The sequence below is a fragment of the Stenotrophomonas sp. YJH_SMC_40 genome (assembly GCF_059368615.1).
In genome coordinates this window covers 1-42,547 of sequence record NZ_JCAFRX010000017.1, presented here as the reverse complement: position 1 = coordinate 42,547, position 42,547 = coordinate 1, and the positions used below count along the sequence as shown (strand labels likewise).

31 protein-coding genes, 1 rRNA gene, 1 pseudogene and 1 riboswitch are annotated in these 42,547 nt (G+C 67.5%); of the genes and pseudogenes, 23 read left to right on the top strand and 10 right to left on the bottom strand.

Annotation, left to right across the window (positions count from 1 at the left end; all coding sequences use genetic code 11):
- Positions 1-78: ribosomal RNA gene (gene rrf, locus AC5P6X_RS21105) — 5S ribosomal RNA — on the top strand; the annotation flags it as partial.
- Between the two features lie 298 nt (positions 79-376).
- Here rrf and AC5P6X_RS21100 read toward each other — a convergent pair.
- The 3 genes from AC5P6X_RS21100 to hemH form a co-directional block, all read right to left on the bottom strand.
- Entirely contained in the window at positions 377-2,482 is a 2,106-nt protein-coding gene (locus AC5P6X_RS21100) for a methyl-accepting chemotaxis protein (protein WP_329757274.1), read from the bottom strand.
- Between the two features lie 290 nt (positions 2,483-2,772).
- Complete coding sequence (locus AC5P6X_RS21095; protein WP_005411680.1) at positions 2,773-3,627, bottom strand: alpha/beta fold hydrolase; 855 nt, start codon at positions 3,625-3,627, stop codon at positions 2,773-2,775.
- Positions 3,624-4,586: a ferrochelatase gene (hemH, locus tag AC5P6X_RS21090; protein WP_005411679.1), complete on the bottom strand. Its 963-nt coding sequence runs from the start codon at positions 4,584-4,586 to the stop codon at positions 3,624-3,626. Before hemH ends, AC5P6X_RS21095 begins: the two co-directional genes overlap by 4 nt.
- 164 nt (positions 4,587-4,750) lie before the next feature.
- Here hemH and AC5P6X_RS21085 point away from each other — a divergent pair, with 164 nt between their 5' ends.
- From AC5P6X_RS21085 to tatC, 4 genes are all read left to right on the top strand, one after another.
- Positions 4,751-5,644: a lipid-binding SYLF domain-containing protein gene (locus AC5P6X_RS21085; RefSeq protein ID WP_329757273.1), complete on the top strand. Its 894-nt coding sequence runs from the start codon at positions 4,751-4,753 to the stop codon at positions 5,642-5,644.
- Between the two features lie 75 nt (positions 5,645-5,719).
- Positions 5,720-5,947, top strand: a complete 228-nt coding sequence (tatA, locus tag AC5P6X_RS21080) for a Sec-independent protein translocase subunit TatA (protein ID WP_005420453.1) — start codon at positions 5,720-5,722, stop codon at positions 5,945-5,947.
- 15 nt (positions 5,948-5,962) lie between these two features.
- The gene (gene tatB / locus AC5P6X_RS21075) at positions 5,963-6,424 is read left to right on the top strand and encodes a Sec-independent protein translocase protein TatB (protein WP_088435999.1); all 462 of its coding nucleotides are present in this window, start codon (positions 5,963-5,965) and stop codon (positions 6,422-6,424) included.
- Positions 6,421-7,170 carry a twin-arginine translocase subunit TatC gene (gene tatC / locus AC5P6X_RS21070; protein ID WP_005411675.1) on the top strand — a complete coding sequence of 250 codons (750 nt, stop codon included), beginning with the start codon at positions 6,421-6,423 and terminating at the stop codon, positions 7,168-7,170. Before tatB ends, tatC begins: the two co-directional genes overlap by 4 nt.
- A 107-nt stretch (positions 7,171-7,277) precedes the next feature.
- On the opposite strand, the gene AC5P6X_RS21065 is transcribed toward tatC, so the two are convergent.
- From AC5P6X_RS21065 to AC5P6X_RS21055, 3 genes are read right to left on the bottom strand one after another with little or no spacing between them, the layout of a single operon-like run.
- Entirely contained in the window at positions 7,278-8,189 is a 912-nt protein-coding gene (locus tag AC5P6X_RS21065; protein WP_005411674.1) for a BPSS1780 family membrane protein, read from the bottom strand.
- Between the two features lie 50 nt (positions 8,190-8,239).
- The gene (locus AC5P6X_RS21060; RefSeq protein WP_012481650.1) at positions 8,240-8,986 is read right to left on the bottom strand and encodes a glutamine amidotransferase; all 747 of its coding nucleotides are present in this window, start codon (positions 8,984-8,986) and stop codon (positions 8,240-8,242) included.
- Positions 8,958-10,793 (bottom strand): GspE/PulE family protein, encoded by a 1,836-nt coding sequence (locus tag AC5P6X_RS21055; RefSeq protein ID WP_049449893.1) that lies wholly within the window; start codon positions 10,791-10,793, stop codon positions 8,958-8,960. The genes AC5P6X_RS21060 and AC5P6X_RS21055 overlap by 29 nt, the downstream gene beginning before the upstream one ends.
- 83 nt (positions 10,794-10,876) lie before the next feature.
- Here AC5P6X_RS21055 and glyQ point away from each other — a divergent pair, with 83 nt between their 5' ends.
- The 6 genes and pseudogenes from glyQ (at position 10,877) to AC5P6X_RS21025 (ending at position 25,841) form a co-directional block, all read left to right on the top strand.
- Positions 10,877-11,788 carry a glycine--tRNA ligase subunit alpha gene (gene glyQ / locus AC5P6X_RS21050; protein ID WP_005414927.1) on the top strand — a complete coding sequence of 304 codons (912 nt, stop codon included), beginning with the start codon at positions 10,877-10,879 and terminating at the stop codon, positions 11,786-11,788.
- Positions 11,789-11,875: 87 nt separating this feature from the next.
- The gene (glyS, locus tag AC5P6X_RS21045) at positions 11,876-13,951 is read left to right on the top strand and encodes a glycine--tRNA ligase subunit beta (RefSeq protein WP_099605348.1); all 2,076 of its coding nucleotides are present in this window, start codon (positions 11,876-11,878) and stop codon (positions 13,949-13,951) included.
- Between the two features lie 256 nt (positions 13,952-14,207).
- On the top strand, positions 14,208-16,004 hold the full coding sequence (locus tag AC5P6X_RS21040) for an autotransporter assembly complex protein TamA (protein WP_005414924.1): 1,797 nt from the start codon (positions 14,208-14,210) through the stop codon (positions 16,002-16,004).
- Complete coding sequence (locus tag AC5P6X_RS21035; RefSeq protein WP_329757272.1) at positions 16,001-19,858, top strand: translocation/assembly module TamB domain-containing protein; 3,858 nt, start codon at positions 16,001-16,003, stop codon at positions 19,856-19,858. Before AC5P6X_RS21040 ends, AC5P6X_RS21035 begins: the two co-directional genes overlap by 4 nt.
- 185 nt (positions 19,859-20,043) lie before the next feature.
- A complete protein-coding gene (locus tag AC5P6X_RS21030) occupies positions 20,044-22,191 on the top strand; it encodes a S46 family peptidase (RefSeq protein ID WP_099605349.1) in 2,148 nt (715 codons plus the stop codon).
- 207 nt (positions 22,192-22,398) lie between these two features.
- Positions 22,399-25,841, top strand: a pseudogene (locus AC5P6X_RS21025) (hybrid sensor histidine kinase/response regulator).
- A 156-nt stretch (positions 25,842-25,997) separates the two neighbouring features.
- Here the strand turns inward: AC5P6X_RS21025 and AC5P6X_RS21020 are convergent.
- The 3 genes from AC5P6X_RS21020 to acs form a co-directional block, all read right to left on the bottom strand.
- Positions 25,998-26,567 (bottom strand): manganese efflux pump MntP, encoded by a 570-nt coding sequence (locus AC5P6X_RS21020; RefSeq protein WP_099605350.1) that lies wholly within the window; start codon positions 26,565-26,567, stop codon positions 25,998-26,000.
- 88 nt (positions 26,568-26,655) lie between these two features.
- A riboswitch (yybP-ykoY riboswitch) is annotated at positions 26,656-26,745 on the bottom strand.
- A 223-nt stretch (positions 26,746-26,968) separates the two neighbouring features.
- Entirely contained in the window at positions 26,969-27,634 is a 666-nt protein-coding gene (locus tag AC5P6X_RS21015) for a response regulator transcription factor (RefSeq protein ID WP_005411662.1), read from the bottom strand.
- Positions 27,635-27,713: 79 nt separating this feature from the next.
- A complete protein-coding gene (acs, locus tag AC5P6X_RS21010) occupies positions 27,714-29,657 on the bottom strand; it encodes an acetate--CoA ligase (protein ID WP_099605351.1) in 1,944 nt (647 codons plus the stop codon).
- Between the two features lie 245 nt (positions 29,658-29,902).
- Here acs and AC5P6X_RS21005 point away from each other — a divergent pair, with 245 nt between their 5' ends.
- The 4 genes from AC5P6X_RS21005 to xth all read left to right on the top strand — a co-directional run bounded on the left by AC5P6X_RS21005 (position 29,903) and on the right by xth (position 35,738).
- Positions 29,903-31,330 carry a DcaP family trimeric outer membrane transporter gene (locus AC5P6X_RS21005; RefSeq protein ID WP_123959270.1) on the top strand — a complete coding sequence of 476 codons (1,428 nt, stop codon included), beginning with the start codon at positions 29,903-29,905 and terminating at the stop codon, positions 31,328-31,330.
- Positions 31,331-31,524: 194 nt separating this feature from the next.
- Entirely contained in the window at positions 31,525-33,186 is a 1,662-nt protein-coding gene (locus tag AC5P6X_RS21000; protein ID WP_495215594.1) for an MFS transporter, read from the top strand.
- A gap of 213 nt (positions 33,187-33,399) precedes the next feature.
- Entirely contained in the window at positions 33,400-34,809 is a 1,410-nt protein-coding gene (locus AC5P6X_RS20995; RefSeq protein WP_123959266.1) for a coniferyl aldehyde dehydrogenase, read from the top strand.
- A 161-nt stretch (positions 34,810-34,970) separates the two neighbouring features.
- The gene (gene xth / locus AC5P6X_RS20990) at positions 34,971-35,738 is read left to right on the top strand and encodes an exodeoxyribonuclease III (protein WP_049449879.1); all 768 of its coding nucleotides are present in this window, start codon (positions 34,971-34,973) and stop codon (positions 35,736-35,738) included.
- A gap of 72 nt (positions 35,739-35,810) precedes the next feature.
- Here xth and AC5P6X_RS20985 read toward each other — a convergent pair whose 3' ends face one another.
- Positions 35,811-36,062 (bottom strand): GlsB/YeaQ/YmgE family stress response membrane protein, encoded by a 252-nt coding sequence (locus AC5P6X_RS20985; RefSeq protein ID WP_005411656.1) that lies wholly within the window; start codon positions 36,060-36,062, stop codon positions 35,811-35,813.
- An 84-nt stretch (positions 36,063-36,146) separates the two neighbouring features.
- On the opposite strand from AC5P6X_RS20985, the gene AC5P6X_RS20980 reads away from it, so the two are divergent.
- From AC5P6X_RS20980 to AC5P6X_RS20945, 8 genes are all read left to right on the top strand, one after another.
- Positions 36,147-36,746 (top strand): 4'-phosphopantetheinyl transferase family protein, encoded by a 600-nt coding sequence (locus AC5P6X_RS20980; protein WP_033835351.1) that lies wholly within the window; start codon positions 36,147-36,149, stop codon positions 36,744-36,746.
- A gap of 39 nt (positions 36,747-36,785) precedes the next feature.
- The gene (gene rsmG, locus AC5P6X_RS20975; RefSeq protein WP_329762719.1) at positions 36,786-37,424 is read left to right on the top strand and encodes a 16S rRNA (guanine(527)-N(7))-methyltransferase RsmG; all 639 of its coding nucleotides are present in this window, start codon (positions 36,786-36,788) and stop codon (positions 37,422-37,424) included.
- A gap of 113 nt (positions 37,425-37,537) precedes the next feature.
- Positions 37,538-38,335, top strand: coding sequence for a ParA family protein (locus AC5P6X_RS20970; protein WP_005411653.1), 798 nt, complete (start codon positions 37,538-37,540; stop codon positions 38,333-38,335).
- Positions 38,335-39,258, top strand: coding sequence for a ParB/RepB/Spo0J family partition protein (locus AC5P6X_RS20965; RefSeq protein WP_005411652.1), 924 nt, complete (start codon positions 38,335-38,337; stop codon positions 39,256-39,258). The genes AC5P6X_RS20970 and AC5P6X_RS20965 overlap by 1 nt, the downstream gene beginning before the upstream one ends.
- A gap of 125 nt (positions 39,259-39,383) precedes the next feature.
- On the top strand, positions 39,384-40,118 hold the full coding sequence (locus tag AC5P6X_RS20960) for a suppressor of fused domain protein (protein ID WP_285311710.1): 735 nt from the start codon (positions 39,384-39,386) through the stop codon (positions 40,116-40,118).
- Positions 40,119-40,163: 45 nt separating this feature from the next.
- Positions 40,164-41,129 (top strand): NAD-dependent epimerase/dehydratase family protein, encoded by a 966-nt coding sequence (locus AC5P6X_RS20955; protein ID WP_049449876.1) that lies wholly within the window; start codon positions 40,164-40,166, stop codon positions 41,127-41,129.
- A gap of 89 nt (positions 41,130-41,218) precedes the next feature.
- A complete protein-coding gene (locus tag AC5P6X_RS20950) occupies positions 41,219-41,941 on the top strand; it encodes a glycosyltransferase family 2 protein (RefSeq protein WP_010482377.1) in 723 nt (240 codons plus the stop codon).
- Complete coding sequence (locus AC5P6X_RS20945; RefSeq protein WP_005414908.1) at positions 41,941-42,288, top strand: lipid-A-disaccharide synthase N-terminal domain-containing protein; 348 nt, start codon at positions 41,941-41,943, stop codon at positions 42,286-42,288. The genes AC5P6X_RS20950 and AC5P6X_RS20945 overlap by 1 nt, the downstream gene beginning before the upstream one ends.
- Positions 42,289-42,547 lie beyond the last annotated feature (259 nt).

Below are 42,547 nucleotides of genomic sequence, written 5' to 3'. Positions count from 1 at the left end.
TCCCGAACTCGGAAGTGAAACGCAGCTGCGCCGATGGTAGTGTGGCTCAAGCCATGCGAGAGTAGGTCATCGCCAGGGTTTACACCCAAAACCCCGCTGCTCACGCAGCGGGGTTTTTCTTTGTGCGCAGTAAATGCGGGTAGTGCCGGCCGCTGGCCGGCAACCCGATGGCATTACATCGCCCGGTAGATCCACGCCATGCGTGGATACCCCCTGCGAGGAGCAGCGGTGCCAACCAAGGTTGGCCGCTACCAACAGCAGGCCCACACAGCAATCGGTTGCTGGCCAGCGGCCGGCACTACCAGGGGCAGGTCACGCATAAAAAGACGGCGCCCTGCGGGCGCCGTCCTGATCAAACTCGAATGGAAGGCCCGGATCAGGCGACCCGGGAGACCTCGTGGGGTTCTTGCTGACGGAACACCGACACCGCCTCGGTGAGCGTCCCCGCCTGCGACTGCAACTCGCGTGCGGCAGCGGTGGCTTCTTCCACCAGCGCCGCATTCTGCTGCGTGGCCTGATCCATCTGCACCACGGTCTGGTTGATCTGCTCGATACCGATCGACTGCTCCTGCGACGCCGCGGAAATCTCGCGCATCAGGTGGCTGACATCCTCCACGCCGCCGACAATTCCCTGCATGCGCTGGCCGGCATCGGCCACCAGCTGGGCACCTTCGCCCACCTGCCGGCCCGCTTCGTCGATCAGCTTCCTGATCTCCTGTGCAGCCGCCGCCGAACGCTGTGCCAGCACGCGCACCTCGCTGGCCACCACGGCAAAGCCTCGGCCCTGCTCGCCGGCGCGTGCCGCCTCCACCGCTGCGTTCAACGCCAGGATATTGGTCTGGAAGGCAATGCCGTCGATGACGCCGGTGATGTCGCCGATCCGCTTCGAGGCACCTTCGATGGCCTGCATGGTATCGACCACCCGCTGCATGGCCGTGTTGCCGTCACTGGCAGCGCTCTGCGTGGAGGCCGCCAACGCACTGGCCTCACGCGCATGGGCGGCGTTCTGGCGCACGGTGGCGGTCAGTTCCTCCATCGATGCTGCGGTCTCCTGCAGGTGCGCCGCCTGGCGCTCGCTGCGCTCGGACAACGCGCCGTTGCCGGCGGCAATCTCGCTGGCGGCGGTACTGATCGACGCCGCGCATTCCTGGATGCGGCCGACCATGCGTGCCAACTGCCCGGCCGTGGCATTGGCATCGCGCTGGATGGCAGCGAAGGCGCCGTGATACTCGCCGTGCATGCGTCGATCCAGATCGCCGTTGGCCAGTGCCGAGAGCATCTGCCGTACTTCGTCGACGGTGCTGCCGAGCGTATCGAGCAGCTGGTTGATGCCACCGGTCAGGCCATCGAGGAAGCTGGCGCCTTCAGTGGCCTGCAGGCGCTGGTCGAGGTCACCGGCCGCTGCCGCTGCGACGATGCCGGCCACGGCATTCTCCAGCGCGAGCTCATGGGTGCGGTCATGCCATTCCACGGCGAAGCCCAGGCGCACGCCCTGCGCGTCGAACACCGGTGTGACCACCTGCGCGAAGTGCACCGGGCCGATCTGCACCTTGCCGTTGTGGGCTACCTGCAGGCCGTTGAGGATCGCGCGGATGCGGTCCGGGTTGGCGTGGAAACGATGGATGCTGCTGCCGACCAGGCGCTCGGCGTCGAAATCGGGGAAGGCCTGTCGCAACGTCGCCTGCTGGTTGCGCAGCAGCGCCACCACCGAGCGGTTCACGTAGCGGATCACATGGTCGTTGTCGGCGATCATCATCGCGGTGCGCGAGGCATCGAGGGCCTGGCGGATCTGCGCGTTCTCGGCATGTGACGCGGCTTCGCGCCCACGCTGGGCCTGCACGTGGCGTGCAGTGTCGGCCAGGGCGTGGGCCAGTGAACCCGGCGCATAGGCGCCGGTATCGGCATGCGCGCCAAGATCGGCACCGGTGGCGATATTGCGTGCGAGCGCGGCAAGCCGACGCGGGCCGTGGCCAAGGGCCTCGGTCTGCTGCCGAAGGCGCAGTGCGACCTGGCCGAGGAACAGGGTCAGGCCCGCGAGCATGCCGGCCTGCAGCAGCGTCGGCCACAGCGCGGCACCGCCCTGTAGCGGTGCCAGCAGGGCGAGCGTACCGACGCCACCGGCCAGCCACACCGGAAGGCGCTCGCGATGGCCCAGCAGCACGCCCAGCAGCAGGGCCATCGGCAATGCCGGTGACAGGCTGATGATCGCGCACAACACGGCCAGCTGCAGCGACAACAGCAACGCCAGACCGTTGCGGGCGACGGCCCGGCCCGCCTGGGCCCCGCCCAACCACGCGGCTGGCAGCACGGCGACGGCCGCCAACGCGGCGGCATGCACCTGCGGGCCGCGCAGGGCCAGCGCCAGGCCAGCCAAGGCCAGTACCGCGCTGCCGATCAGCAGGCGGCGGTCAGCACGGTGCGCGAGCTGCTGCAGGTGCGGCAGGCGGGCGGTATCGGGGGGACGGGAGGATGCAACGGACATCGGCGACTCCTGGATCAGCAGACGACAACGGCCACGCCGCGGCGCACGCAGGAGTGCGTGACCAGGGCGCGAGCCGGGAAATCGGGGAATGCGACGCGATCAGCGACGCGGAGACGGGACACCGCGGCCACATCCTGTGGGTGACGGTGCAATGGAGCAGGCATGCGGACTTCCTTGCAGAATCAGACACACGCCGCAGGCCCGACCGGGCCCGCGTGCTGCGGACGCAGGGGCCCGCAACTGATGTATCGGCCGCAGACGCGCAGAGTGAAGCGCGCGGATACCTTTGCTCAGCCCGCGTTGTCGTTGCTGAAGAAGCGCAGGATCACGCCTGCGATCTGTTCCGGATCTTCCATGTGCAGGTGATGGTTGCCGGGAAACACCGCCAACCGCCCATCGCGCAGGTGCTGCAGGCGATCGCTGCGCATCGGCTCGGGGTAGTAGGACTGCGCTGGCGTGGCATAGATCACCTGCGTCGGGCAGGCGATGGCCTGCAGCAGGTTGTCGATCTGGCCTTCGCTGAGACGGATCGCAGTGGGCAGCATCAGGCGCGGATCGCTGCACCAGCGGTAGCCACCCTCGACCGGTTCCACGCCGCGCTCGACCAGCAACCGTGCACAGTGCTCGCTGAGCTGGTTGGTCATCATCCGTGCGCGGATCGGCGCGGCGAGGTCGGGGAACACGCGCAGCTGCTTGCGTGCCAGTGCGCGCGTGGCATTCACATGCTCGCGCAGGCGATTGGCGGTTTCTTCCTCGGGGCCGCGCAGGCCGCCGAGCGCTTCGATCGCCACCAGGCGCTCGACGCGATCACTGACCGAGGCGGTGAGGCTGGCGATGCCGGCACCCATCGAATGGCCGAGCAGGTTGAAGCGGTCCCAGCCCAGTGCATCGGCGACGTCGAGCACGTGGCAGATCGCGGCGGCCGTGGTGTAGCTGGCACCGGCCGGCAGATGCGCGCTGTGGCCATGACCGGGCAGGTCGATGGCAACCAGCTGCAGCGACGACAGATGCGGCGCCAGCGGCACGAAGCTGGCCGCGTTGTCGAGCCAGCCGTGCAGGGCCAGCACGCGCGGGCCATCGCCGTGGTTGCGCAGGCCGGCGACGCGCGCGCCACCGACCTCCAGTTCAAACGGTTGCAGACTCATGCCAGCGAGGCCACGGCCAGCCGCGCAAGCGCGCGTGCGTGCTCCGGTTCGGCGTTGAGGCAGGGGATGTAGCGCATCGTCGCGCCGCGCTCGGCCAGTGTTTCGGTGAACCCCAGCGCGACTTCCTCCAGCGTCTCCAGGCAGTCGGTGGCGAAGCCGGGGCACACCACGTCGATCTGCTTCACGCCGGATTCGGCCAGCGCCCACAGGCTGGGCTCGGCATACGGCTGCAGCCAGCGCTCGCGGCCGAAACGCGACTGGTAACCCATCTGCCACTCGTCCCTGCCCAGTTCCAGCGCCTTGGCGATGGCCTGTGCGCTGGCCTCGCAGCGCTGCGGATACGGATCGCCGGCATCGGCCAGGCGCTGCGGGATGCCATGGAAGGAGAACATCAGCGTTTGGCCGCGACCGTGCTGTTCCCAGTAGCGACGGATCGAGCCGGCCACGGCCTCGACCCAGCCCGGATCGACCGAATAGTCGCGCACCAGGCTGACGGTCACGCCAGGATTGCGGCGCTGCCAGGCATCGACGCGGTCTTCGACCGAGGCAGTGGTGGTGGTGGAGTACTGCGGATACAGCGGCAGCACCACGATGCGGCGCGCACCGTCGGCTGCCAGGCGGTCGAGCTCGCTGGCCAGCGCCGGTTCGCCGTAACGCATCGCATGACGCACTGTCAGGGTCGGCAACAGGGCCTGCATGGCCTGCGCCAGCTGGCGCGTATGCACCATCAGCGGTGAGCCGTCGGGCAACCAGACCTGGGCGTACTTGGCCGCCGAACGACTGCTGCGCAGGGGCAGGATCAGTCCGCGCAGCAGCGGCTGCCACAGCAGTGGCGGGATCGCGACCACGCGGCGGTCGGACAGGAATTCAGCCAGGTAACGGCGTACGGCGGGGGCCGTCGGCGTCTCGGGCGTGCCTAGGTTGACCGCCAGCACGGCGGTATCGGGTGCGTCGAGCATGGCGGTATTGTCGCCGATCCGGTGTCGTGCCGGGATGCAGGGTTCGGATTGCAGGCATAGCGCGCATCAATGTGAGCAGGGAACGCTCATTGGGGATTCATGACAACGCTACTAATTTCAGTCACTTGCTATATCTTCCTATGGACTGACTTCTGGAGCCTGCCATGCGTCGCCCGATCCAAGCCCTGCTGATCGCCGCCAGCCTGCTGTCCAGCCAGGCCATGGCCGGGCCGCAGGAAGACCAGCGTGCGCGCAATGCCGTGCGCGTGCTGGCTGAAATCCAGGAAATCCCTGAACAGGGCATTCCGGATAAATTGCTGGACGAAGGCCGCGCGGTCATCGTCATTCCCGACACGATCAAGGCCGGTCTGGTCATTGGCGGTCGTCGTGGCCACGGCCTGATGTCGGTGCGCATGCCCAACGGCGCCTGGTCCAACCCGGTGTTCGTGAAGCTCACCGGCGGCAGCATCGGCTTCCAGGCCGGCGTGCAGTCCTCCGATGTGGTGCTGGTGTTCCGCAACGACCGCAGCTTGGACAACCTGGTCAACGGCAAGTTCACGCTGGGTGCCGACGCTGGCGTCGCCGCCGGTCCGGTGGGCCGCAACGCCGCCGCGGCCACCGACGGCCAGCTGAAGGCCGAGATCTGGTCCTGGTCGCGCGCCCGCGGCCTGTTTGCCGGCGTCGCGCTGGATGGCGCGGTGCTGCAGATCGACGATGCTGCCAATCTGGACGCCTACGGCAGCAACACCACGCCGCGGATGATCTTCGAAGGCCGCGCCGCCGGTTCGCCGTCGATGGATGTGGTCGCCTTCCGCGATCGCCTGGAAGAGGCCACCTACGCGGCGCGCAACAACCGCAGCGGCAACGGCGGCAGCGCGCCGCGCCCGACTGCCGCCCCGGCAGCTGCCCCGGCGCCTGTTCAGGCAGCACCGGCTGCGCCGGCTGAGGCCACCACCGCGCCGCTGCAGAACGTGCCGCAGACCCCGCCGCCGCAGCAGCAGGGCTTCCAGCCGGTGAATGACGGCGAGATCCGTACGGAAACGCTGGGCGGAAACTGACTTTCGTCACGCGCGCCGGCTGACAGCCGGTGCGCTATGCTCGACAGCCTGATCACTAACGTAACGAGCGTCTTTATGGGCAGTTTCAGCATCTGGCATTGGTTGGTCGTGCTGGCCATCGTCCTGCTGGTGTTCGGCACCAAGCGCCTGACCAGCGGCGCCAAGGACCTCGGTTCGGCGGTCAAGGAATTCAAGAAGGGTATGCGCGACGAGGACAAGCCGAACGCGCAGCTGGGCGATGAGTCGCGCAGCCAGGACGCCTCGCGCACCGCGCAGGACGAGCACGACCGTAACGCTCGCTGATCCGGAGCGGTTGCGGTGTTCGATATCGGCTTCAGCGAACTGCTGGTGATTGCAGTGGTCGCCCTGGTGGTGCTCGGTCCCGAGCGCCTGCCCAAGGCGGCCCGCTTCGCCGGCCTGTGGGTGCGTCGCGCCCGCAATCAATGGGATTCGGTGAAACAGGAACTGGAGCGCGAACTGCAGGCCGAGGACATCAAGCGGCAGATGCAGGATGTGCGCCAGGGCATGCAGGACACCGAGAACCAGCTGCGCGCCAGCGGTGAAGCGATCCGTCGCGAAGCCCAGCAGGCGCAGCAGCAGGGCGATGACCTGGTGCAGCAAGTCCGTGCACCGGCGCCCGCGGATCTGCCGCCGCACATGAGCGCCGCGCCCGATGCCGTTGAACCAGCGCAGGACGGTGGTGCCGCCGAGACGGTTTCGGCCACGCCCGCTGAAGCTGGTACGCCGCCGCCGGCGCAGAGCCCGGAGCGCCACCCATGAGTGAACAGGATTTCGGCGAGAGCTCGCTGGTAGAACACCTGGTGGAACTGCGCGGCCGGCTGGTGCGCGCATTGCTGGGCCTGGGCGTGGTGCTGCTGGCGCTGCTGCCGTTCACCCAGAAGCTCTACAACGCGCTGGCCGAACCGCTGGTCTCGCAGCTGCCGAACGGGCAGACGATGATCGCCACCAACCCGGCCGGTGCCTTCTTCGCACCGCTGAAGCTGACCTTCTTCGTCGCGTTGTTCGTGGCGGTACCGTGGCTGCTGTACCAGCTGTGGGCGTTCGTCGCGCCCGGTCTGTATGCACGCGAGAAGCGCCTGGCGGTGCCGCTGCTGGTGTCATCGGTGCTGCTGTTCTACACCGGTTGCGCCTTTGCGTATTTCCTGGTGCTGCCGGCGGTGTTCCACTTCCTCACCACCTTCAGCCCGGACGTGATCGCAATCACACCGGATGCGAATGCCTATCTGGACTTCGTGCTGGCGATCTTCTTCGCCTTTGGTGGCAGTTTCGAACTGCCGGTGGCGATGGTGATCCTGGTGCTGCTGGGCTGGGTGACGCCGCAGCAGTTCAAGGAAGGCCGCGGCTACGCGATCGTCGGCATCTTCGTGCTGGCGGCGGTGCTGACCCCGCCGGACGTGGTATCGCAGCTGATGCTGGCGATTCCGATGTGCCTGCTGTACGAGCTGGGTATCCACGCCGCACGCTGGCTGGTGCCGTCGTCGGTAGTGAAGAAGCCCGCCGCCTGAAAGACAAAAAGGGGACGGAGGGGATTAAGTCGTTTTTGCCTTTAACGACTTAATCCCCTCCGTCCCCTTTTCTATCCACGCATGGCGTGGATCTACCTGCGTTCTGGTCAGGCGTGGAACACGTCGCTGGAGGTCGGCGTGGTCGGGATCGGCGGCGCCGCGCGGCTGCCGCGGTGCACGAACATCTGCTTCCACGCGGCGTAGACCGCGCCGACATACAGCGGCATCAGCACCGTGGTCAGCACCAGCTGGGCGATGAAGGCGGCGGCCAGCGGGCCGCCGATCAGCATCGCGATCTGGATCACGATCACGAACAGGATGTACATGCAGAACGCGGCGATCAGGCCGAGCGCGGCGAACACGATCATCGCGCCGATGTTCTCGATGCAGCCCTGCAGGCTCAGGCGCAGCGCGTGCATGCCGCTCTGCTTGTCGAACACCACCAGTGCCGGCTGGGTGAACATCGCCAGCGACAGCGCGACCGCACTCAGGAACACCAGCAGCATCCACAGCGCGATGCGCTTGGCCGGCAGGTTGGCGACCAGCGCGGCCGCGTCATCCGGCTTGATCTGCTGGCCACTGCGGCTGATCTCTTCCATCTTGGTCATGACCTCGCTGAAGGCGGTGAAGCCCTCGCGGCCGATCATCAGGAACAGCAGCGCGCCCAGCAGCAGCACCGCCAGCACCTGGATCGCCAGCGGCACCAGCAGGTGGCTGACGCGGTGGTCGCGGATCGGCTGCAGCAGGTGCGAGGCCAGGCCCGGGCGGCCTTCATCGATCTCGCCCACGGCATACAGCATGCCGCCGAACATGATCGGCGAAATGGCCAGCGTCATAAGCTGCACGGCCATGCCGGCGGCGCCGGGAATCAGCGTCGACAACAAGGTGACCACCCAGCTCACCAGCAGCCAGGTCAGGCCGATCCGGGCCAGCTGCAGCGGCGCACGCCGGTACAGGGAGAACGTATCCAGCAACCACTGGGCGCCCGCCGAAGCCGGCAGCTTGCGAATCTCTTTCATGGACATCCGGGAAGGACAGGAGGGGGCCGGGCGGCTGCCCGTGCCGCCGATTATCCCTGTTTTGCCACCGGCTGGGCTGAAGACAGCCGTGCCTGGCGGACGAAGCGCCGCAACAGCTGGCGGGCCAGCGGCGCGGCGCTGACCGCGCGCTCGATGCTGCGGGCGCAGCCGCCGTGGCGGCCGATGCAGTCGGCGCGGGCACGCACGTAGCCACGCATGTGGTGGGTGGCGAACTCCGGATGGAACTGCACGCCCCAGGCCTGGCGGCCCCAGCGGAAGGCATGGCAGCCATCCAGCGGTGAACGGGCCAGCACCTCGGCACCATCGGGCGCGCGCAGCACGGTCTGCAGATGGGTGGCATGGGCGGCAAAGTGCTGCGGCAGGCCCTGGAACAGCGGGTCCTGCGCGGCCTGCGGCTGCAGTTCCAGTTCGATCGTGCCGGACTCGCGGCCGGCCGGGTTGTAGGCCACCTCGCCACCCAGCGCATGTGCCAGCAGCTGGTGGCCGTAGCAGATGCCGAATACCGGCAGGTCGTCGTGGGCGGTCTGGCGCAGCCACGCGGCGCTGCGCTCGCTCCAGTCGGCATGGTCGGTGACGAAGGCGGCCGAGCCGGTCACCAGCACGCCGGCGAAGGCATGAGGGTCGGGCAGGGCGCCACCGTGCTCGACATCGACCACCACCGTCTCGTGTTCTTCCAGCCCGGCGGCGACGCGGATCCAGTGCGGAAAGCGCCCGTAGCGGCGCAATGACGGCACCGGTCGGCCGGTTTCAAGGATCAGGAACGGGGCTGGGTTCATCCGGGGGCGGCAGCACTGACAGGACTTCCTCGATTGTAGTCAGCCCCTGCGCCACCTTTTCAAGCCCGGCCTGGCGCAGGGTTCGCAGCCCTTCAGCCCGCGCGGCACGGGTGAAACCGGCCAGGTCCATGTCGGCGCGGATCTGCCCGCGCAGCCGCGAACCCAATGGCAGCAACTCATACAGGCCGATGCGGCCGAGGAATCCGGTGCGCCGGCATTCCAGGCAACCGACCGGCCGACAGGGCGTGGCGGCATCTGGATATGCAGCATGGCTATCAGCCAGCACCGCCCAATCGGCCGCGCCGAGGCTGTGCGGCTGCTTGCAGTGCGGGCACAGCGTGCGCACCAGGCGCTGGGCGAGGATGCCGTTGAGGGTGCTGGCCAGCAGGTAATGCGGCACGCCCAGGTCGAGCAGGCGGGTGACCGCCGAGGGCGCGTCGTTGGTATGCAGGGTGGACAGCACCAGGTGGCCGGTCAGCGAGGCCTGCACCGCCATCTGTGCGGTCTCCAGGTCGCGGATCTCGCCGATCATGATGATGTCCGGGTCCTGCCGCAGCAGGGTGCGCACGCCGCTGGCGAAGTCCAGGTCGATGTTGGCCTGCACCTGCATCTGGTTGAACTCGGGCGCGATCATCTCGATCGGGTCCTCCACCGTGCACACGTTCACGTCCGGCGTGGCCAGCCGCTTCAGCGTGGAATACAGGGTGGTGGTCTTGCCCGAGCCGGTCGGGCCGGTGACCAGCACGATGCCGTGCGGGCGCTCGACCAGCGCATTCCAGCCGGCGGCCTCCTGCGGGCTGAAACCGAGCTGGTCGATGCTCTTGAACGCGGCATCCGGGTCGAAGATGCGCATCACGCACTTCTCGCCGAAGGCGGTGGGCATGGTCGACAGGCGCATCTCGACCTCGCGGCCACCCGGCGAGCGGGTCTTGATGCGGCCATCCTGCGGGCGCCGGCGCTCGGCCAGGTCCATGCGGCCCAGCACCTTGATGCGGCTGACCACGGCGGTCATCACCGCTGGCGGTACTTCGAACACCTTGTGCAGCACGCCGTCGATGCGGAAGCGCATGCGCCCCATCTCGCGGCGCGGCTCCAGGTGGATGTCCGAGGCGCGCTGTTCGTAGGCGTACTGCAGCAGCCAGTCGACGATGTGCACGATGTGCTGGTCGTCGGCATTGACGTCGCCGGTGCGGCCCAGCTCCACCAGCTGCTCGAAGCTGGGCAAGGTGGTGCTGGCCTCGCCGCGCACATCGCCACGGGCGCCGCGCACCGAGCGGGTCACCCCGTAGAACTCCATGGTGTAGCGGTGCAGGTCCAGCGGGTTGACCACCGCCAGCTCGATGCGGCGGCGGGTCAGGTGCTGCAGGTCACGACGCCATTCCTGCACCAGCGGCTCGCTGGTGGCTACCAGCACGCGCTCGGCATCCACCGCCAGTGGCAGGAAGCGATGGCGGCGGGCGTAGGCATGCGACACCAGCGCGGTCACCGCAGCGACGTCCACCCGGGTCGGGTCGATGCGCAGGTAACGGCTGCCGGTGCGCTGCGCCAGCCACTCGGTCAGGCGTTCCAGGGTCAGTTCGCCGCCGCCGGTGGCGGCCAGCTTGAGGTTGGACAGCAGTACCAGCGGATGCACTTCACTGGCGTTGCGCGCGCCCTGTGCGGAAAACCGCATGCGCTCGCGGTCCTGCTCGGCCACGAGCCCATCGGCGGTCAGGGCCGAGGCAATCTGCTCGAAATGCAGCCGTCCCCAGGGCAGTGGGACGCCGTCCGCCTCGCCGGGCGTGCCTGCCGGCAGCCGATGTTCCATCTGCCTGCTCCTCCCGGGTACGGAATGCCCCGCAGGTCGGCCGTTATACTAGCGCACCCCCTTGCCGGCCAAGACTCGTACGCATGTCCGCGACCCCGACCGTTCCGATCACCTTCCAGGGCCTGATCCAGACCCTGAACCAGTTCTGGGCCCAGCAGGGCTGCGTGCTCATCCAGCCGCTCGACCTGGAGGTGGGCGCCGGTACCTTCCACCCGGCCACCTTCCTGCGTGCGATCGGTCCGGAAGGCTGGAATGCGGCCTACGTGCAGCCGTCGCGGCGCCCGACCGATGGCCGTTACGGTGAGAACCCGAACCGCCTGCAGCGCTACTACCAGTACCAGGTGGCGATGAAGCCCGCGCCGGACAACATCCAGCAGCTATACCTGGATTCGCTGAAGGCACTGGGCATCGACCCGCTGGTGCACGACCTGCGCTTCGTCGAGGACAACTGGGAATCGCCGACGCTGGGCGCGTGGGGCCTGGGCTGGGAAGTCTGGCTCAACGGCATGGAAGTGACTCAGTTCACCTACTTCCAGCAGGCCGGTGGCCTGGAATGCCGCCCGGTGCTGGGCGAGATCACCTACGGTCTCGAGCGCCTGTGCATGTACCTGCAGAACTGCGACAACGTCTACGACCTGGTCTGGACCTACGGCCCGGACGGCCAGCCGGTGACCTACGGTGACGTCTACCACCAGAACGAGGTGGAGCAGAGCACCTACAACTTCGAATACGCCGACGTGGAAGAAATGTTCCACCGTTTCGACGCCTGCGAGCGTGAGGCGCAGAAGCTGGTGGAAGTGAACCTGCCGCTGCCGGCCTACGAGCAGGTGATGAAGGCCAGCCACACCTTCAACCTGCTGGATGCGCGCCGTGCGATCAGCGTGACCGAGCGCCAGCGCTACATCCTGCGCGTGCGCGCGCTGGCCCAGGCGGTGGCCAAGGCGTACTACGAACAGCGCGAGAAGCTGGGCTTCCCGGGCGCGAAGAAGGCCTGACGGCCCTCCCGCACCGACCCGCTTTTCATCAACTACCCGGGGCGCCGGACGCGTTGCGCGCTGCGCCCCCACCACAGGATCGAACCGATGAGCCAACTGTCCCCCCTGCTGATCGAACTGGGCACCGAGGAACTGCCGGTCAAGGCGCTGCCGGGCCTGGCCCAGGCGTTCTTCGACGGTGTCGTCGAAGGCCTGCGCAAGCGCGGCGTCGCGCTGGAACTGGGCGATGCGCGCCCGCTGTCGACCCCGCGCCGACTGGCCGTGCTGCTGCCGGGCGTCGGCCTGGAACAGCCGGAGCAGCACAGCGAAGTGCTGGGCCCGTACCTGAACATTGCGCTGGACGCCGAAGGCCAGCCGACCAAGGCGTTGCAGGGCTTCGCCGCCAAGGCCGGGATCGACTGGACCGCGCTGGAGAAGACCACCGACAACAAGGGCGAGCGCTTCGTGCACCGCGCGGTGACCCCGGGCGCGAGCACCGCCAGCCTGCTGCCGGAGATCCTGCGCGAGGCGATCGCGGCGATGCCGATTCCCAAGCCGATGCGCTGGGGCGACCACGCCTGGGGCTTCGCGCGCCCGGCGCACTGGCTGGTGCTGCTGCACGGCGCCAACGTGGTCGAGGCCGAACTGTTCGGCCTGCAGGCCGGCCGCGTCAGCCGTGGCCATCGCTTCCACCATGACCAGGCGGTATCGCTGGCGCAGCCGCAGGACTACGTTGAAGCGCTGCGCGCCGCGTTCGTGCTGGTCGACCCGAGCGAGCGCCGCGCGCGCATCGTCGCCGAGGTCGAGGCCGCTGCGGCCAAGGCCGGTGGCAGCGCCCGCATCACCGACGACAACCTGGAGCAGGTGGTGAACCTGGTCGAATGGCCGTCGGCGGTGCTGTGCAGCTTCGAGCCCGCGTTCCTGGCGGTGCCGCAGGAAGCGCTGATCGAGACGATGGAGATCAACCAGAAGTTCTTCCCGGTGCTGGATGCCGCAGGCACGCTGACCGAGAAGTTCATCGGCATCGCCAACATCGAATCGAAGAACGTGGCCGAAGTGGCCAAGGGCTACGAGCGGGTGATCCGTCCGCGTTTCGCCGATGCCAAGTTCTTCTTCGACGAGGACCTGAAGCAGGGCCTGGTGTCGATGGGGGAGGGGCTGAAGACGGTGACCTACCAGGCCAAGCTGGGCAGCGTGGCCGACAAGGTGGCGCGCGTGGCGGCACTGGCCGAAGTGATCGCACCCCAGGTCGGTGCCGATGCCGCGCAGGCCAGGCGGGCTGCCGAACTGGCCAAGAACGACCTGCAGTCGCGCATGGTCAACGAGTTCCCGGAGCTGCAGGGCATCGCCGGCCGCCACTACGCCGTGGCCGGTGGCGAATCGGCCGAGGTGGCGCTGGCCATCGACGAGGCTTATCAGCCGCGCTTCGGTGGTGATGACATCGCGCTGTCGCCGCTGGGCAAGGTACTGGCCATTGCCGAACGCGTGGACACGCTGGCCGGCGGCTTCGCCGCAGGCCTGAAGCCGACCGGCAACAAGGATCCGTTCGCGCTGCGCCGCAATGCGCTGGGCCTGGCCCGCACGATCATCGAAAGCGGCTTCGAGCTGGACCTGCGCGCGCTGCTGGCCAGCGCCAACGCCGGCCTGGCCGCACGCAACGTGCAGGGCGACGTTGGCGAGCTGTACGACTTCATCCTCGACCGCCTGAAGGGTTATTACGGCGACAAGAACGTGCCAGCCACGCACTTCAATGCGGTGGCCGAACTGAAGCCTGTCTCGCTGTATGACTTCGACCGCCGTCTGGACGCGATCGGCACCTTCGCCGCGCTGCCGGAAGCCGAGGCGCTGGCTGCGGCCAACAAGCGCATCCGCAACATCCTCCGCAAGGCTGAAGCCGACATTCCGGCCCAGATCGACCCGGCGCTGCTGCAGGAAGACGCCGAGCGCGCGCTGGCTGAAGCGGTCACTGCGGCGATCGACGACACCGGCGCCAGCCTGCATCAGAAGGATTACGTGGCGGTGCTGGCGCGCCTGGCCCGCCTGCGCCCGCAGGTCGACGCGTTCTTCGATGGTGTGATGGTCAATGCGGAAGATCCGGCGCTGCGTGGCAACCGCCTGGCGCTGCTGACGATGCTGGGCGAGCGCCTGGGCAAGGTGGCAGCGATCGAGCATCTGTCGAGCTGATGCCCGTATCGGTAGTGCCGGCCGCTGGCCGGCATTGCCACCGCGCATCGCATCGACCTGTGGATTGCCGGCCAGCGGTCGGCACTACCGGAACACCGTCGGCGGATGTCCATCGGGGTCATCGCCGGCATCGCGCACGATGCCGGCATCCTCGGCTGCGATCACGAGGATCGCCACAAAGGCGCGTATTTTGACCGCCACTTAACAACCGATCCCGAATGACGTGATGCATTTCGCATCGTCACCTTCGGTCGGTATGCTGTGCCGCATGCAGCCAAAGAAATACGCCCTGCCGCTGATGGTCCTGTCGCTGGCCGCCACCTCCGTGGCCCACGCGCGCGGCACCATCGACAAGGTGGACATCAAGGGATTGGACAAGGGCGACGACGCCGCAATCATCGAGAACATCCAGGAATCGCTGTCGCTGTACGACACGATCGGCAAGGAACAGGGCGAATCGCGCCTGGAGTACCTGCTGTCGCAGGCCGAGCGGCAGACCCGCCAGGCACTGGAACCCTTCGGGTACTACAACCCGGTGATCAAGGTCGAGGCGCCGCGCGAGGACGAGCATGTGCGGGTGCTGATCCATGTCGACAAGGGCACCCCGGTGACCGTGCGCCGTGAGCACATCGACATCACCGGGCCGGCGATGTATGACCAGTACCTGCAGGACGACCTGGCCGCGTTCAAGCCCCGCAAGGGCCAGCGCTTCGAGCACACGCAGTACGAAGCCAGCAAGATCACCATCACCCGTCGCCTGGCCGAGCGTGGCTACTTCGATGCCGACTACACCCAGCGCCAGGTGCAGATCACCCGCGCCGACAACGCAGCCGACATCGACCTGACCTGGGACAGCGGCCGCCGCTACAACATGGGGCCGGTGCGTTTCGAGCAGGATTACTTCGTCGACAAGCTGTTCGACCCGCTGGTGTACTGGGAACAGGGCAGCTACTTCCACGAGGGCAAGCTGGACCGGCTGCGCGAGTCGCTGACCAAGCTGGACTACTTCAGCGTGATCGACATCCAGCCACGGCCCGACCAGGCCGATGCCAACGGCGAAGTGCCGGTGGATGTGAAGCTGACCCGCGCCAAGCGCACCATCTATACCGCGGGTCTGAGCTACGGCAGCGAGAGTGGCCCGGGTGTGCGCGGCGGCATCGAGCGGCGGTTCCTGAACAACCGCGGGCACAAGATGAACACGCAGCTGGACTATGCGCAGAAGCGCAAGAGCCTGGTGACCAGCTACCGCATACCCGCCTTCAACTGGCTTGACGGCTGGTACACCTTCGCCGCCAGTGCGTATGACGAGCAGACCGATTACATCGACCTGCGCAACTTCAAGCTGATCGCCAGCCGCAGCGGCGAGATCAACGAGCACTGGACCGCGATCGCCTCGATCAACGCACTGCGCGAGCGTTGGCGCTATGCCTCCGGCACTGAATTCACCGATGCCGTCTACAACACCTCGACGCTGGTGTACCCGCAGATGGTTGCCGACTACGTCAACGTCGACGACGAGATGTTCCCGCGCAAGGGCATCAGCGGTACTGCGACGATGCGTGCCGGCGTTGAAGGTGCCGGCTCGGACACCAGCTTCGTGCAGGCCAACGCCGTGCTGCGCTGGTACATCCCGGTGGGTGAAAGCAACCGCCTGATCCTGCGCGGCGAGGGGGGTACCACCTGGACCAGCGATCTGGTGGCGATGCCGCCGAGCCTGCGCTACTTCGCGGGCGGTGACCGCAGCATCCGCGGTTACGCCTACCGCGAAGTCGGCCCGCGCACACCCAAACCCGACAAATACGCGCTGGGCGCCAAGAACCTGGTGATCGGCTCGGCCGAGTACGAGCACTACTTCAATGGCGGCCCGTGGGGCGCGGCGGTGTTCGTCGATACCGGCAGCGCATTCGACAACACCATTGATCTGCACACCGGCGTCGGCTTCGGCGTGCGCTGGAAATCGCCGGTGGGCCCGGTGCGCGTGGATATCGCGCATGGCCTGAACAACCCGGATTCGCAGTTCCAGCTTTACCTCAACATCGGAGCGGACCTGTGAGCACGCCCGCACCCACCCCGAACACGCCGCCGCCGCGCGTGCGTTTCTACCGCCGCCGCCGCTTCTGGGCGTGGTCCGGCGTGGGCGTGATCGGCCTGGTGCTGCTGGCGTTGCTGGCGGTGTACTGGCTGCTGCAGACCGTGGCCGGCCGCGATGTGCTGCTGGCACAGGTGGTGGCGCGGCTGCCGGTGGGCGCCAGCTTCACCTGGGACAAGGTGGACGGCCCGGTGGCCGGTCCGCTGACCCTGTACAACGTCGACTTCCGCTACGACGACATCCATTTCCACGCCGAGCGCGCGCACCTGGAGCCGGACCTGCGCCCGCTTCTGGGCCGCAAGCTGCTGCTGGACAAGCTGGAGCTGACCAACGCGACGCTGAACCTGGCCAAGAGTGACGAGCCGTTCAAGCTGCCGTCGTGGCCCGATTCGCTGCCGCAGATCGAAATGCCGCTGGCGATCCAGGCCGATGCCATTGCCATCGACGGCTTCCGCATCAGCCAGGCCAACGAGCCGGTGATCGACATCAGCCGTGTGCGAGGTGGCATCGAGATCGCCAATGGCGAGTTCCAGGCGCACAAACTGGTCGTGGACAGCGACATGGGCAACTTCACCGCCCAGGGCCGCTACATCCCGGCCAAGGACTACGACACCGACGTGACCGTCACCGCAGTGTTGCCGGCCCCGCGTGGCCGTACCGCAGCGACGGTGGGGCTGGTGGCACGCGGTGACCTGGCGCACATGGAAGTGGCCGTAGCCGGGCGCGCGCCGAAGCCGCTGCACGCGATGCTGGTGTTCGATGGCCGCACCGATCCGAGCTGGAGCGCCAGCATCCGCAGCGACGAACTGGATCTGGCGCTGCTGTCGCCGGCACTGGCCAGCTCGGCGATCGCACCACTCGCACTGGACTTCACCGCGGCTGGCAAGGGCGGCAACGCCAACCTGCGTGGCAAGGTGAAGCAGGGTGATCAGGAGCTGGAGCTGGCACCGTCGGTGGTGTCGCTGCAGGACCAGGTGCTGAAGGTGTCGCCCCTGCTGGTGAAAGGGCTTGGCGGTGAGGCACGGCTGGAAGGCACCGCCGACTTCAGCCAGGAAGACCAGCAGAAACTCAATTTCTCGGTGGTCGCCCATGACCTGACCTACGTGCCGGCGCCCGATCCGAACACGGCCGGCAGCGCACCGGTGCCGGTCACCCTGAAGGAAGCGCGCTTCGGCCTGGCCGGTACCTTGAAGGCGTGGGCCGCAATCGGCCGTGCCGATGTCGAACGCGAAAAGCAGAAGGCACAGCTGCAGTTCGACGTACGCGGCAATGACCAGGCCGCGTCGATCCACCAGCTGCAGGCGCAGACGCCGGGTGGGCAGCTGCAGGTGGAAGGCCAGGTGGCGTGGGCACCGCAGCTGGACTGGGATGCCAAGGCCACGCTGAAGGACTTCGACCCCGGCTATTTCGTGCCGGGCTGGAACGGCCGCCTGTCCGGCAACCTGGCCTCCAAGGGCCGCCAGCTGCCGCCGCCGGCAAACGCGCCGCCGGGCACCGCCGGCACGCTGGAAGCCACCGTCGACCTGCCCTCGCTGAAGGGCATCCTCCGCCAGCGCAATCTCGACGCACAGGGCAAGTTCGCGCTGCAGGGCGCGCAGGGCCAGGGCGACCTGAAGCTGTCGCTGGGCAGCAGCCGGGTGACCGCGTCGGGCAAGGTCGGCGACCGCCTCGACATCGACGCGCGTTTCGAACCGCTGCAGCTGAGCGATCTGCTGCCCGACGCCGATGGCGGCCTGCGTGGACAGGTACAGGTGAAGGGCCCGCGCGATGCGCCGGACATCACCGCCGACCTGGTCGGCAACAACCTCAACTGGGACGGCTACGGCGCCGAGAGCGTGAGCATCAAGGGCCACCTGCCATGGCGCGGCGACAGCGGCACGCTGGCGGTGCAGGGCCAGCAGGTCAACGCCGGCATGCTGCTGGAACGCTTGAACGTGGATGCGCAGGGCAGTGTCTCCAACCTGCGCCTGGCCGCGCAGACCCGCAACGAGATGGGTGCGATCGAGCTGCAGGGCAGCGTCCGCCAACAGGGCGCGCAGTGGCGCGGCGAACTGGCGTCGCTGCGTATCGCACCGGTGAAGGGCGATGCCTGGTCGTTGCGTGCACCGGCGGCGTTCGCGATCAACGGCAGCACCTACACCCTGTCCGAAGCCTGCCTGGCCGCGGCCAGCAGCGGCGCGCTGTGCGCACAGGCCAACTGGCCGCGTGAGGGCCTGGTGGTGCGCAGTGATGCGCTGCCGCTGGCGCTGGTGCAGCCGTGGCTGCCGCCGCAGTCCGGCCGCCGCATCTACCTGCGTGGCGATGTCAGCCTGGACGCGCAGATCCGCCCGCGCGGCAATGCCTGGGAAGGCCATGTAGAGGTGCGCTCGAAGGAAGGCGGCGTGCGCCTGGGCGAGAACCGCAACACCGTGGGGGATACCACCCGCGGCGAGCTGGTGCGTTATGACCAGTTCTCGCTCAAGCTCGACATGACCCCGGCCAGCATCAAGGGCTACCTGGGCATGGGCTTCCAGGGCAACGGCTTCGTCGATGCCAGGATGCAGACCGGCTGGGAGGCCAGTGCGCCGCTGAACGGCGAGCTCTACCTCAACATGTCGCGGCTGTACTGGCTGGAGCTGTTCTCGCCGGACATCGTGCGCCCGACCGGCCTGATCGAGGGCCACGTCAGCCTGCGCGGTACGCGCGGCCAGCCATCGCTGGGCGGTGACGCCCAGCTGAGCAACTTCAAGGGCGAATTCCCCGCGCTGGGCCTGACCTTCGACCAGGGCAAGGGCAGCTTCGTGGCCCAGCCCGACGGTTCGGCAAAGATCACCGCGCAGGCCAACTCGGGCCAGGGCACGCTTTATGTCGATGGTGGCCTGTCGTGGTTCGGCGATGCACAGCCGCTGCAGCTGAAGATCCACGGCGAGAACGTGCTGCTGTCCAACACCAGCGAGCTGCGCATCGTCGCCAACCCCAACCTCGACTTCACCCTGGCCAAGGCGGCGATGGAGCTGCGTGGCACCGTGCACGTGCCCGAGGCCGACATCGACCTGGAGCGCCTGGACCGCGGCACCTCGGTGTCCGAGGACGTGGTGGTGCTCGATCCGGCCGATCCGGAAGAGTCGCGCACCTCGCCGCTGGACATGGACCTGACCGTCAGCCTCGGTGACAAGGTGAAGATGACCGGCTTCGGCCTGAAGGGCGCACTGACCGGCAAGATGCAGGTCTGGGCCAAACCTGGTCGCGAAATGACCGCCAATGGCGGGCTGGAAGTGAGTGGACGCTACAAGGCGTATGGGCAGGACCTGACCATCACCCGTGGCAACCTCACCTGGAACTACAACGCGGTGTCGGACCCGCGCATCAACATCCGTGCCGAGCGCCGGATCGGTGATGTCACCGCCGGCATCGACGTGACCGGGCGTGCACAGCAGCCGCGCGCGGACGTTTGGTCCGAGCCGGCGATGTCGCAGTCCGAGGCACTGGCCTACCTGGTGCTGGGGCGCAGCCTGACCGGTGCCAGCAGCGACCAGGCCCAGCAGGTCAACGCGGCCTCGGCGGCGCTCTCGGCTGGCAGCGGCCTGCTGGCGTCGCAGCTGGGCGCCAAGCTGGGCCTGGACGATGCCGGCGTGAGCCAGTCGCGCGCGCTGGGCGGCTCGGTGATCGGGGTCGGCAAGTACATCTCGCCCAAGCTGTACGTCGGCTACGGCGTGTCGCTGGTCGGTGCCGGTTCGGTGATCACGCTGAAGTACCTGCTGCGTCGCGGCTTCGACGTGGAAGTGGAGTCGAGCACGGTGGAAAACCGGGGTTCGATCAACTGGCGGCGGGAGAAGTAGAGCCACGCCATGCGTCGCTGCGGTAGTGCCGGCCGCTGGCCGGCAGCTGCACCGTATCTCCTGAGTTACGTGGATTGCCGGCCAGCGGCCGGCACTACCGTGCGCGTCGCCCCAACCATCGGCCGTTGCCCCATCCGGCCCCACGGGCTATGGTCCCGGGCTGTTCAGTCGTACCGGATTGCCTCATGTCACCACGCAAAGCCCTTCCCACCGCCCTGGCCCTGGGCCTGACCCTCGCCGCCGGTGCCCACGCCGATGAAGGCATGTGGATGCCGACGCAGCTGCCGGAGCTGGCCAAGCCGCTGCAGGCCGCAGGTTTCAAGGGCAATCCGGCCGACCTGGCCAATGTCACCGCGCCGCCGCTGAGCGCCGTGGTGCGCGCCGGTGGTGGTACCGGTTCGTTCGTGTCCGCCGACGGCCTGCTGCTGACCAACCACCACGTGGCGATGGGCGTGATCCAGTACAACAGCTCGCCCGAGCACGACCTGATCACTGGTGGCTTCATCGCCAACGGCCGTGCCGACGAGCGCCCGGCCAACCCGGACTTCCGCGTGCTGGTCACCGTCGGCTTCGACAAGGTGACCGACCAGGTGCTGGCGCAGGCGCGTGGCAAGACCGGCCGCGCCTACTTCGATGCCGTCGATGCGGCCAGCAAGCAGATCGTGGCCGAGTGCGAGAAGGACGGCAGCGTGCGCTGCTCGGTGGCCAACATGTACTACGGCACCGACTTCTACCGGATCGCCCAGCTGGAACTGAGCGACGTGCGCCTGGTGTACGCGCCGCCGCGTGCGATCGGCAATTACGGCGACGAGATCGACAACTTCATGTGGCCGCGCCACACCGGCGACTTCACCCTGCTGCGCGCCTACGTGGGCAAGGACGGCAAGCCGGCCGCCTACAGCAAGGACAACGTGCCCTACCAGGCCCCGGCACACCTGCAGATGTCGGTGGAAGGCCCGAAGGAAGGCGACTACGCGATGCTGGCCGGTTACCCGGGCATCACCTACCGCCATCGTACCGCGGCCGAATTCGCTGGCCAGATCGATACCGTGCTGCCGCGCCGCGTATCGGTGTTCCAGCAGATGATCGACACCATCGAGGCCGCCAGCGCGAAGGATGCACAGGCGCGCACCCGCTACGCCTCGCAGCTGCAGTCGTTGAAGAACAACCGCAAGCGCGCTGCCGGTGAGCTGGAAGGCCTGCTGCGCAGCGACGCCAAGGCCCAGCGTGCCGCCGACGAGACGGCGATGCTCGCTGCCACCGACCGCAGGTACCAGGGCGACATCAAGGCGTTGCTGGCCAACCTGTCGCAGGGCGCGGCGGTGGGCGAGCGTGACCTGCTGCTGGAGCAGATGGCCGCGCAGAGCCAGCTGCTGCGTTCGGCGTTGCTGCTGGAGCGCCTGCGCATCGAATCGGCCAAGCCGGACGCGCAGCGCGAAAGCGGCTACCAGCAGCGCGACCAGGCGATGATCGAAGGCGTGCTCAAGCAGGTCCAGCGCCGTTACGCACCGGAGGTCGAGAAGGCGCTGCTGACCACCCTGCTGACCCGCTACCAGCAGCTGCCGGACGCGCAGCGCGTGGCCGAGTTCGACGCGGCCTTTGGCCGTACCCCGCAGCAGCTGGCCAAGGCGCTGGATACCCTGTATGCGGGCACCCAGCTGGGTGACGAAGCGCAGCGCCTGTCGCGCTTCGCTGCCGCACGCGAAGGCAAGGCGCTGGCCGCCGATCCGCTGATCGCCGTGGCCGGCCCGCTGGTGGCCGCGCAGCTGCGCATCGAGAACGAGAGCAAGACCCGCGAAGGCGAGCAGCTGCGCCTGCGCCCGGCCTACATGCAGGCGCTGTTCGCCTGGCGTGCCAAGCAGGGCCGCGCCGTGTACCCGGATGCCAACCGCACCCTGCGCATCAGCTACGGCAAGGTGGAGGCGCTGCACCCGCGCGACGGCGTGACCTACTCGCCGGTGACCACCGTGGCCGGCATTGTCGAGAAGAACACCAACGCCTATCCGTTCGATGCACCCAAGCCGCTGCTGGCGGCGATTGCCAAGGGTGACTTCGGCAGCACCGGCGACCCGGCGCTGAAGACCCAGACGGTCAACTTCCTGACCAACCTGGATACCACCGGCGGCAACTCCGGCTCGCCGGTGCTCAACGCCAATGGCGAACTGATCGGCCTGAACTTCGACAGCAACTGGGAATCGGTCAGCGCCAGCTGGTGGTTCGACCCGCGCTACAAGCGCGCCGTGCACGTGGACATGCGCTACCTGCGCTGGCTGCTGGCCAAGGTCTACCCGGCGCCCGAGCTGCTGAAGGAAATGGGCGTGCCGGCCCAATAACGCCGGTACCTGGCAGGTGCCCACCGCTTCCTGGTGGGTGCCCATTGATTCCCGGTAGGTGCCCACTGTCAGTGGGCACGGATGTCCCCGTCACGACCAACGGTCGTGACCCACCAGACGGACCAACGGTCGTGACCCACCACCATGACCTACCCTCACGACCAACGGTCGTGATCTACTGGCCCCTGTTCCGACGGAAATGCACGCGTGGTCTCCAGCTGGATCCTGCTGCTGGTCTCGGTTGCCTATGCCGCGCTGCTGTTCGGCGTGGCGTGGTGGGGTGACCGCCGGCCGATGTATCCCGATCGGCCGTGGCTGCGGCCGGTGGTGTACAGCCTGGCGCTGGCCGTGTACTGCTCGTCGTGGACCTTCTACGGCGCGGTGGGTACGGCCGTGCGCAACGGCATCGGCTACCTGCCGATCTATATCGGTCCGTTGCTGCTGCTTTTGTTCGGCTGGCGCATCATCGAACGCCTGGCGCTGATCGCCCGCAGCCAGAACGTGGTCTCCATCGCCGATTTCATCTCCTCGCGCTTCGGCCGCTCGCGGCGGCTGGCGGCGCTGGTGGCGATCATCGCCCTGATCGGCATCATTCCGTACCTGGCCCTGCAGTACAAAGCGGTGGCGATGAGCCTGCAGGTGCTGACCGGCAACAGCGGCCCGACCGGCTTCTTCACCGATCCGGCGCTGTACGTGGCGCTGCTGATGGCGCTGTTCGCCACCCTGTTCGGTACCCGCCAGGTCGATGCCACCGAGCACCACCACGGCATGATGCTGGCCATTGCCTTCGAATCGGTGATCAAGCTGCTGGCGATGCTGGCCGTGGGCGTGTTCGCCTACCTGTGGCTGAGCAACCGCACCGACGCGGTCGTCGAGTCGGTGCATACGCTGTTCACCGGCCTGCCGCCGGTGGGCTTCATCTCGCAGACCCTGCTCAGCTTCCTGGCCATCATCTGCCTGCCACGCCAGTTCCACGTGGCCGTGGTCGAGTGCGGTGACGTGCGCGACGTACGCCGCGCGCGCTGGATGTTCGGTGGCTACCTGGTACTGATCTCGGGCATGGTGCTGCCGATCGCCACCGCCGGCGTGACCCTGTTCGGCACCGGCGGCAGCGTCGCCGACGACTCGATGGTGCTGGCCCTGCCGCTGGCCGAAGGCCGCAACGCGCTGGCGCTGATCGCCTATGTGGGCGGCTTCTCCGCCGCCACCGGCATGGTCATCGTCTCGTCCATCGCGCTGGCCACCATGGTCAGCAACGATCTGGTGATGCCGGTGCTGCTGCGTCGCAGTGGCGACCATCAGGAAGCCGCCGACGTTGCCTCGCGCGTGCTGTGGATCCGCCGCCTGGCGATCCTGCTGCTGGCGCTGATGGCCTACAGCTACTACCGCACCAGCAGCAACGACAGCACGCTGGCCTCGTACGGCCTGATGGCGTTCGCGGCCGTGGCGCAGTTCGCGCCCGGGCTGATCGGCGGTCTGTACTGGCGCGGCGCGAGCCGGCGTGGTGTCGAGGTAGGCATGCTGCTGGGCTTCGCCACTTGGCTGTACACCCTGCTGCTGCCGGCGATGACCATGGCCGGCTGGGTCGATGCTGGCTGGGTGCAGCACGGCCCGTTCGGCATCGAGTGGCTGCGCCCGCAGCAGCTGTTCGGCATGACCGGCTGGGATCCGCTGACCCATGGCACGTTCTGGTCGCTGCTGGTCAATGCGGCGACGATGATGCTGGTGTCCGCACGCTGGCGGCCCGGTGTGGACGAGCGGCTGCGCGCCGCGCCGTTCCTCGACCCGTATGCCGAGCGCCCGTCGGTGGCCGGTGGCTGGCCCGGTCATGTGCACGTGGGCGACCTGCTGGCACTTGCCTCGCGCGTGGTCGGCGAGCGCCATGCGCGGCGTTCGTTCTTCGAGCAGGCACAGTCGCTGGGCCGCGAGCTGCAATCCTCGGCGCCGGCCGACCGGCCGTGGGTGCAGTTCACCGAACGCCTGCTGGCCGCGTCGATTGGTGCGGCCTCGGCGCGCCTGCTGCTGACCAGCCTGCTGCGCGGCTCGGGCATGGACCTGGGCGAAGTGGTGGCGGTGCTGGACGAAGCCGGGCAGGAACTGCGCTTCAACCGCGAGATCCTGTCGACCACTCTGGAGAACATCAGCGCCGGCGTCAGCGTGGTCGATCCGGACATGCGGCTGACCGCATGGAATCGTCGTTACCAGGACATGTTCGGCTACCCCGACGGCATGCTCTACGTAGGTCGCCCGGTGGCCGACCTGATCCGCTACAACGCCGAGCGCGGCGAGCTGGGCGAGGGTGATATCGAAGTGCAGATCAACCGACGCATCGGCTACATGCGCGCGGGGTCACCGCACGTGTTCGAGCGCACCCGCAGCGATGGCAAGGTGATCGAGATGCGTGGCCAGGCGCTGCCCGGCGGCGGTTACGTGACCAGCTACAACGACATCACCGACTACAAGCACGCGGAAAAGGCCCTGCTGGAAGCCAACGAAACGCTGGAACAGCGCGTGGCCGAGCGTTCGCATGAGGCCGAGGTCGCGCAGCAGTCGAAGACCCGCTTCCTGGCGGCGATCAGCCATGACGTGCTGCAGCCACTGAACGCCGCACGCCTGTTCGCTTCCGCGCTGCGCGACAGCGATCACGTGAGCGATGAGCAGAAGCACCTGGCCGAGCGTGTGGATGCGTCGTTGCGTGCGGCCGAAGAGCTGCTCGATGGCCTGCTGGACGTATCGCGGCTGGACGCCGGCGGCCTGCACCCGGTGATCGGCGAATTCGACGTGAGCGCGCTGATGCGCGAACTGGCTGCGCAGTACACCCCGGTCGCCGCCGGCCGTGGCCTGCGCCTGGACCTGTTCGCACGCCCGGCATGGGTGCGCAGTGACCGCCGCCTGCTGCGCCGCGTGCTGCAGAACTTCCTGGCCAATGCGCTGCGCTACACGCGCCAGGGACGCATCGTGCTGGCCGTGCGTCAGCGTGGCGACGAGGTGGAACTGCAGGTGTGGGATACCGGCCCCGGTATTCCCGAGCACCACATGCGGCAGATCTTCGACGAGTTCCACCGCTACCAGCAACCGTTCGATTGGGGTGAGCAGGGGTTGGGGCTGGGCCTGTCGATCTGCCAGCGCATCTCGCGTCTGCTTGACCATCGCCTCAATGCGCGCAGCCGGGTCGGCAAGGGATCGATGTTCTCGATCATCCTGCCGCGGGTCGCACCGCTGCCGGGCTACACCGAACTGGCCGCGCCGGTACAGGCCGTCGCCGCGCCGGTGCGCAGCGATTCGCTGGCGGGCCTGCGCGTGCCGTGGACAACGACGAGGAGATCCTGGACGGCATGCGCGCACTGCTCGGCCGTTGGCAGGTGCAGGTGATCACGGCATCGACGGTGGATCAGGCGTTGGAGAAGGTGGCCGAACGACCACAGGTGATGCTGGTCGACTACCACCTGCACGACCGCATGGATGGCCTGGACGCGCTGGTGGCCCTGCGCGAAGCCGCCGGTTACCCGCTGCCGGGTGCGCTGCTGACCGCCGATGGCCGCGACGAGCTGAAGCGGATGGCGCGCGAACGCGGCTACCGCGTGCTGACCAAGCCGATCAAGCCGGCCTCGCTGCGCGCCTTCCTCGGCGCGCTGCGCGACGCGCAGTAGTGCCGGCCGCTGGCCGGCAACCACGACGTGAAACCATGCCAGGCAAGCCTGGCATCTACCAGAGCTTCATCGGCCTGGTAGTAGATCCACGCCATGCGTGGATGTGACGTCAGGTAGTGCCGGCCGCTGGCCGGCAACCGCGTAATCGCGGAAGCGTTACCCCACGCCGTGCAGGTGCTCGTACAGGATCGTCGCACCGATGATCACCAGGATCACGCCACCGATGATCTCGGCACGCTTGCCGACCATGCTGCCCAGCACGCGGCCGAGCATGATGCCGGCGGTGACCATGGTCAGCGTGCACAGGCCGATGACCGCGGCCATCACGCCGATATGCACATCCATGAAGGCCAGGCCGATACCCACCGCCATCGCGTCGATGCTGGTGGCGAAACCGGTCAACGCCAGCTTCCAGAAGCCGTGGTGCTGCGAGGGGTCTTCGTCAGCACTGTCCGGGCGCAGGCCGTTGTAGATCATGTGGATGCCCAGCGCGCCGAGCAGGCCGAAGGCGATCCAGTGGTCGAAGGCTTCGACGTACTGCAGCGCGGCGCGACCGAGCAGCCAGCCGATGATGGGCGTGATCGCCTCGATGACGCCGAAGATGATGCCGGCACGCAAGGCATCGCGGAACACCGGCCTGCGCATGGCCGCACCCTTGCCGATCGCGGCGGCAAAGGCATCGGTGGACATGGCAAAGCCGATCAGGAGGATCGAAATGGGGGACATGGACAGCGGCTGAGGTCGGGCCAGGACGGACGCACGGCCTGCGCTCGCGCCCAACCTGACGTTGCGCGCGCGGGCCGCTGGTCTCGCCAACCATCATGGTTGTCCACGCCACGGCGCACTGGCCGAGTATGTTGACGTGGACGATTCCTGCGAAGGAATCCGGCTACTCCCCAAGGGGACGCGAAGCTTAGCATCGCGATTCGCGCGTGGCGCATTTCCAGCGAAACGCGCAGGCAGGGCTGGTTTGTATAGCGATGGCTATATCGCGAGCGCAGCGGTGCCGGGTAGTGCCGGCCGCTGGCCGGCATGCGCAACGGCGAGAGCGTGCCAAGCAAGCTTGGCACCTACCACAGCGGTTTCAGGCGGTGTCGGACGATTGCCGGCCAGCGGCCGGCACTACCTCAATCTTCTTCCGGCGGCAGCACGATGGCGTCGTCGTCGATCGCCAGCTTGCCGGCCATCAGCACGGCCTGGGTGCGGTTGGTCACGCCCAGCTTGCGCAGGATGGCGGTGACGTGGGCCTTGATCGTCGCTTCGGAGACATTGAGGTCGTAGGCGATCTGCTTGTTCAAGCGGCCTGCGCCCAGCATCTGCAGCACGCGGAACTGCTGCGGGGTGAGCTCGCGCAGTCGCTGGCCGACTTCGCGTTCCTCGCGCTCGGTGGGCGGCACGTTGTGCGCTTCCGGCGGCGCCCAGGTCTCGCCATCGAGGATGGTGCCCAGTGCGTGGCCGATGGTGTCCGAATCCGCAGACTTCGGAATGAAGCCCAGCGCGCCGTGGTCGAGCGCGCGGCGCATCACCGTCGCCTCTTCGCGCGCGGACACCACTACCACCGGCAGGTGCGGATGCAGCGAGCGCATGTGCACCAGCGCGTTGAAACCCTGCGCACCGGGCATGTTGAGGTCCATCAGGACCAGGTCGGCGTCGTTGTGCTGGTCGGCCAGCGCATACAGCGCTTCCACGCTGTCTGCCTCGAACAGCTGCACGCCGGGGATGACCCGCTGCACGGCGCCGCGCAGGGCCTCGCGGAACAGCGGGTGGTCATCGGCAATCAGGAGGGTGGTCATGGTCGGGGGGAACCGTGGGGGAAAGCAGATGGGGTCAGAGCCCTTTCCTTGCGGAAAGGGATCCGACCCCGGTCGTACATCAGCGCACCTTGCGCTCGTCCACCAGTGACGCCACCACCGACGGATCGGCCAGGGTCGAAGTGTCGCCGAGCTGGTCCGGCGCGTTCTCGGCGATCTTGCGCAGGATGCGGCGCATGATCTTGCCCGAGCGGGTCTTCGGCAGGCCCGGCGCCCACTGCAGGTGGTCCGGCGTGGCGATCGGGCCGATCTCCTTGCGCACCCAGGCAACCAGTTCCTTCTGCAACTCGTCGCTCGGTGCCTCTTCGGCCACCAGGGTGACGTAGGCGTAGATGCCCTGGCCCTTCACGTCGTGCGGGAAGCCGACCACGGCCGCTTCGGCCACCTTCGGGTGCGAGACCAGCGCGCTTTCCACTTCGGCGGTGCCGATGCGGTGGCCCGACACATTGATCACGTCATCGACGCGGCCGGTGATCCAGTAATAGCCGTCCTCGTCGCGTCGGCAACCGTCGCCGGTGAAGTAGCTGCCCGGGTAGGTGCGGAAATACGTATCGATGAAACGCTGGTGGTCGCCGTACACCGTGCGCATCTGGCCCGGCCAGGAATCACGGATGATCAGGTTGCCCTCGGTCGGGCCGTCCTGGATCTCGCCATCGGCGTTCACCAGCGCCGGCTGTACGCCGAAGAAGGGCAGGGTGGCCGAACCCGGCTTGAGATCCATCGCACCGGCCAGCGGCGAAATCAGGATGCCGCCGGTCTCGGTCTGCCACCAGGTATCGACGATCGGGCAGCGGCTGTCGCCGACCACCTCGTAGTACCAGCGCCAGGCCTCCGGATTGATCGGCTCGCCGACACTGCCGAGCAGGCGCAGCGAGGCGCGCGAGGTTCTCTTCACCGGCTCCTCGCCTTCGCGCATCAGTGCACGGATGGCGGTCGGGGCGGTGTAGAAGATGGTCACCTTGTGCTTGTCGATGACGTTCCAGAAGCGCGACGTGTCCGGGTAGTTCGGCACGCCTTCGAACATCAGCGAGGTCGCGCCGTTGGCCAGCGGCCCGTACACGATGTAGCTGTGGCCGGTGACCCAGCCGACGTCGGCGGTGCACCAGTAGATGTCGTCCTCGCGCAGGTCGAACACCGCTTCATGGGTGTAGGCCGCGTACAGCAGGTAACCGCCGGTGGTGTGCAGCACGCCCTTCGGCTTGCCGGTGGAACCGGAGGTGTAGAGGATGAACAGCGGGTCTTCCGCGTTCATGCGTTCCGGTTCGCAGGTGGCCGGCTGGCTGTCCACCACATCGTGGAACCAGCGGTCGCGCGGGGCCTGCATGTCCACCGCACCGCCGGTGTGGCGCACCACCAGCACGGTTTCCACGGTATTGGTGCCCGGCAGCTTCAGCGCGGCATCGACGTTGGCCTTCAGCGGAATCCTGCGGCCACCGCGCAGGCCCTCGTCGGCGGTGATGATCAGCTTGCTCTGGCAGTCGCTGACGCGGTCGGCGATCGAGTTCGGCGCGAAGCCACCGAACACCACCGAGTGGATCGCCCCGATGCGCGCGCAGGCCAGCATGGCCACGGCGGCGTCGACGATCATCGGCAGGTAGATGGTGACGCGGTCGCCCTTCTTGACGCCGAGATTGCGCAGCGCGTTGCCGAGGCGGCAGGTGCGCTCGTACAGCTCGCGATAGGTCACGTGCTGGGCCGGTGCATCCGGGCCGTCCGGCTCGAACAGCAGGGCGGTCTTGTCGCCGCGCGTTTCCAGCTGGCGATCCAGGCAGTTCACGCTGGCATTGAGCTCGCCATCCTCGAACCACTTGATGTGGAAGTCGGACAGGTCGTAGCTGACGTTCTTGATCCTGGTCGGCTTGCGCATCCATTGCAGGCGCTCGGCGGCCTTGCCCCAGAAACCATCCGGGTCGGTCACCGACGCCTGGTACTGCTGTTCGTACGACGTCTTGTCGATGCGTGCCTTGGCGGCGAATTGCGGATCGACGGGGTAGATATCAGCCATGGCACCCTCACTTGCACGTTGACTTTGTATGTGCGGTCGCAGCATCGCAGCGACCGATCCCCTTCAGTTTGCCCCATCCACCCCCGGCCGCGTCACCACTCTGGTTAGACCATGGTCGAAAGTGAGCGCCCAGCAGGGCCGGGTTCGACCAATGGCGAATAGCCGCTATACATAATCGCCCCGCAGTCTCGGCTCGACCGTGCCCCACGCGCGGCATCACCTTGCCACTTGGGAGAGAGGGCAACATGAGCCACCGTACGTTGAAAGCCGTGCGCACACCTTTGGCGGCCTGCCTGTTGGTCGCCCTGGTCGCACCGGGCATGGCGTTCGCTGAGACCGCCAAAGAGAAAGCGCTGGAAGCACGCGTTGCCGAACTGGAACGCCAGGTCCAGCTGCTGCTGTCTTCGCAGCAACAACAACAGACCCAGATCAGCCAGACCCAGCAGGCGGTGACCGAAGTGCGCACGGTGCAGGCCGGGCAGAAGCCGGTCGCCTCGGTGCCGGCCGGCAAGCAGCCGATCCAGGTCACCACCATCACCCCGGGCGCGGCGCCGGGCACCACGGTCAAGATCGGTGGCTTCATCAAGGCCGACTTCCTGGCCACCCAGACCAGCGATGGTCAGCTGGCCGACGACGCCACCGGCCGCTCGCTGTACCTGCCGGGCCAGACCCCGGTGGAAGGCGCCGGCGGCAGCGGCAAGCGTTCGGGCACCGACTTCAACGCCCATGCCAAGTTCTCGCGCTTCAACCTGGGCATCGACAACGTGAGCGAATCGGGCAACAAGGCCGGTGCGTTCTTCGAGATGGACTTCTTCGGCAACTCGCTGGGCAACCAGACCGCCACCAATACCTACGGCGTGACTCTGCGTCATGCCTACATGTACTGGAACAACTGGATGGCCGGCCAGACCTGGTCCAACTTCATGGACGCGGCGTCGCTGCCGGAAGCGGTCGACTTCGTCGGCCCCACCGACGGCGTGATCTTCGTGCGCCAGGCCCAGGTGCGCTACACCCAGGGCGGCTTCAGCGTCGCACTGGAAAACCCGGAAACCACCACCCTCACCGGAACCCGCAATCCGGTCACCGGCGCCTGGACCAACACCAGCGCCAACTCCGACCGTGGCAGCCTGCCTGACCTGACCCTGCGCTATGGCTGGAAGGGTGACTGGGGCACCTTCGGTGTCGGCGGCATCGTCCGTCAGCTGAAGGTCGACAACCAGGCCACCGGCGCCAAGGCCGACAAGGTGGCTGGCGGCCTGACCCTGGGCGGCAAATGGGTGATGGGCGACAGCGATTCGCTGCACTACCAGCTGACCGGCGGCGAAGGCATCGCCCGCTACATCGGCCTGGGCATCACCGCCGACAGCGCCTACGACGTGGCCCGCGACGAGCTCAACCCGACCGGCGTGCTGGCCGGCTACGTGGGCTGGCGGCATGCGTTCTCGCCGAAGCTGCGCACCAACCTGATCTATGCGCGCAGCGACTACGACAACGACAGCATCCTGGGCCCGCTGGTGACCAAGAGCGTGCAGAGCATCCGCGGCAACATCTTCTATTCGCCGCTGCCCAAGGTCGATATCGGCGCCGAACTGATGTACGGCCGTCGCGAAGTGGAGAACGGCAACAAGGGTGACATCACCCGATTGCAGTTCACCACGAAGTACAGCTTCTAAGAGCGTGCCGGCCAGCGGCCGGCACCTACCGAGATGGGGTGCCGGCCAAGGTCGGCATCTACCGAGATGGGGTGCCGGCCAAGGTCGGCACCTACCGAGATGGAGTGCCGGCCAAGGCCGGCATCTACCGAGATGGGGTGCCGACCAACGGTCGGCACCCACCAACAACGATTGCTTCGGAGGGGAAGCGTCCCATGTCCAGTACACCCAGCACCGCACATAAAGCGGGCACCCTGACCAAGGGCCACAAGAAGGTCATCTTCGCCTCGAGCCTCGGCACGGTCTTCGAGTGGTATGACTTCTTCCTGTACGGCTCGCTCGCGGCCATCATCGCCAAGCAGTTCTTCAGCGGCGTCAATGAAACCACGGGCATGATCTTCGCCCTGCTGGCGTTTGCCGCCGGCTTCTTCGTGCGTCCGTTCGGCGCGGCCTTCTTCGGCAGCCTCGGCGACCGCATCGGCCGCAAGTACACCTTCCTGGTCACCATCCTGATCATGGGCATCTCGACCTTCCTGGTTGGCGTGCTGCCCAACTACGCCTCGATCGGCTTCGCCGCACCGGTGATCCTGATCATTCTGCGCCCGGCCCAGGGCCTGGCGATGGGCGGCGAGTACGGCGGTGCCGCCACCTACGTGGCCGAGCATGCGCCGGATGACAAGCGCGGCCTGTACACCAGCTTCATCCAGTGCACCGCCACGCTCGGCCTGTTCATGTCGCTGCTGATCATCCTGGCCTGCCGCTACTTCCTGGGCAATGAGGCCTTCGAAGCCTGGGGCTGGCGCATTCCGTTCCTGGTCTCGATCCTGCTGCTGGGCGTGTCGGTGTGGATCCGCCTGCAGCTGAGCGAATCGCCGCTGTTCCAGCAGATGAAGTCCGAGGGCAAGGGTTCCAAGACCCCGTTCCGTGACAGCCTGAAGGGCGGCAACCTGAAGCTGATGCTGCTGGTCCTGCTCGGCGCTGCAGCCGGCCAGGCCGTGGTCTGGTACGGCGGCCAGTTCTACGCGCTGTTCTTCCTCAGCAGCATGCTGAAGGTCGATGCCACCACCTCCTACCTGCTGATCGCGGCGGCGCTGGCGTTGGGCGTGCCGTTCTTCATCTTCTTCGGCTGGCTGTCCGACCGTATCGGCCGCAAGAAGATCATCCTGGCCGGCTGCCTGCTGGCGGCCATCACCTACATTCCGATCTTCAAGGGCCTGACCCACTTCGCCAACCCGGCCATCGAAGAAGCCCGCAGCAGCTCGCCGGCCCTGGTCGTGGCCGATCCGGCTACCTGCTCGTTCCAGTTCGATCCGGTGGGCCTGCGCAAGTTCACCAGCTCCTGCGACGTGGCCACCGCCGCGCTGACCAAGGCAGGTGTGCCGTACGACGTGCAGCCCGCCGCCGCCGGTTCGCTGGCGATGGTGAACGTGGGCAGCGCCAGCGTCACCTCGTATGAGGCCGCCGGCCTGACCAAGGAAGACGGCAAGGCCAAGGCCGATGCGTTCGGTGCGGAACTGAAGACCGCCCTGACCACCGCCGGTTATCCGGCCAAGGCCGATGGCGCCCGCATCAACATCGCCGGCACCATTTTCATGCTGTGGCTGCTGGTGCTGTACGTGACCATGGTCTACGGCCCGATCGCCGCCTACCTGGTCGAACTGTTCCCGACCCGCATCCGCTACACCTCGATGTCGCTGCCGTACCACATCGGCAACGGCTGGTTCGGTGGCTTCCTGCCGGCGATCTCGTTCGCGCTGGTGGCCGGTACCGGCAACCTGTACTACGGCCTGTGGTACCCCATCATCATCGCGCTGATGTCGGTGGTGATCGGCGGCCTGTTCCTGCGCGAAACCAAGGACGTGGATATCACCAAGTAACCGGTGTGCCGACCAACGGTCGGCACTCACCGGGTTTCAGGGGCCGCGGTGCAGACCGCGGCCTTTCTGTTTGTGGGGTGTGCCCACTCGGCTCGCATTCCGGTAGTGCCGGCCGCTGGCCGGCAACGGCTTTATGTCCGCGGAGATTCATGAGGTTGCCGGCCAGCGGCCGGCACTACCATTGGGTTGCGCAGCACCCCGTATAGTCGGCCCATGACCACCACTACGCCGGAAGACCTCCCCGCCCTCCTGCACACCCTGCGCAGCGCCTGGCAGTCGCAGCGCCCGTCGCTGGACCAGCGCGAAGCTGACCTGCGCCGCCTGCGCGAGGCGCTGAAGCCACGCCTGGACGAAATGGCCCAGGCCATCGCCGAAGACTTCGGCCATCGCGCCCGCGTTGAATCGAAACTGGCCGATGGCATGAGCGTGCTGTCGGCCATCGACCACCTGCGTCGCCACCTGCGGCGCTGGTCGAAGCCGCAGCGGGCATCGGCGGGATGGAAGTTGTGGCCAGCGCGCGCGCAGCTGCGGCCGACGCCGCTGGGCGTGGTCGGGGTGATCTCGCCCTGGAACTACCCGGTCACGCTGGCATTGGTGCCTTTGGCCACCGCCATCGCTGCGGGCAACCACGTACTGCTGAAGCCTTCGGAACACACACCACGCACCAGTGCATTCCTGGCCGATCTGCTGGCCAGTGTGTTCCCGCCCGATCGCGTGGCGGTGGTGCAGGGCGGGGCGGATGTGGCGGCGGCGGTGTCCTCGCTGCCGCTGGACCATCTGTTGTTCACCGGTTCGACGGCGGTCGGCCGCAAGGTGATGGCCGCCGCGGCTGAGCATCTGGTACCGGTCACGCTGGAGCTGGGCGGCAAGTCGCCGGCGATTGTCTGTCGCGATTTCCCGCTGGACAAAGCCGCTGCGCGGCTGGCCACCGGCAAGTGGTTCAACGCGGGCCAGACCTGCATCGCGCCGGATTACGTGCTGATCGATACCGTTCGCCAGCGCGAATTCGTACAGGCGCTGCAGCAGCAGGTGCGCGAGCGCTATGGCGACTTCAGCGATGCCGACGACTACACCCGCATCATCAATGAAGGTCAGTACCGGCGCCTGCAGGGCTATCTGGCACAGGCGCGGCAACGCGGGGTGCCGGTGATTCCGTTGGCGCAGGTGGATGACGCGCGCGCCGACCGCGAGCGCCTGCTGGTGCCGACCGTGGTGCTGGACCCGCCGGACGACCTGGACCTGATGCGCGAGGAGATCTTCGGCCCGATCCTTCCGGTGCGGGCCTACCCGGATCTGGAGGCGGCGCTGGCGGACGTGCTGTCCCGCGACCGGCCGCTGGCGCTGTATCCCTTCAGCCACGACCGCGCGTCGGTGGAGCGCATCCTCGGCCAGGTGGTGGCCGGCGGGGTGACGGTGAATGACACGCTGCTGCACTTCGCCGCCGATGGCCTGCCGTTTGGCGGGGTAGGGGCCAGCGGCATGGGCGCGTACCACGGCCGGGCCGGGTTCGATGCGATGAGCAAGCGGCTGCCGGTGCTGTGGCAGTCGCGCTGGGCGGCCAGCGACCGGCTGCGGCCGCCGTATTCGAAGATTGCGGGGTTGTTGAAGCTGCTGCTTCGGTAGTGCCGGCCGCTGGCCGGCAACCGCATGGACCGTCGGCAAGACCCTGCAGTTGCCGGCCAGCGGCCGGCACTACCGGTGGGTGCCAGCCTTGGTTGGCACACGGGGGCCGTGCGCCAACCAAGGCTGGCGTCTACCAAAGCTGGCCCGGGTAGAATGCCTGCATGAAGATCGCCTCGTGGAACGTCAATTCGCTCAATGTCCGCCTGCCGCACCTGGAGCAGTGGCTCAGGGAGTTCGGCCCGGACATCGTCGGTATCCAGGAAACCAAGCTGGAGGACCACAAGTTCCCCGATTCTGCGCTGATCGCCGCCGGCTACCGCAGCGTGTTCGCCGGCCAGAAGACCTACAACGGCGTGGCGCTGCTGTCGCGTGAGCCGGCGCAGGACGTGCAGATCGGCATTCCCGGCTTCGAGGACGAACAGAAGCGCGTCATTGCCGGTACCTTCGGCGACCTGCGGGTGATCAACCTGTACGTGGTCAATGGCCAGGACATCGGCACCGACAAGTACGACTACAAGCTGCGCTGGCTGGAAGCGGTGCATGCCTGGATCGCCGAAGAACTGCAGCGGCATCCGAAGCTGATCGTGATGGGTGACTTCAACATCGCCCCGGACGCGCGCGATGTGCACGACCCGGAGGTGTGGAACGACAACCACATCCTGACCTCCACCGCCGAGCGCGGCGCGCTCAACAAGCTGCTGCAGCTGGGTCTGCACGATGGCTTCCGCCTGCACAACGACGAGGCGGGCACCTTCAGCTGGTGGGATTACCGTGCCGCCGGCTTCCGCCGCAACCTGGGCCTGCGCATCGACCTGACCCTGGTCTCCGATGCGTTGAAGGGCAGCGCGGTGGCCTCGGGCATCGACCGCGCGCCGCGCACCTGGGAACGCCCGAGCGACCATGCGCCGGCCTGGGTGCAGATCGGTTGAACGAACAGGGCCCGACGATTGCCGGGCCCGTTCTGGAACATCTGCCGGCCAGTGGCCGACGCTACCCTCGGATCACCGTATGCTCTTGCGGGTGAACAGGTTGACGATCGCCAGCAGGATCACCGCGCCGATCAGCGAGAACAGGAAGGTGCGGATGGTGATCGCTTCGTTGATGCCGCCGCCGAACAGCCAGCCGGAAATCAGCGCGCCGACGATGCCGACCACGATGTTGAGGATGATGCCCTGCTGGGCATCGCGCTTCATGATGATGCTGGCCAGCCAGCCTACGATGCCGCCGACGATCAGCCAGATGATGATGCCCATGATCGAACCTCCGGTGGGAAACTGTGACCAGTTGACGCGCACGGCCGTGAACCCGTCGTGCAATTGCGTGATGGGCGCGTGCGGATGAGCCTGCCAGCCACCCTCGACGGCCCGTGGCGCTTCGGTCCGGTAACGGTCTGGCGGCGTCCGCACGTGCCGGGCCAGCGCGGTGAACCGCAGGCCCGGCAGGTACTGGCGCAGGCGCTGGGCACCGATCCGCAGACGCTGCCCCTGGTCCGTGACGACAAGGGCCGGCCGGAGCTGAGCGGCCCGTTGGCCCACTACGGGACCGGCTGGAGCCACAGCGGTGAGGTGCTGCTGGTGGCGCTGGGCGAAGGCGTGCGGCTGGGCGTAGACCTGGAACTGCTGCGGCCGCGGCCGCGTCTTCTGGAAATCGTGCGGCGCTTCTTCCACCCGCAGGAGGTGGCCTGGCTGGAACGCCTGGACGAGGCCGACCGCGAGCACTGGTTCTTCCGCGTGTGGTGCGTCAAGGAAGCCATCCTGAAGGCGCACGGCCAGGGCATCTCGTTCGGCCTGCACCGCCTGCAGCTGGCGCCGGGGGCCGATGGCGCCCTGCACCTGCGCTGGTGCGACCCGGAACTGGGCGAGGCCGCGCGCTGGCACCTGCACGAATGGCAGGCCACCGGCCAGTTCCGTGCGGCGTTGGCCTGGTATCCGCACTGAAGCGGGGAATCAGCGCGCAAAACCGGCGATAATGTCGGCATGAGCGAACACCCACTTCCCGCCAGCGTGGCTGCCACGCTGGAACAGGGCCTGGCCAGCATGGGCCTGGACGCCGCGCTGGCGCCGCCGCTGCTGCGCTACCTGGCCCTGCTGCACCGCTGGAACGGCACCTACAACCTCACCGCCATCCGCGACCCGCAGGAGATGGTTACCCGCCACCTGCTCGATTCGCTGGCGATGCAGCCGTTCGTGGCTGATGGCAGCCTGGCCGACCTCGGTACCGGCCCCGGGTTGCCCGGCATCCCGCTGGCGATCGCCTGCCCGGGCCTGCAGGTCACCCTGGTGGAGAGCAACGGCAAGAAGGCGCGCTTCATGCGCGAGGCCGTGCGCCAGCTCGGCCTGGGCAACGCCCGCGTGGCCGAATCGCGGGCCGAAGCGCTGGACGAGGCCGGTCGTTACGACCAGCTGACCGCGCGCGCAATGGATACCCTGGCTGGCATCGTCCGCGTCGGCGGCCATCTGCTGCGCGCCGGTGGCGTGCTGCTGGCCATGAAGGGCGTCTACCCGCATGAGGAGATCGCGGAACTGCCGGCTGGCTGGCAGGTGCGTGAGGTGACCCCGCTGAGCGTGCCCGGCCTGGCCGGCGAACGCCACCTGGTCACCGTTACAGGTCCCTGATTTTCGCCGCCAGCCCTTTGTGGAACAACGGGTTGGCGATCCACGATTTCCGCAAGGGGCCGGTTGTACGCATAATGACCGGTCCCAACCATCCGTCGACGAGGCACACCCGCATGGCCCGCATCATCGCCATCGCCAACCAGAAGGGTGGCGTCGGCAAGACCACGACCGCCGTCAACCTGGCCGCTTCCCTGGCCAACGCACCCAAGCGCGTGCTGTTGGTCGACCTGGACTCGCAGGGCAACGCGACCATGGGCAGCGGCGTGGACAAGCGTGAGCTGGCGGCCTCCACCTGCGATCTGCTGCTGGGCGAGAACAGCGCCGCCGATGTGCGCGTGCAGACCGCCGAAGGCTACGACCTGCTGCCGGGCAACATCGACCTGACCGCCGCCGAGATCCAGCTGATGGGCCAGAGCGAGCGCGAGCAGCGCCTGAAGCGCGCATTGGCGCCGATCCGCGACGAGTACGACTACATCCTGATCGATTGCCCGCCGGCGTTGTCGCTGCTGACGCTCAACGCGCTGGCCGCCGCCGATTCGGTGATCGTGCCGATGCAGTGCGAGTACTACGCACTGGAAGGCCTGAGCGCGCTGGTGGAAACCATCGAAGCGCTGCGCACCAGCCTGAACCCGGCGCTGGAGATCGAAGGCGTGCTGCGCACCATGTTCGACGTGCGCAACAACCTGGCCAACGCAGTGTCGGCCGAGCTCACCGAGCACTTCGGCGACCGCGTGTTCCGCACCATCGTGCCGCGCAACGTGCGCCTGGCCGAGGCGCCCAGCCATGGCCAGAGCATCGTCGGCTACGACCGCGCCTCGCGCGGTGGCGTGGCATACCTGGGCCTGGCCGGCGAGATCATCCGCCGCAACAACGAACGCAACAAGGCCGCCAAGGCCGTGGAGACCGTCTGATGACCAGCAGCAAGCCGGCAGCCAAGAAGCGAGGCCTCGGCCGTGGCCTGGACGCGCTGCTGGGCCCGAAAGGCGCGGTCAGCCAGGTGCAGGCCACCACTGCGGTGATCGAACCGCTGCCGGGTGAAGTGCTGCGCAAGTTGCCGGTCGGCCAGCTGCAGCCGGGCAAGTACCAGCCGCGCCGCGAGATGGACGAGGGCAAGCTCTCCGAGCTGGCCGACTCGATCAAGTCGCAGGGCGTGATCCAACCGATCCTGGTGCGCCAGCTGCCGGCAGGCAACTACGAAATCGTCGCCGGTGAGCGCCGCTGGCGCGCATCGCAGCTGGCCGGCCTGGACGAAGTGCCGGTGGTGGTGCGCGAGCTGGAAGACCGCACGGTCATCGCGATGGCGCTGATCGAGAACATCCAGCGCGAAGACCTCAACCCGCTGGAAGAAGCCGAGGCGCTGCAGCGCCTGATCAGCGAGTTCACCCTGACCCATGCCGAGGCCGCCGAGGCCGTCGGCCGCTCGCGCGCGGCGGTGTCCAACCTGCTGCGCCTGCTGGAGCTGCCGGTGGCGATCCGCTTGCTGCTGGAAACCCGCCGCCTGGAAATGGGCCACGCCCGCGCGCTGCTGACCCTGGCTCCCGAGCTGGCTGGCAAGCTGGCGCAGGAAGCGGCCGATGAAGGCTGGTCGGTGCGCGAGGTCGAGCGCCGTGCGCAGGCCTTCGCGGCCGGCAAGGTGCCGAGCAACCGCCCGGTGGCGACGCCGAAGGTGCAGCAGGCCGACATCGCCTCGCTGGAAACCGAACTGTCCGAAGCACTGGGTGCCAAGGTGGCGATCAACCACGGCCGGGGCGGCAAGGGCAAGCTGATCATCCACTACACCGACCTGGATACCCTGGACGGCGTGCTGGAAAAGCTGCGTACGCGCCAGGGCTGAGCCCGGCGCAGCGCCAGGGGGTGCGGCCTGTTCCCGCCGCGTCCTGCAGATGACAGGGAACGCACCGCCGCGCGTGCCGGGGATGCACTGCTCTCCGGTCCGTGGCCTCATCCAGGGAACAGGACATGAGCAACGAATACGAGGACGTCAGCCCGGACGGCACCCAGATACTGGTACATCGCCGCGAAAAGGACTTCGTGCCCGCCATCGGCGAAGAACAGCACATCGAGGCGATCAGCGCCCACCTCGAACGCCATCTGGGCCCGGTGTCCGGTGTCTTCCACGAGATCATCTCCGACCTGGTGCACATCGACGTGCACGTGGTGCCGGCCAATGACCACTGCCCGTACCTGCGCCTGGTCACCTCCGGCATGAGCGACCTGCCGATGACCGTGCCCGCCGAGGTGGACGCGGACGTGCCGCGCTACATGGAACTGATGGTGACCCTGCCGGCCGACTGGCCGATCTCCCAGGACGCCTTCGAGGACGAGCGCAATTACTGGCCGGTGCGCCTGCTGAAGGGCATGGCACGGTTGCCGCACGAGTACGACACCTGGCTGGGCTTCGGCCACACCATTCCCAACGGCCATCCCAGCGAGCCCTACGCGCCGGGCGTGGGTTTCGATGGTGCCATCGTGCTGTCGCCGGTGACCGCCCCGGAGGACTTCGCCACGCTGGTGCTGGAGGACGGCAGGACCATCAGCTTCATGAGCCTGGTTCCGCTGTACCCGGAAGAGATGGACCTGAAGCTGAGGAAGGGCGCCGAGGCGCTGCTCGACCGCTTCGATGCGAAGAACATCCAGGACGTGATCGAACCCGGCCGCAACAACGTGGCGAAGAAGCGTTTCGGTTTGTTCTGAGACCGGTAACATCAGGGGCCTGAACTTCGTTTACAGGCCCCTGTCATGACCATCCTGCTCACCGGCGCTGCCGGCTTCATCGGTGCCTACACCGCCCGCGCGCTGCTGGAGGCCGGCCAGCCCGTGGTCGGCCTGGACAACTTCAACGACTACTATGACCCGCAGATCAAGCGCGACCGCGTGGCTGCGCTGTGCCCGGCGCTGGACCTGCGCACCCTGGACCTGACCGACCAGCAGGGCCTGGCGGCACTGTTCGACGAGGTGAAGCCGACTGCGGTGATCCACCTGGCCGCGCAGGCCGGCGTGCGCTATTCGCTGGAAAACCCGCACGCCTACGTCGACAGCAACCTGGTCGGCTTCGTCAACATGCTCGAACTGTGCCGCCACCGTGGCGTGCAGCACCTGGTCTATGCCTCCAGCAGCTCGGTCTACGGCGATTCGGCCACGCCGCCGTTCTCCGAGGACCAGCGCGTGGACCAGCCGCGCTCGCTGTACGCGGCGACCAAGGCGGCCAACGAGCTGATGGCCTACACCTACGCGCAGCTGTATCGCCTGCATGCCACCGGCCTGCGCTTCTTCACCGTGTATGGCCCGTGGGGCCGGCCGGACATGGCACCGCTGCTGTTCTCGCGCGCGGTGCTGGCCGGGCGGCCGATCGACGTATTCAACGAAGGCCGCATGCAGCGCGACTTCACACATGTTTCCGACATCGTGTCGGGTATCCTCGGCGCCCTCGCGCATCCGGCCGACGGTCCGGTGCCGCACCGGGTGTTCAACCTCGGCAACCATACGCCGGTCGAGCTGGAGCGCTTCATCAGCGTGATCGAGCAGGCCGCCGGCCGCCCCGCGCAGAAGGTCTACAAGCCCATGCAGCCCGGTGACATGGTGCGCACGATGGCCGATACCCGGCGCGCCCATGACGCATTCGGCTTCGACGCGGTGACCCCGATCGAAGAAGGGCTGCCGCCTGTCGTGCAGTGGTGCCGCGAGTACTTTGGCGACCGCGCCTGAGGACGGATCCTCACGCCACCAGGTTCATCTTCGGATAACCTCGGTTTCGGAGAATGCGCGGTCTTTGTCCCCCCTTGGCCGAGTGCCTTATGAGCCAACCCGAGCTTTCCGTTGTCGTCCCGGTGTTCAACGAGCGCGACAACGTCGCCCCGCTGGTTGCCGAAATCACCGCTGCGCTGCGTGGCCGGCTGCCGTTCGAGATCGTCTACATCGATGATCACTCGCGCGATGACACCCTGGCGGTGCTGCAGGGCCTGAAGGCGACCACACCGGAACTGCGGGTGCTGCACCACGTGGACCAGAGCGGGCAGAGCACCGCCGTGCGCACCGGTGTCAAGCATGCGCGGGCGCCGTGGATCGCCACCCTGGATGGCGATGGCCAGAACGATCCGGCCGATATCCCCAAGCTGCTGGCCGCGCGCGATGCCGCCGAGGCGCAGGTGAAGCTGTTCGCTGGCTGGCGCGTCAACCGCCAGGACAGCGGCAGCAAGCGCTGGGCCAGCAAATGGGCCAACGCCATCCGTGCACGCATGCTGCGCGACGATACGCCCGATACCGGCTGCGGCATCAAGCTGTTCGAGCGCAGCGCGTTCCTCGACCTGCCGTATTTCGACCACATGCACCGCTACCTGCCGGCGCTGATGCAGCGCGCCGGCTGGAAGACCACCAGCGTGCCGGTCAACCACCGCCACCGTACCGCCGGCGTGTCCAAGTACAACAACCTGGGCCGTGCACTGGTCGGCATCCGTGACCTGCGCGGCGTGGCGTGGCTGATCACCCGCAGCAAGCGCACCGCAGTGGAGGAGCGTTGATGGATCTGGAGCTGCACTGGCTCGACCAGCCGCTGACCTGGTTGTACTGGACCGGCCTGCATGTGACCGGCTGGAAGCTGATCGGCTATACCGGCGCGCTGATGTTCGGCGGCCGCTGGCTGGTCCAGTTCATCGCGTCCAAGCGTGCGGGCAAGCCGGTGATTCCGCGCCTGTTCTGGTACATGAGCGTGGTCGGCAGCCTGATGACGCTGAGCTACTTTCTGTTCTCGGCCAAGCAGGACTCGGTGGGCGTACTGCAGAACCTGTTCCCGGCGTTCACCGCGCTGTACAGCCTGCAGCTGGACATCAAGCACCGGGGCTGGAAGCGGGACAAGGCCAGCCACTGAGGCCTGCGGGGTGCCTGCCATGGGTAGAGTCGACTGTCAGTCGACTTTCGCGCGGAGCGGGCTTTGCTACATGTGGCGGAAGAGCAGCCGACTGACAGTCGGCTCTACCACGCGCCTCCGGCGCTGGGGCCCCGGCCTGCGGCCGGTTCCCGGTCCTGCCTGCTGTGGGTAGAGTCGACTGTCAGTCGACTTTCGCGCGGAGCGCGGGGTTTGCTGCATGTGGCGGAAGAGCAGCCGACTGACAGTCGGCTCTACCACG

Excerpts from the sequence above, each read along its gene's own strand:
- hemH (WP_005411679.1), bottom strand. The coding sequence starts at position 4,586 with ATGCTCGACGCACCCGATACCGCCGTGCTGGCGGTCAACCTAGGCACG.
- glyS (WP_099605348.1), top strand. The coding sequence starts at position 11,876 with ATGAGCCAACTGTCCCCCCTGCTGATCGAACTGGGCACCGAGGAACTG.
- AC5P6X_RS21040 (WP_005414924.1), top strand. The coding sequence starts at position 14,208 with ATGCTGTGCCGCATGCAGCCAAAGAAATACGCCCTGCCGCTGATGGTC.
- AC5P6X_RS20955 (WP_049449876.1), top strand. The coding sequence starts at position 40,164 with ATGACCATCCTGCTCACCGGCGCTGCCGGCTTCATCGGTGCCTACACC.
- AC5P6X_RS21020 (WP_099605350.1), bottom strand. The coding sequence starts at position 26,567 with ATGTCCCCCATTTCGATCCTCCTGATCGGCTTTGCCATGTCCACCGAT.
- xth (WP_049449879.1), top strand. The coding sequence starts at position 34,971 with ATGAAGATCGCCTCGTGGAACGTCAATTCGCTCAATGTCCGCCTGCCG.
- AC5P6X_RS20980 (WP_033835351.1), top strand. The coding sequence starts at position 36,147 with ATGAGCCTGCCAGCCACCCTCGACGGCCCGTGGCGCTTCGGTCCGGTA.
- AC5P6X_RS21100 (WP_329757274.1), bottom strand. The coding sequence starts at position 2,482 with ATGTCCGTTGCATCCTCCCGTCCCCCCGATACCGCCCGCCTGCCGCAC.
- AC5P6X_RS21000 (WP_495215594.1), top strand. The coding sequence starts at position 31,525 with ATGTCCAGTACACCCAGCACCGCACATAAAGCGGGCACCCTGACCAAG.
- glyQ (WP_005414927.1), top strand. The coding sequence starts at position 10,877 with ATGTCCGCGACCCCGACCGTTCCGATCACCTTCCAGGGCCTGATCCAG.
- AC5P6X_RS21015 (WP_005411662.1), bottom strand. The coding sequence starts at position 27,634 with ATGACCACCCTCCTGATTGCCGATGACCACCCGCTGTTCCGCGAGGCC.
- rsmG (WP_329762719.1), top strand. The coding sequence starts at position 36,786 with ATGAGCGAACACCCACTTCCCGCCAGCGTGGCTGCCACGCTGGAACAG.
- AC5P6X_RS20985 (WP_005411656.1), bottom strand. The coding sequence starts at position 36,062 with ATGGGCATCATCATCTGGCTGATCGTCGGCGGCATCGTAGGCTGGCTG.
- AC5P6X_RS20970 (WP_005411653.1), top strand. The coding sequence starts at position 37,538 with ATGGCCCGCATCATCGCCATCGCCAACCAGAAGGGTGGCGTCGGCAAG.
- AC5P6X_RS21055 (WP_049449893.1), bottom strand. The coding sequence starts at position 10,793 with ATGGAACATCGGCTGCCGGCAGGCACGCCCGGCGAGGCGGACGGCGTC.
- acs (WP_099605351.1), bottom strand. The coding sequence starts at position 29,657 with ATGGCTGATATCTACCCCGTCGATCCGCAATTCGCCGCCAAGGCACGC.
- AC5P6X_RS21005 (WP_123959270.1), top strand. The coding sequence starts at position 29,903 with ATGAGCCACCGTACGTTGAAAGCCGTGCGCACACCTTTGGCGGCCTGC.
- AC5P6X_RS21065 (WP_005411674.1), bottom strand. The coding sequence starts at position 8,189 with ATGAAAGAGATTCGCAAGCTGCCGGCTTCGGCGGGCGCCCAGTGGTTG.
- AC5P6X_RS20945 (WP_005414908.1), top strand. The coding sequence starts at position 41,941 with ATGGATCTGGAGCTGCACTGGCTCGACCAGCCGCTGACCTGGTTGTAC.
- AC5P6X_RS20960 (WP_285311710.1), top strand. The coding sequence starts at position 39,384 with ATGAGCAACGAATACGAGGACGTCAGCCCGGACGGCACCCAGATACTG.
- AC5P6X_RS21085 (WP_329757273.1), top strand. The coding sequence starts at position 4,751 with ATGCGTCGCCCGATCCAAGCCCTGCTGATCGCCGCCAGCCTGCTGTCC.
- AC5P6X_RS20965 (WP_005411652.1), top strand. The coding sequence starts at position 38,335 with ATGACCAGCAGCAAGCCGGCAGCCAAGAAGCGAGGCCTCGGCCGTGGC.
- tatA (WP_005420453.1), top strand. The coding sequence starts at position 5,720 with ATGGGCAGTTTCAGCATCTGGCATTGGTTGGTCGTGCTGGCCATCGTC.
- AC5P6X_RS21095 (WP_005411680.1), bottom strand. The coding sequence starts at position 3,627 with ATGAGTCTGCAACCGTTTGAACTGGAGGTCGGTGGCGCGCGCGTCGCC.
- AC5P6X_RS20995 (WP_123959266.1), top strand. The coding sequence starts at position 33,400 with ATGACCACCACTACGCCGGAAGACCTCCCCGCCCTCCTGCACACCCTG.
- AC5P6X_RS21060 (WP_012481650.1), bottom strand. The coding sequence starts at position 8,986 with ATGAACCCAGCCCCGTTCCTGATCCTTGAAACCGGCCGACCGGTGCCG.
- tatC (WP_005411675.1), top strand. The coding sequence starts at position 6,421 with ATGAGTGAACAGGATTTCGGCGAGAGCTCGCTGGTAGAACACCTGGTG.
- AC5P6X_RS20950 (WP_010482377.1), top strand. The coding sequence starts at position 41,219 with ATGAGCCAACCCGAGCTTTCCGTTGTCGTCCCGGTGTTCAACGAGCGC.
- AC5P6X_RS21030 (WP_099605349.1), top strand. The coding sequence starts at position 20,044 with ATGTCACCACGCAAAGCCCTTCCCACCGCCCTGGCCCTGGGCCTGACC.